A 56,172-nucleotide genomic window follows, 5' to 3' on the forward strand; every position below is an offset into this window, starting at 1 on the left:
CATTAATGGAAGCAATCACGGAGCATTACCAGCAATGCCATGCCGCAGCCGTCATCGCTCGCGGCGAACAGCAGCTGCCAATTATCGCCACCGGGCACCTGACCACCGTCGGCGTCACCAAAACCGACGCGGTGCGCGACATCTACATTGGTACGCTGGACGCCTTCCCGGCGCAGAACTTCCCGCCCGCCGACTATATTGCCCTTGGCCACATACATCGCGCGCAGCTGATTGGCGGCACGGAGCACATTCGCTACAGCGGCTCGCCCATCTCGCTGAGCTTTGATGAAACCGGCAAAGCGAAAAGCGTTTATCTGGTGGAGTTTGCGGACGGTGCTCTGCATGATGTCACCGCCCTGCCTGTTCCGGTCAGCCAGCCTCTGGCGGTAATCAAAGGCTCTATTACCGAAATTGAACGGCAGCTGGAGCAGTGGCGGGATGCGCCTGCCGAGCCGAAGGTCTGGCTGGATATCGAAATTGCCACCGACGAATACCTGCACGATTCCCAGCGCCATATCCAGCAGCTAACCGACAGCCTGCCGGTAGAAGTTGTGCTACTGCGCCGCAGCCGGGAACAGCGTGAACGCGTGATTGCTAATCAGCATAAAGAAACCCTGAGCGAGCTGACCGTGGAAGAAGTTTTCGAACGCCGCCTCGCGCAGGAAGAGATGACCGAAGAGCGTGGACAGCGACTGCGAACGCTTTTTGCCCAGACCGTTTCCAGCCTGCATGACGCGGAGGAAACGGCATGAAAATCCTCAGCCTGCGTTTAAAAAACCTCAACTCCCTGAAAGGCGAGTGGAAAATCGATTTTACCCAGGAGCCGTTCGCCAGCAACGGGCTGTTTGCGATAACCGGCCCGACCGGCGCGGGAAAAACCACGCTGCTGGATGCGATCTGCCTCGCGCTTTACCACAAAACTCCGCGCCTCAGCACGGTTTCCCAGTCGCAGAACGACCTGATGACACGCGACACCGCCGAGTGCCTGGCAGAAGTTGAATTCGAAGTGAAAGGCGTGGGCTACCGTGCGTTCTGGAGCCAGAACCGGGCGCGCAACTCGGCGGACGGCAATCTTCAGGTTCCGCGCGTGGAGCTGGCGGAAATCGAAACGGGCAAAATCGTTGCCGATAAAATCAAAGATAAGCTCGATGCGATAGCCAGGCTCACCGGGCTGGATTACGACCGTTTTACCCGTTCGATGATGCTTTCGCAGGGGCAGTTTGCGGCGTTCCTGAACGCCGATGCGAACGACCGCGCCTCGCTGCTCGAAGAGCTGACCGGCACGGAGATTTACGGCACGGTCTCTGCCGTCGTGTTTGAAAACCATAAGCAAATCAAAAGCCGTCTGGAAAATCTCCACGCCCAGGCCGCGGGCGTGGCGCTGCTCAGCGAAGAACAGCAGCAGCAGCTCACAGAGAGTTTGCAGGCGCTCACTCTTGCCGAAAAAAACCTGCTGGATGAACAGCGCCAGCTCACGCAGAGCCAGCAGTGGCTGAACCAGCTTGCGCAGCTGACCGGCGACCAGCAGCGAACAAAACAGGCGCTGGAAACGGCGGATAAAGCCCTGCTGGAGGCAGCGCCGCGCCTTGAAAAACTGACGCGCTCGCTGCCCGCTGAAAAGCTGCGCCCGCACTGGCAGCGCCTGCAGGAGCGCCAGCAGGCGCAGCAGGCCGTCATCGCACAGGCCGCGAATGTGAATGCTCGCTTACAGCACAGCACCACGCGCCGCCAGCAAACCCGGCTGCTCGCCGCGCAAAAGGCGCAAACGCTGCAAGCGGAGAGCCAGCAGGTGCAGGAGTGGCTGGCCGCGCACGACCGCTATCGCCTGTGGGGTTCTGAGATTGCAGGCTGGCGCATGGCTTTTGCGCAGCAGGCCAGAGATGAAAAGCAGATCGCACAGCTGCAGCAGGCCATGCAGGCCGGCCAGCAAAAACTCGCTGCCTTCCCCGAAGCTGGCTTAACCCTCAGCCGGGAAGAAGTGAGCGCTCATTTACAGAAGCTCACCAGCCAGCGTGCGGACCGCCAGCAGCTTGCCGCGCTTCAGCCTCAGTTTGCCGCGCTGGAAAAGCGCCGCGCGGAGCAGCAGCGGGAGCTGGACGAGCTGGATAAGCAGATTGCCGAAAAAGACCCGGAGCTGACCAAAAAGCGTCAGGAGTACAAAGACAAACGCCAGCACGAAAGCGATCTGGAAAAGCTGGTCGAGCAGGAAAGAATTATCCAGAGCCTGGAAGCAGAGCGCTCACGTTTGCAGCCGGACTCGCCGTGCCCTTTATGCGGTTCCACTCAGCATCCCGCTGTTACCGCGTATCAGGCTATTCAGCCGGGTGAAAACCAGCAGCGCCTCGCTGCGTTAAAACTCGAGGTTGAAAAACTCAGGGAACAAGGGTTTGCCCTGAAGGGCCAGTTGGATACCCAGCGGCAGCAGCGAGAAAAGCTGGTTGCAGCCCAGGCCACGCTCGCGGAAGAAAATACGGTGATTGCCGCCCGCTGGCAGCAGCGCTGCGCCGGGCTGCAAATCGCCCTCACGCCGCAGGATGACATCGGCGGCTGGCTGGAAGAGCAGGAGCAGCGCGAGCAGCAGCTTCGCCAGCTGCATGAACGCCAGGCGCTGGAAGAGCAGCTGCAAAAAGACAGGCAGCACTACGATCGTGCGGCAGAGGAATTAGCCAGCCAGCGCGAGGCTTTGCGTGCGGCGCTGGAGCAGGTTGGTCTCACCCAGCCCGCAGCTGGCGAAGAGCAGGCCTGGCTGGCGGCGCGTCAGCAGGAGTCGCAGCTCTGGCAGCAGCACAGTGAAAAGCTCCCGCAGCTTCGGCTGCAGCTCACCACGCTGGAAAATCTGCTGGCGACGGTAGCCGATGATGGATCTGCGCCGCCCGAGCTGGCGGAAGGCGAACGGGCCGAAGCGCTGAATAGCTGGCAGGCGCTGCACAATGAATGCAGTACCCTGGACGGGCAGCTCAGGCTGCTGGGGGAACAAAGCAGGCGGGGCGAAGCCGATCTGCTAGGCGCAAGGGAGCAGTTTAACGCCGGGCTGGCCGCCAGCCCGTTCAGCGACGAGGCAGATTTCCAGAGCGCCCTGCTGGACGAAGCGCAGCGCACCGAACTGGAACAGCTGAAACTGCAGCTTGAACGCCAGCAGCAGCAGCAGAGCGTGCTGTGCCAGCAGGCGGAAACCGCGCTGGCCCAGCATCAGCAGGCCCGGCCGCAACAGCTGGCAGCGGATGCGGAACTGCCGCTGCTCCAGCAGCAGCTTACGGAGCTGACTCAACGTCTGCGTGATAACACGACTCAGCAGGGGCAGATCCAGCAGCAGCTGCGTCATGATGCGGAAAACCGTGTTCGCCAGCAGGCGCTGATGGCCGAGATAAAGGCGTGTGAAGAGCAGGCCGAGGACTGGGGCTACCTCAACGCGATGATCGGCTCTAAAGAAGGGGATAAATTCCGCAAGTTTGCCCAGGGGCTGACGCTGGATAACCTGGTGTGGCTGGCGAATACCCAGCTCAACCGCCTGCACGGGCGCTATCTTTTACAGCGCAAAGACAGCGAGGCGCTGGAGCTGCAGGTTGTCGATACCTGGCAGGCGGACGCGGTGCGCGACACCCGCACCCTCTCCGGCGGCGAAAGCTTCCTGGTCAGCCTGGCCCTTGCGCTGGCGCTCTCGGATCTGGTCAGCCACAAAACCCGCATCGACTCGCTGTTCCTCGACGAAGGCTTCGGCACGCTGGATGCAGAGACGCTGGACACGGCGCTGGACGCGCTGGATACGCTGAACGCCAGCGGCAAAACGATCGGCGTTATCAGCCACGTGGAGGCGATGAAAGAGCGCATCCCGGTGCAGATTCGAGTGAAGAAGATCAACGGCTTAGGGGTAAGCCGGTTAGCGAAGGCGTTTTCCGTAGGATGATCTGAGAGTGTCGGATGACGCTGCGCTTATCCGACCTACTAACGCCTCGCATAGGGGCAGTAAACCGTAGGGTGGATAAGCGCCAGCGTCATCCACCGCTCATCGCATGTTACTTCTCTGCGGGCCACAGCCAGGCCGCGCCGCGTACGCCGCTGGAATCGCCGTGAACCGCTTTGCGGATCGGCGTTTCGAACTCGCCGCCGAACACCCACGGCTTCACCAGCTGCGGCACCGTTTTGTACAAGCGCTCCACGTTGCTCATCCCGCCGCCCAGCACGATAACGTCCGGGTCGAGGACATTCACAATATGCGCCAGCGATTTTGCCAGGCGCATTTCATAGCGGCTGATGGCCAGCTCCGCCACCGGATCCTGCTGTTCGGCAAGGTGCATAATCTCGTTGCCCTTAAGCTTTGTGCCGCTCAGGCGCTGGTAATCGGTGGCGAAGCCGGTGCCGGAAATAAAGGTTTCGATGCAGCCCTGCTTGCCGCAGTAGCACGGCACCTCTTCGCGGTGGCGCAACTCATCTTCATCCATCCACGGCAGCGGGTTATGGCCCCACTCTCCCGCCGTGCCGTTGCCGCCAATCAGGCTGCGCCCGTTGATGGCAATGCCCGAGCCGCAGCCGGTGCCGATAATCACCGCAAACACAATCCCGGCCCCTGCCGCCGCGCCGTCTGTCGCTTCGGAAACCGCGAGGCAGTTCGCGTCGTTCGCCAGGCGGACTTCCCGCTTCAGCGCTTCCGACAGGTCTTTATCGAACGGCTGGCCGTTAAGCCAGGTTGAGTTAGCATTCTTCACCACCCGGGTATAAGGCGAGAGCGATCCAGGAATACCCAGGCCAACCGTGCCGGGCTGCCCCGTAGCCTCCTCTGCCAGGCGCACCAACTCAACAATCGTAGCGATGGTTTGCTGATAATCATCTTTCGGCGTCGGCAGGCGGTGGCGAAAAAGCTGCTCGCCCGCCTCCCCCAGCGCAATCACTTCCGTTTTGGTGCCGCCTAAATCGATACCTATACGCACTGAAATTTCCTCATTTGATGAGCGTTATCAACAGAGTAGAAGTCGGAGGCCGTAAAGGCAATGAAACGTGGCGGCTGATTCGCTATCATGCCCGCTGCGTTTCACTGACCTGACCGGGAAAAAATCATGCTGTGGTTCAAAAATTTAATGGTTTACCGTTTAAGCCGCGACATCACGCTTAGCGCGGATGAGATGGAAAAACAGTTGGCCGCCTTCACGTTCAGCCCCTGCGGTAGCCAGGATATGGCAAAAACCGGCTGGGTGCCACCGATGGGCTCGCACAGTGATGCATTAACCCACGCCAATAACGGGCAGATTGTGATTTGCGCCCGTAAAGAAGAAAAAATTCTGCCGTCGCCGGTCATCAAGCAGGCGCTGGAAGCGAAAATCAGCAAGCTGGAAGCGGACCAGGGCCGCAAGCTGAAGAAAACAGAGAAAGATTCCCTGAAGGATGAAGTGCTGCACTCCCTGCTGCCGCGCGCCTTCAGCCGCTTCAGCCAGACCATGATGTGGATCGATACCGTCAACGGGCTGATTATGGTGGACTGCGCCAGCGCCAAGAAGGCGGAAGATACGCTGGCCCTGCTGCGTAAAAGCCTGGGTTCACTGCCGGTCGTGCCGCTGGCGCTGGAAACCCCTATCGAACTGACGCTCACCGAATGGGTGCGTTCGGGCGATCTGCCAGCCGGTTTTGCGCTGATGGACGAAGCCGAGCTGAAAGCGATCCTTGAGGGCGGGGGCGTGATCCGCTGTAAGCAGCAGGATCTGGTGTGCGACGAAATCGCCACCCACATCGAAGCCGGGAAAGTGGTCACCAAACTGGCGCTGGACTGGCAGGAGCGTATCCAGCTGGTTGTCGCAGACGATGGTTCTATCAAGCGTCTTAAGTTCGCCGATACGCTGCGTGACCAGAATGAAGATATCGACCGCGAAGATTTTGGCGCACGCTTTGACGCCGATTTTATTCTGATGACCGGCGAACTGGCCGCGCTGATTAAAAATCTGGTGGAAGCGCTGGGCGGAGAAGCTCAGAAGTAAAGCGAAGGTGGCGGGTAGCGCAATGCTGACCCGCCAGCATTAATTATTTATCAGCCAGATAGCGGCACAGATAGGAAGTTGGCTCGGCAACCTGCAAATGGAATTCGCTGTGGCCCGGCACGTTAAACACCTCACCCGCCGCAAAAGTTTTCCACTCAATCTCACCAGGCAGTAAAACGTGCAGCGCGCCGCTGACGACCGTCATCTCTTCTGGCTCCGCAGTGCCGAAGGTGTATTCCCCTTCCGCCATTACGCCCACGCTGGCGCGGCCCGTGCTGCTGCTGGTAAAACCAATGGATTTCACTTTGCCGGAGAAGTACTCATTACTTTGTAGCATGGACAGGCCCTTTTAAAATGGTTCAAAAATCCAATATAGAGGGCAACCCAGGAGGCTGTCACGTAAATTGTTTTTCGCCGTCAGGCAAGCAGCTCTGAGGCAAGGCGCGCTAACAGCACGTTCGATAATATTACCGGAACATCGAGCGCTTTTTGCAGCAGATCGCGATGCTTTTGATGGTAGCCCAGGCAGTCGAGCACCAGCACATCGGCGCCTCCGGCCAGCAGCTTATTACCGGCTAAGATCAAATCATCCTCCGTTCCGTGCACCGGATTGGCCAGCGAAAACAGCGGGGACTTCGCCAGCAGCCGCCATTTTTTATGCTGGGAGGCCAGCAGCTCGGGAATAGGCAGAATAATTCCCACCTGATGCCCATCGACGATGGAATTGATCAGCGGTGGAATAATGCGTTCAGGCTCCAGCAGCATGCTGTTATTCACGCTCAGCCCGCTAAAGCGCTCGGAGCTCATCAGCAAAATTACGTCGTAATCCTGCTTATCCAGAATCGTGAGAATACCCTGCAGCGCCAGCTCGATCTTCGGCTTGCTGATGTTAATAATTGTCTGGTCAGCAAGCAGCGCGTGGAGTTCATCCTCCCCCGCTTCGGCGCCATAATCGGCCATCACCTCTTCGCGGGTCATGTTACCCAGCAGGGTGACGTGTTTGATCTGTTCGGCAGAGATATGCTCGGTTAATAGCGGCAGAATTTCACTGACGGGAACTACGCCGATGGTAAGAATGGCCAATGCTGGTTTCATGTTTCGTTCCGCCTTTCTCCTGTACCAGCCCCTTGTGCTGCGCTGGTACCCTTCCCCTTTCAGATGCTGGCCGCAGGGTCGCTTAAGAAGTAATCACAAAGCGTAGCAGCATATCGCATGAGCATCGCCGGAATCCTTAACGAAACGTCAATGCTATTTCATATAACATTATCGTAATGTTTATTTAACTTATCGGCGGTTTAAAAAGTGTGATTAACCAGACGGGAGCGGATTTTTGGGAAATTTCTTGCGGGTAATCGGCATCCTTGCCTGGATTCACTAGATTTTCTGTGGATCCTCATAGCGCCGTTTGGCATCCAGGGCTTCCTGCTCGGTTTCGTGCTCGCTGATTAGCGTGTCGGGATGGGGATGATCCGCCCGCAGCTGGTACCAGGTCACGGTTTCGGTCTGTGACCCTTTCTCAATTTCGACAATTCGCGCTTCGCGCGGATAGGGAGGTTGGCTCGCCATTGCTCTTCCTTAGGTCATAGATGAGCAGTAAGTATAGACGACTGGCTGGCCCTGGAGAGTTGCAGCGCTGCCAGCACCGCGTCCACCACCGCTTCCGGGGAGCGGGAAGCATCAATAACGTGGTGCGCCGCCTGACGGTAAAGCGCTTCACGGGCGGCCAGCACTTCGACGATTTCATCGGTAATTGGCTTGCCGGTAAGGGTTGGACGCTGGCCCTCCTCCGGGAAAGCCTCCAGCCGGTCGGCCAGGATTTGCGCCGGAGCGCGCAGATAAATCACAACCCCATGCTCGCGCATAAACTGGCGGTTAGCCTCCGCCAGCACCATGCCGCCGCCGGTGGCAACGACGGTGTCCGGCGCGGTAACGCTTTTTAACGCCTGGCTTTCGCGCGCGCGGAAACCGTCCCAACCTTCCTGAGCTACGATGTCCGCCACGCTCATCTGCGTGCTGGTGAGCAAATAGTTATCGGTATCGACAAAATTACGGCCCAACGCCTGCGCGAGTGCCGTGCCAACGGTAGTTTTACCGCAGCCGCGTGCGCCGACCAGAAAAATGGGTTGAGTCATCAAAGGAAAATCCTCAGCGGTTCGCCAGAGAGAGAAAAGAAAGTCGTCACGAATAGATCCAGCATACCAGCAAACTAGTACAAACGTTAAGTGTAAAATAATCGTTACAATAAAACAGTAATGTAACAGAAGGAACAGTGTGACGCCGCAGCCGGTTGCGCGCAAACCGTAAAGGAAAGCTACCAGCTTTTATGTGCGCCACCTTACTTGAAAGGCGGCGTTAAAAACAACCCCAAAGAAGCAGGGATTCGGTTACACATTCGTGCACAGCTTTACCCGCCGTTTATTTTACAAGAGCAGATTCTGATCCAGACTGAATAGTGATAACTGATGATGACAGAGGGATGAACCATGCAATCTGCAGAGCAGCGTCTGATCGACGGGCTTTTTGAAAGGCTGAAAAAAGCAGACGACAACAGCGCGCCACGCGAACCGGCGGCGGAGCAATTAATTCAGCAGCACCTGGCCCGCCAGCCCGGTGCCGCCTACTACATGGCGCAGACCATCCTCATTCAGGAAGCGGCCATGAAGCAGCTCAACGCGCGCATTCAGGGGCTTGAAGGGCAAATCGCCCAGCTTCAACAGACGCCACGTCAGCAGCAGAGCAGCGGCGGTTTCCTGGCGGGGCTGTTCGGCGGTGGCGCAAACCGCGGTGCCGACCCTGCCCCCGATTCACAGCGCTATCAGCAGAACGCCGTCCCCGGCACCTACAATGCCCCGCAGATGGCGGCTCCGGGCTATGCCGCACCGCGCGGCGGCACGGGCTTTATGGCCGGCGCGTTACAGACCGCAGCGGGTGTGGCAGGCGGGGTGATCATGGCGGATATGCTCACCAGCATGTTCCACCATACGCAGCCGGAGGAGCTGGTGAATATCATCAATGAGTCCGCCCAGCCGGTGGACAACACGGCGGTTAATGCGGTCGAGGATTATAACCGGGCCGATGACAGCCAGTTTCTGAATCAGGACGCGGGCCTGCCGCAGGACGACAGCAGCGACTTTGCCGACCCCGGCTTCGACGGCTTTGGTAACGACGATTTCGGCAACGACGACGATAACCTGATTTAACCTTTGCCCGCGCGGCTTGCCGCCAGCAGCCACTTCTCCAGCTCGTTGGCGAACTGCTGGCGGTCGCGCTGGTTTAAGGTATCCGGCCCGCCGGTCTGTACGCCGCTTGCGCGCAGGGTATCCATAAAATCGCGCATGGTCAGCCGCTCGCGAATAGTGGCCGGGGTGTAGCGCTCACCTCGCGGGTTCAGCGCCACGGCGCCTTTTTCAATCACGTCTGCTGCCAGCGGAATATCGGCGGTGATCACCAGATCGCCGCTTTCGCAGCGGCGTACAATTTCGTTGTCCGCCACGTCAAAACCTGACGCCACCTGCAGGCTGCGAATAAAGCGGGACGGTGGCGTCTTCATCCCCTGGTTGGCAACCAGCGTCACCATGATCTGCGCGCGATCCGCTGCGCGAAACAGCACTTCTTTTATGACTTTTGGACACGCGTCGGCGTCCACCCAAATCTGCATTACGAACTCTTCTCTTCGGCGGGAATGATGGCGATCTTGCCGTTCTTTTCCAGAATGGCAAACTTTATCTGTTCCATGCGCTCAAGCCCCTGGGTGATGCGGGCCGACGAGAGCACGTCGTCGAGGGTAATGCCAGCCTTGCGCATTCGCTTACCCAGCGGGCGGCCATGCTCCACCAGAATGATCGGCGATCCGTCGATAAACAGCTCCACTTTGGGAAACCACTCTTTGATTTTGCCGAACAGGATATCCATCGCGATCAGGGTGATGATGGTGATGGCCGCGCCGGTGAAAGAAAAATCGTTGCCCAGCAGCGCCTGCTGGGTCGCCTCGCTGATGATCAGCAGCAGGATAAAATCGAACGAGGTCATCTCAAGCAGCGTGCGCCGCCCGGCAATTTTCAGCACGATCATCAGCAGTATGTACATCCCGACCGCGCGCAATACGTTGTCCATTCCTGGCTCCTATGGCAGTACCCACTGGCTGATGGTCACCGGCTCGGCCCCTTTCAGCCTGAACGTTGACGTAAAATGTCCGGCAGACTGAGGCTGAGCCGTCAGCCACAGCGCCTGTTCTTTTCCTTCGTTAGCGGGCCACGTCAGCACCATTTCATGCTGGCTGGCATGGGTGATCATCGGCTGCGGCTGGAGAGTCTGAATCTGGAAGTTATCCATAAAGTCCTGGCCAAGGGTCAGGACCGTCGGCTGCCCGGTTGCGGATTTGACGCGAAGGGTGAAACTCTCGTCGCTCTGCGCCCGCATCACCCGCTGATGTTCTACCAGCAGGGTGCCTGCCGGGTTGCTACTGGTGGTCTGGCTTAGCCAGCCGTCTGAAAAAACGCCCAGTAATGAAAGCACTACCAGCAGCATCAGGCAGATGCCGCCCCATTTTTCAAGTTTCCACTCTTTAACCTGCCAGCGCATATCCTCTTCCACGGGATGCGTGCGGCTGGCGTACTCATCGATTACGCGTTTTCCCATAGCCACCTCTCAACGTTTTCTTAAGCGTAGCCGAATCGCCTGAAAGCGCGTTAAGCTATAGACATCAGTTATCTATTCCCCACCTTGACCCCAGGAGCGACGCTTTGGATAAGAAAATTGGATTTATTGGCTGCGGCAACATGGGTAAAGCAATTCTCGGCGGCCTGATCGCCAGCGGCCAGGTTCAGCCGGGCAGCATCTGGGTTTACACCCCGTCACCCGACAAGGTTGAGGCGCTGCGCCAGGAGTTCGGCGTCAACGCCGCGCAGAGTGCTCAGGAAGTTGCGCAGATTGCGGATATCGTCTTCGGTGCGGTGAAGCCAAACATGATGTTAAAGGTGCTGGGCGAAGTGAACTCCAGCCTGAATAAAGAGACGGTCGTTATCTCGATCGCCGCAGGCATCACCCTGGACTCGCTGGCAACCGCGCTGGGGCACGACCGCAAAATCATTCGCGCTATGCCCAATACACCGGCGCTGGTGAATGCAGGCATGACCTCGATTACGCCAAACGCGCTGGTCAGCCCGGAAGATATCGCCGACGCGGTAAATATTTTCCGCAGCTTCGGCCAGGCGGAGGTCGTCAGCGAAGCGATGATCCATCCGGTTGTCGGCGTGAGCGGCTCCTCACCGGCCTACGTGTTTATGTTTATCGAAGCGATGGCGGATGCTGCCGTGCTGGGCGGGATGCCGCGCAAGCAGGCGTATCAGTTTGCCGCCCAGGCCGTGATGGGCTCCGCGAAGATGGTGCTGGAAACCGGCATGCATCCGGGCGAGCTGAAAGATATGGTTTGCTCGCCTGGCGGGACAACCATCGAGGCCGTGAAGGTGCTGGAAGAGAAAGGCTTCCGTTCCGCCGTGATGGAAGCAATGGCGAAATGTATGGCGAAGTCCGAGCAGCTCGGTAAGTCGTAATTTTGGATTTGCGGTGGATGGCGCTTGCGCTTATCCACCCTACTACTACCCGATAAATTATCACGCTCATGCGGCAGCTTCGATACGGCCCCGCCCGGCATTTTTTGCTTTATAAAGTGCCACGTCTGCGGCCTTTAGCCAGCCACGGTAGTTGACCATTCGTTTGTCGAACTCCGCCACCCCCACGCTAATCTGCAGCACTACCTGAGGCGCACACGGCAGCCGGAATCCATCCAGATGCTCGCATACTCTCGTCATCGCCTGAACCGCGTTATCCAGCGGCGTGCCTGACATGATCACCCCAAATTCGTCGCCGCCGAAGCGCCCAATCACATCGGTCGCGCGCAGAATAAGCTGCAAATGCTCGGTAATCGCCATAATGGCCTCATCGCCCACGTCATGGCCGAAGGTATCGTTGATGCTCTTAAAGTGGTCGATGTCGATGAGTAACAGCGTGGCCTGCCGCTGGTAGCGCTGGCAGTTGTCGTACTCGCCGTGCAGAAGATGCTCCCAGTGGCGACGGTTATAAACGCCGGTCATCCCATCGCGCGTGCTGAGGTGCATCAGGCGGCGCTTGTGCTCCGCAAGTTTAATGGCCGTTTTGTAACTTACCAGGCCATAGTAAACGGGATAAATAATCAGCATTGGCAGGCAGATCCACACCTGAGAGGGCATGGTTTCCAGGTTTAGCGGCATCTGGGTTATCCCAAGCGTCAGCAGGCACGACAGCACAATCATCGCCAGCCCGCCGGCAAACAGCTTTACGCCGCCGCAGCCGATATTATTCATGCACATCATGGCGACGATCAGCGCGGAGGGCAGCGCATTCAGCCCCATCACCGCAATCCACATTCCCCCCATGCAGGAGTCCAGCATCAGGTTGCGCCTTTCTGCCCAGGCGGGGTCGCGCGCCCGGTCGGCTATCTGCCAGGCAAGGTGCGGCCAGATAAAGCCGTTTGCCACCAGCAGCAGCCACCACCAGCCGGAAACCGGCTGTACCACCAGTACCGAAGCCACGCAGAAAAAACCGGTCGCCAGGCCTATCACTCTGGGGATATAAACTCGCCGGGCAAATCGCCGTGCGGAGCGATGCCTGTCATCATCAAGCCAGGTCGGGCCGTCCATAATTCCCCCGGAAAACCATCTGCTGAAGCCGCGTTCATCATTCATGATATTTAGGAATATTCTGAAACATTTGGCGTAATTATAGAGGGGGTATTCGGGAGGAAAGTATGATTTTTCGGGTGAGCCAGCGGAGTGGCTCACCCGTTGGAACTAAGCCACCTATTTTTTCAGGCAGTTACTCATGAAGGTTTTTCTTGCGTCACCGGTCAGGGACTGCTTGCCCGCATCGGCGTTACAGGACTTCATTTTTTGCTGCTGCGGCGTGAGGCTTTTCTGCGCGGGAGCGGAGTCAGCGTTCTTCAGGCAGCCGCTCATGTAGCTCTTGCGCTCATCCCCCTTCAGGGTTTTCGCCGTCGCCTGCTGGTTACAGGTGGTCATTCGCTGCTGCTGGGGCGTCATGGCTTTATCTGCCGCCGTAGCCGACCCCACCACACCTGCCAGTAACACCATCACTAATGCAAATTTCATATGACATTCCTTTTTGTTTTATCGCGCTTTAATTCTGGCCCGCGCGGACGAAAAAGGCGAATGACTGACCAGAATTTAAGAAAACGCCATGCGTTTTGTTACGGCAGTTCCAGCGCCGCCTTCATGGTATAGAACAGATCGGTCTGGTCGGTTAACCCCACAACGTTCGCCGCCCCCGGACCATAGGCCGCAATGCGCAGCTGCGTGCCGGTGTGCTCCTGGGACTCCCCTTCTGAGTTGCCGTAGCTGATGACCATCACCGAGCCATCTTTGGTATTTAACGCCTGCGTCAGGCCCGGCGCTTTGGTATCCGGGGCAACAATCTGGCTTGAGTGCGCGTGGTCAGCGGTCACGACGACCAGCGTATTGCCATCCCTGCGGGCAAACTCCAGCGCTTTTTGCACCGCCTCGTCCAGATCTACCGTCTCGCCAATCTGTCCGCAGGGGTTTGCGGCATGATCCTGCTTATCGATAGAGGCCCCTTCTACCTGCAGGAAGAAGCCTTTTTCATTGCCTTTGAGCAGCTCAATGGCTTTATCCGTCATCTGGGCAAGCGTCGGCACGCTGGCATCGCGCTGTGGATTGGGTGTGCAGGTGACGGCTGGTTTATCAATGTTGCCGTGATAGCTGGCCTTCGGCCCTTCCCAGCGTACCGGCATATTGCCCGGCGCAAACATGCCAATCAGCGGCTTTTGCTGGCTGGCTTCGCTGATGGCCGCAAGCCCGCTGGCATTATCAACCCACTGGTAGCCCCGCACCTGCGCCTGTTCACGAAGGGTTTTACCGCTCCACTCCCCTGCCTTCGCCGTCTCAGCGAATGTCGTCGCTCCGCCGCCTAATGTCACGTCCGGGCGGGCATTAAGAAGCTGTTCGGTAATTGAGCCTTTGCCGCCATTTTCCAGCGCGTTAGCCGCGCATTTTTCGCTGGTTACCGTCGGGCCATAGCACTTACGGGAAGTGACATGAGATACGAGCGCGGCTGGCGTGGCGTCCTGAATTTCCGCCGTGGAAACGTTGCCGGTCGCCTTACCGGCGGCTTTCGCGAGTTCGAGAATGGTGGGATGGTCTTTGCCGTTAACGTCGACGCCCAGCGCCCCGTTATAGGTTTTTACGCCGGTGCTCCATGCGGTGGCCGAGGCGGCAGAATCCGTGACGTAGTCAGGCTTGTGGGTCTGCTTATCCAGCGAATAATGGGTGTACTGGCCGGTCAGCGGCAGCGCGTCAATGCCCTTAAAGAAGCCGCCCGCCCCTTCAGCATAATTACGCGCGGCGGTGATTTCAGAATCCCCCATGCCGTCGCCGATAAGCAATATGACATTTTTAGCAGGCTTATTAATTATTGACGCGCGCAGGGCTTCGGCCTGGTCGTTATTAATACGTCTGGCGCCGCCAGGCTGGGTGATATCCCCGGCTGCCGCGCGAATTTCTAGGGCAGATGAAGCCTCTTGTGCAAAAGTAAGCGGAGCGGTTAGCAGTAAAGGGAATAACGTTAGAATTTTTGTGCTCTGTTTCACTTTATTTTCTCCATGTAAAAACTACAGGCATAAATAAAAACAGAGCAACAATATAAATATCTGATGACAGTTAAATGACAGCGGCGGGTTTCAGCTTCGTGGATGGGTCAGCAGCTTCTCTAAATATTGTTGCAGGAGCTCAGTATCACGGGTAGTAACAACCCCCTTTGGGCGAGCGTCATGCATAGCAGCCTCAATACTGGTTATTAAGGCGTTTTGTTCACTTTGTTCCATTCTGCGCAGCAGGGCCGTCACAACGATTTCCAGCGCTTCGATTTGTGCGACGAACTCTTTCGACTCTTCTTCTTTTTCAGCGAGTTTAACCAGTAGCTCAGCTATGAGATTTTTCATTGCCATTATCCCTAAAAGGTTGAAAGCAGACGGTAGCATTCCCTCCGGAAGTTGCCTAGTGGGCAGAACTATTATTTTTATATGACAGGTTAAGAGTGTGCGAAAGCGCAAAAAAAACTGCATACAGCCGATATATAAAATATCGATGCGATCTCATTATCTCTGATTTCCTTTTCAGAAATAATGAAATGGTGCAGAAGTTAATTAAATCTATTCTTAACGCCCAGCCGCCGATCCTTCTGGCGTTTACGGTGCAACGCGAAGCCAAGCTGCACGATGTTGATCAGCACCACCACGGCGGTGGCGGCAAATACCCAGCGGAACCCGGCCATGGCGGACACGCCCGCCCCCAGCAGCGGCCCTACCACGTTGCCCAGATACATAAACGACTGGTTATAACCAAATATGCGCCCTGTCACCTGGTCGCTGGAATACTTGACCAGCAGCGTCTGCACGGCGGGCAGCATCGCCCCGTCGGCAAAGCCCAGCAGGAAGCGCAGGACCGCAAGCTGCATTGGCGAGGTCACAAAGGACATGGCGAAGAACAGCACCACGGCAATGATAAGCGTCGCCATCAGCACGCGAGCCGTACCGATCCGGTCGCCGAGCTTGCCTAATTTGGGTGCCGAAAAGAGCGCGGAGATCCCCGGCACCGCCGCAATAAAGCCGCTGATAAAGGCGATATTGGTGCTGTCGGGCGAGAGATGTTTAATAAACAGCGCCAGGATCGGGCCGATGGAGCCGTTACACAGCTGGATGACCAGCGTGGTAATAAACAGGCTCAGCATCAGCCAGGGATAGGGCAGCGTGGCAAAGACCGCTTTCCCGGAGAGCCGCTCGGCCCTGCTGATTTTCGGGCGCACGCCTTCTTTAATCAGCAGCAGCGTCACGGTAAAACTGACCATCAGCAGCGCCGCCGTAACAAAAAACACCATCCGCAGGCCCAGCGTATCCGCCATATACCCGCCCAGCAGCGGCCCCACTATTACGCCGCTGATTTGCGCGGTAGAGAGCGTACTGATTGCCCAGCCGCTGCGCTCACGGGGGACCTGCGAAGCGACCAGCGCCATAGCATTGGGAATATAGCCGGAGGTCAGCCCCATAATCGCGCGCAGAATAAAGAGCTGCCAGACGTTGGTGGCAAAGGCCTGCAAAAAAATCGCCACGGCCATGCCGAGGGAGGCGCGCAGCAGCATCAGCTTGCGGCCTTTGCGGTCCGCGAGGCTGCCCCACATCGGCGAAACGATGGCGGACACCAGGAAGGTCACGCTGAACGTCAGCCCCGACCACATCGACAGCGCCTGGTGCGACGTGACCCCCAGCTGCTCGACGTAGAGCGGCAAAAACGGAAGAATTTGGCTGATGGCCAGGCCGGTAAAGAAGCAGCCGAACCAGACCGAGATAATGTTGACCTTCCAGGATTCCATACGATGCGCTTAATCAGTGGGGTGAATAAAGGGGCGAGATTCTGTGAAGTTTATCATACAAATTAATTTCATCGACACAGACCGTAGCCGCGCATGCCCAGATGGAAATGGTTGGCGTGCGCCGCGTTGTACTCCGGCCCCAGCGAGTTGCCGAAGAACGGGCAGCCTGCGTCAAATGCCGCATGCAGGTACTCGCTCCCCCTGCCGCTGGCCTGCCAGCCTTTCACCACGCTCACCTGCTGCTTATTGGCAAACCCGAAGCCGCTGATATCCAACGCATCCGCCGTGGCGTGCTCGCTTAGCCGTGCATCCTTACGATTGTAGATGTTGCGACAGGCGTAGCTGCCGAGATGGTTCACGCGGACTAGCGGGCTGCCAAAAGTTGTTTTTGCGAGCGGGGCCGCACGCTGATGGATAAACATGGTGGCGCTGAGCGCCAGCGGGCAGCTCGCGAGAAAGCTGCTGCTCAGTGAAATCTCCCCGAAGCTCTGCACCCTGACCACATCGGTAAGCGGGCAGGTGCCCCCGGTGTTCGGCACCGGCCGAAAGCGCAGCTGCTGGCGCTCCGCCGCCTGTTCCAGCAGCGCCAGGCAGGTCTGGGGATGATTCGCCATCTGGCGCAGCTTGTAGCGGGTGACCAGCGTCGGCGGATCGTCGATAGAAAGCGGAGCAAAGGGGTTGTACTGGGCGGGCAGTCGCTCATAAAGCCATAGCCCCGCCAGCGCCGTCACGGTGAAACCAATCAGCATGTTTACTCCTTTTGCCATTCCCCGGCCCTTTATTGATTACGGAATAATCAGTATAGAAGTCAGGACGTTTTAAGCCGCCACGAAGCACATGAATCCGCGTTATGAGCGTGGTATGTTGTCCCCCTTCGTAATGATTAAGGATGGGTTTGGGCATGGCAAAACTGCGGGTTGGTATCGTGTTTGGTGGCAGGTCGGCGGAACACGAGGTGTCGCTGCAGTCGGCAAAAAATATCGTCGACGCCATTGATAAGGCGAAGTTTGAGGTCGTGCTGCTCGGCATCGACAAACAGGGCCAGTGGCACGTTAACGACGCCTCCAGCTATCTGCTCAACGCGCAGAACCCGGCGCTAATTGCCCTCAACCGCTCCGAGAAAAATGTCGCCCTGGTGCCTGGCCAGACGCGGGACCAGCTGATTGACTCCAGCTCCGCGCAGCAGCTTCCGCAGTTGGATGTGATTTTCCCTATCGTGCACGGCACGCTGGGCGAAGATGGCTCCCTGCAGGGCATGCTGCGCATGGCAAACCTGCCGTTTGTGGGCTCCGGCGTGCTGGGCTCTGCGGTAAGCATGGATAAAGACGTCACCAAACGCCTGCTGCGCGATGCCGGGCTGAACGTCGCGCCGTTTGTCACCCTCACCCGCGCCAGCCGCAGCAAAATCACCTTTGCCGAGATAGAGCAGAAGCTGGGCCTGCCGCTGTTTATCAAACCGGCAAACCAGGGCTCTTCCGTGGGCGTGAGCAAAATCAGCAACGCGCAGCAGTATGAAACCGCCGTGGCGCTGGCGTTTGAATTCGATCACAAGGTGGTGGTGGAAACCGGCATCAAAGGCCGCGAAATTGAGTGTGCCGTGCTGGGCAACGATGACCCGCAGGCCAGCACCTGTGGCGAAGTGGTGGTCAGCAGCGACTTCTATTCTTACGACACCAAATACATTGACGATAAGGGCGCGCAGGTTGTTGTACCGGCGTCACTGCCCGAGGAGATTAACGATAAAATTCGTGGGATTGCCGTGCAGGCCTATCAGGCGCTGGAGTGCAGCGGCATGGCGCGCGTGGATGTCTTCCTGACCGAAGACGGCGAGGTGATTATCAACGAGATCAACACGCTGCCCGGCTTCACCAATATCAGCATGTACCCAAAACTCTGGCAGGCCAGCGGCCTGGATTACCAGACGCTGATCTCACGGCTTATTGAGCTGGCGCTTGAGCGTCACCAGCTGGACGCCCGGCTGAAAAGCTCGATTACCCACTAAAGGCTACTCTTCTGCCGTCCCCGGCTCCTCCGGCTCCGGGCGACGGCGAATGATAAAGCTCGCCAGCCAGAAGCAGATTATCCAGGTGACCAGCCCCACCGCGTAGTTCTGCCAGCCTTCGGTTTGAAAACCGAGCAGGCCAATCACCCCGTTTAAGATGAAAATCAGCCCGATCGCCACGGCATAATAGTGCCAGTCGCGCCGCATTTTCTGACTCAGTGTTTTTGCCATCATGATGTTATCCGCCCGCCGTCATTCAGTGGCGGCATTGTCGCATAGCCGCCGCCGGGAAACCGCTCGTTTATAGACGTCAATCGAGATTATGTTACGAAAATTGCATTTAAGTTACGAAATTGTGATAACACGCAAAAATTGCGCATCCAGGAAGATTCCGGCGCTGAAATTACCAACAATCTGATATTGACAAACCTTATGACCTGCCACACTTGCTGCAATTATCGGGCGGAAACCTGATTGGCGGTACGGTTACACGGGAGGTCTCTATGACTGAAATTACCTTGTCGAAACACGTTGTCCCCACAACGATTACCGTTTCTTCATCCAAAACTGGTGGCGCTACCCTGAGCAATATCGCCTATGCGGTATTCATTCTGTTCTGCTTCTGGGTCGGCAGCCAGATCCTTAACTTACTGGTGCATGCGCCAGGCGTGCTTGAGCACCTGGCTCAGGGCAACGACGCAACCCGCCCGCGCATTGAGATGGGGCTGGCCGTAAGCACCGTGTTTGGCCTGGTGCCGTTCCTGCTGGGCTGCGCTTTCCTCGGCCTGATTGCCCTGATGGTGAAATACCACCACCGGCACGAATATTAAGCATCGGATGACGCTGCGCTTATCCAACCTACGCCAGCGTCATCCACCATTTTTTACCTCTTCATACAAGCCGCACGTCTGTCATCTACCCGTTTTGCAAACCATGCCGTCGTTAAATTACGGGTGATTTTCGGGCTTTCCAGCGTGATGCCCGGCAGCATCTCACGCGGTAATTTCTTGCCCGCTTTTTTCTCCGCGAGCGCGTAAACCTGCTCGTAGAGATCGGTCTTCTCGAAGTCGATGCTGTCGCCTTTCTGTAGCGCCCGATGGATCTGGCTGTCGCTCATATCCAGCCTGCCCGCCAGCTTTCTGACCGCAAGCTCCGTACTGCCCGCTTTGTCTGTGTTATAGAGAATAAGATCTCCGTCCAGCGCCAGCTTCGTTCCCGTAGCCTTGCTTACCGCATTCTGGAAGGCGGCGTTGCGGCTGGCGTACCATCCGGCGTTGAAGTCCGCGAAGCGGTATAAAGGCCGGGTGTAATTCGCCGGGTAGTTCAGCAGATGATAAGTGCCGAACCACATGCCGCCCCGCCGGGTAAAGACTTCCTGACGCACCGTGCCCTCCATCTTCCACGGATAGCCGCTGGTGTGCTGCTCTGCAAAAGCAATGCTTACCTGCATCGGCCCGCCGGTGTGCACCGGGTTGAGGTTGCCGAACAGCTTCTGTCCCATCGGCACCATGCCGATAAAATCGTCGAAAATGGCGCTCAGCTGGCCTTCGGTTTTGACCTTGTCCAGCCTGTCGCTGTAGCTCTTGCCGTTCGGTGATTCAATCTTCAGCGCGGTATGCACCAGGAACGCCGGAATGTGCATCTTTTCGGCGCGGCGGTCGATCTCTTTCCAGGCGATAGCGCTCAGGTTCGGCACCGCCGGGTCCGCCACCAGGTTGGACTCCTGCTGCGCCACCGCCAGCACGGAGCAGATATTCTCCTCGCTTGGCGCGATATCCTGGCTCTTGAAGGTGGTCGCTAACTCCTTCGCCCAGGCGCTGCGATCCTTCTGGCCCGGCGGCAGCTTTTGCTTCACCACCGTTTCCACATCCACCGGCTTTGCGGTTTCGGAAACGGAGGGGGCGGTTTTGGTAGTACACCCGGTAAGGAGCAGCGCGGCCCCCAGGCTCAGGGCAAAAAGTCCATGCTGTCTGTTTTCAGTTGCAGTCGTCATAACGTTCCGTTGTGCTTGTTTTGTCTGGCCCGCTTGAATAATCGCCACGTCAGGGCCGCCGGGCTAAGGTTTAACTGTGCCCGCTATTGCCGCCCCTGACAATCATAAATACTGATGAATCAATCATATCAAGATATTTGAGCTATCAGCTCCAGGCGCCCAGAATGCCCGGCGGCCTGGCTGGCAGCCTGACAAAACGTGCGCTTTTCTTGACGGTACGTTGACAAATAAATGCCTGGTCAGTAGTTTCATTTGTAATTACTGACCAGGCAAATATCATGAACGACCATCCGGGTATTATCAGCACTAAGTTTCACCTCGGTTTACTTATCCACCTCGCAAACCAGTTCAAAGACCAGCTCATCAGCCACTATTTTGCCGGTGCGGATATCACTGCCCCGCAGTTCAAGGTGCTTATCAGTATCCATAAAGGTTTCACCAGCCCCGTGGAAATCAGCAAAAATCTGGTGATGGACGCCGGTGCCATGAGCCGCATGGTGGACCGTATGGTGAAGCGGGAGCTGATTGCCCGCACCCCGAACCCGCAGGATAAACGTCAGGTGATTCTGGCCCTGACTGACAAAGGCCACGCCCTTTGCGACCGTTTTGAAAAAGAGGCGCTGACCTCAATCATCGGCGATCTCACCGCCCGACTCACCCACGATGAGTCCCGTTTACTGGTAGAGCTGATCACAAAAATGCTGCCGGACGAGATCGTCGCACCTCATCGCTAAGTCTTCAATAAAGGTCATCACAAGATGGAAACCACACCTGCCCAACACGTTGAGCGCGGCAGCAAGCGCAAACGTAACTTTATTATTCTGTTTCTGATCCTGGTGCTGGCCGCCGGGGGAATACTTGCGTGGTATCTGCTTTACGCCCGCTTCTATGAATCCACCGACGATGCCTACGTTAACGGCAACCAGGTCACGCTGACGCCGCAGATTGGCGGCACGGTGACCCAGGTCACCGTTGATGAAGGCGACTTCGTGCAGAAGGGCCAGCCGCTGGTGCTGCTGGATCCGAGCGACACTGAAATCGCTCTGCAACAGGCGGAAGCGAACCTGGCAAACACTGTGCGTCAGGTTCGCGGGCTGTACAGCACGGCGGATAACTACCGTGCCCAGGTCGCGGCCAAAAAAGTCGCCCTGCAAACGGCGCAGAATGACTATGCCCGCCGCCAGAAAATCTTCTCTACCGGTGCAATCGCGGCGGAAGATCTTTCCCACTACCGCGATGCGGTAACCAGCGCGCAGAGCGACTTAGCCGCCGCGCAGGAAGCATTACGCACCAATACCGCGATGGTTGATGACACCGTTATCGACAGCCATCCGGAGATTAAAAGCGCCGTTGCCACCCTGCGCCAGCGCTTCCTGGACAACGCCCGCAGCACCATCGTTGCGCCGGTGAGCGGCTACGTGGCCAAACGCGCCGTGCAGCTGGGTATGCGCGTGGATTCCGGCACCACGCTGCTGGCCATCGTGCCGCTCAGCGAAGTGTGGGTGGATGCCAACTTCAAAGAGAGCCAGATGAGCACCATGCGCCTGGGCCAGAAAGTCACCCTCAGCGCGGATCTTTACGGTGACGACGTGGAATATCACGGCACCATCGAAAGCCTGGGCATCGGCACCGGCAGCGCCTTCTCCCTGCTGCCTGCCCAGAACGCCAGCGGCAACTGGATCAAAATCGTGCAGCGTCTGCCGGTGCGCATCACGCTGGATCCGCACGACATGCAGAAACACCCGCTGCGCGTTGGCCTGTCGATGAACGTTCGCGTGGATATCCGCGACGACGGCGGTCACCTGCTGCCGCAGCAAACCGTTAGCGCCCCGCGTTTCACCACGGACGTGTATCAAAACCCGCTGGCCGAGGCGGACAAACTGGTGGCTAAAATCCTTCATGACAACAGCAAAACGGTAGCCGCGGGCAGCCGTTAAGAGAGACGTTATGCAAGATAAGGCCTCGTTTACGCCGCCCAATATGTGGCTGGCGGTGCTCGCGCTGTCGCTGGCGACATTCATGCAGGTGCTGGACTCCACCATCGCAAACGTTGCGCTGCCGACCATCGCCGGGAACCTCGGCGTCAGTGCGGACCAGGGCACGTGGGTTATTACCTCTTTTGCGGTGTGTAACGCCATTGCCCTGCCGCTGACCGGCTGGTTTACCCGCCGGTTCGGGCAGCTGAAGCTGTTTATCGGTTCGGTGGTGATGTTCACCCTCACCTCGTTCCTGTGCGGCTTCGCCCACAGCATGACGGAGCTGATTATCTTCCGCGCCCTGCAGGGCTTCTTTGCCGGGCCGATGTTCCCGATGTGCCAGACGCTGCTGCTGGTGATCTTCCCCTCCAGCAGGCGCAGCATGGCGCTGGCCCTGCTGTCGATGGTGACCGTGGTCGCCCCTATCGTCGGGCCGATTACCGGCGGCTGGATCACCGACAACTACTCCTGGCCGTGGATCTTCTATATCAACGTGCCGATCGGCATTTTTGCTTCGATTGTGGTCTGGACGCAGCTTCGCGCCCGGGAAGAGACAACCACCCACTCGCCCATCGACTACATTGGTATCGCCCTGCTGGTGCTGGGGGTAGGGCTGCTGCAAATCGTGCTGGATAAAGGGAACGATCTGGACTGGTTTGCCTCAACGCACATCATCATCATGACGGTGATTTCGGCGATTTCGCTGGTGTCGTTCGTCATCTGGGAGCTGGGGGAGCGCCACCCTATTGTGAACCTGCGCCTGTTTAAGGATCGCAACTTTGCCATCGGCACTCTCTCGCTGACGCTGGGCTACGCGGCGTTCTTCGCCATCAACATTATTCTGCCGCAGTGGCTGCAAACGCAGATGGGCTATACGGCAATCTGGGCCGGGCTTGCCGCAGCGCCTATGGGCGTGCTGCCGCTGATTATGACGCCGATAATCGGCCGCTATGCGACGAAATTTGACCTGCGTATTCTGGCTTCGCTGTCGTTCCTGACGATGGGCGCGTCCTGCCTGATCCGCGCGCAGTTCAATACCGACGTGGATTTCCGCACCATCGCCGAAGTTCAGCTGTTTATGGGGATTGGCGTAGCGTTCTTCTTTATGCCGATCACCACCATCGTGCTGTCGAACCTGAACGGGGCGGAAGTGGCGGAAGGCTCTGGTCTGGCAACGTTCTTCCGCGTGCTGGGCGGCTCGTTCGCCTCGTCGCTGACGACGTGGATCTGGTCACGCCGGGAGATCTTTCATCATGCGAACCTGACGGAGAGCGTCTCGCAGTACAACCCGGCAGCGGTGGATTACGTCGAGAAGATGGGGGGCGCCACCCAGCAGCATATGGCGTTTATCGATAAGACCATCGAGCAGCAGGCCTACATGATGTCGACCATCGATTATTTCTGGATTCTGGGCTGGGGATTTATGGCGCTGATTCTGGTTATCTGGTTTGCGCGTCCGCCGTTTGTCCGCTCCGGCGCGCCGGGCGCGCCTTCGGCAGGACATTAAAAATGCGGCCCCATGATGGGGCCGCATTTTTTATACCGACTCGCCTGCGGCTTCTACCGGAATGTCCTGCAGCGTGCGTTCAAAGCTGCGCAGACGTTTGTAGATAGACATCAGCTCCACCAGCGTCGTCCACGAACTAATCAGGTACTGGAACGAACCGCGCACCTGGCCGAAGACGTTGGTAATCTGCGTCATCAGGCCCAGGGTTATCGTCCCGGCCACAATCGACGGGAAGAGCAGGAACAGGCCAAAGACGTTATCCACCTGCAGATAGAGAATGCGGGCAATATTAAAATACATGTAGTGGAAATACAGGCGGAAGTAGTTCTGACGCACGCCGTTAAACAGCTCTTTAACCGTCGGCGGCGAGGCGCGGGTCGGGTCATCTTCGCCATACACCAGCTCTTTACGATAGGCCGCCTCAACGCGCTGGTTTTTAAACTCAAGCCCCGGCAGCTTAATGCCCACCACCGCCAGCAGGCCGGTACCCAGCAGGGACCAGACAATCGCCGCAATCACCAGGCCGTAAGGAATGTGGCCGATAATCGGCAGCTCCGGCACGTGGGCTGACAGGGTAACAAGCACCGGCAGGAAGGCAATCAGCGTCATGATAGCGTTGATAAAGCTCACGCCCATATCTTCCAGCGTCGAGGCGAAACGCATGGTGTCTTCCTGCACACGCTGGGCGGCACCTTCGATGTTGCGCAGCAGCTGCCAGTTTTCCATATAGTATTCGTTCATCGCCGTCCGCCAGCGGAACACGTAGTGGCTGACGAAGAAGTTGTTCATCACGCCCACCATCACCGCGATCAGCGCAATCCCCAGGAAGACGCCAACCTCATGATAAAACTGCCCGATGGTGACTTTGTGCGGCGAGCTAAGCGCCGTCTGGATCAGATCATAGAACGGCGCGTACCAGGCGTTGACCGCCACGCCCACTTCCACCAGAAACCAGGTGACGAAGATGATCAGGGAAGAGCCGAGAATGGACCAGTACTGCCAGCGGTGCGGGCTGTAGATAAACCAGAAAGCGGCAAATGCCCCGACGCAAACCGCGTAGTAGGCATAGAAAACCAGGTAGCTGCGCGACCAGAAGCGGGCGGCGCTAATCGGCACATCGCCCTTAGCACCGGCGAGCTGCTGCAGCCAGTGGCCCCCACCGGCCTGCCAGAAGATAACGGCTAATATCGCCCAAAGAAAAGCCGACAGGAAAAACGCTGTCGGGCGTGGGAAAAACGACTTAAACATTACAACACTCCTGAACTTAAGGTTCTTTTAGTTATTTTTACGACAACGCTTATTTATAGCGGATCCGGGCACAGTAAAGCCTGGGGAATGTTGTATCAAGTAATGTGTAAACTTTTCAGATAGTCGTCCACGCCGTCAGAATCTCCGCCGTGTCCTTCACGTCCAGCCGGTTACCGGGGATAGTCAGAGTACGCCAGACGTCGTTATAGTGGGCAATCAGTACTTCCGCAGCCGCAGCCGGGCGGTTCGCCGTAGTGTGGGCATCCCCTGCTACCGTCATGGCATAGCCCTTGCTGACGCCGTTTTTTATCGTCGTATCCACGCAGTAATCCGTCGCGCAGCCGCAAACCACAAAGTCAGATATGCCATGGCTTTGCAGAACGTCCTCAAGCGTTGTGCGATAGAAAGCATCACAGGCCGTTTTGGTGACATAGAGGGCATTTGCTGGCCGGGTAAGTTCAGGAAGAAGATCGAATGCGTGGCTTTCCGGCTCCAGCCCCTCTTCGGTGTGCTGGATGAAAATCACCTGGTCTGCGGCGTCGATGAGCCGGTTGATGCGGGAGGTACAATCTTCGCGGGAGGCACGAGGTGTATCAAACACCCCGTTTTGCATATCAATGACCATCAAAATGCGCGATGCGGGCATGGCTCTTCTCCTGTTGAAATTCCCCAGAAGCGTAGCATACCCGCCGCAGGATCAGGCGCTGTAGAGCTTGTCCTGGCCGAAAGGACGCGTTTTAAATCTGCGATGTAGCCAGAGATACTGCTCCGGCGCGCGCATGATTTCGTGTTCGATCTTACGGTTCATGTAGGCGGCAGCGGCCTGTTCGTCATCCACCGGGTAGTCGACCAGCTCAGGTTCAATCACCAGCTGGTAGCCGGAGCCGTCCGGCTTGCGGATAAGCACCGTGGTCAGAATGGCCGGTTTTGCCAGCCGCGCGATGGTGTAGGTGCCGTTGGTGGTGGCGGCTTCCTGAACGGCGAAAAACGGCACGAAAGAACTGCCCTTCGGGCCGTAGTCCTGGTCCGGGGCAAACCACACGGCTTCGCCGGACTTCAGCGCTTTGACCATGCCTTTAAGATTGCGGCGGTCAATCATCGCTTTATTGGAGCGTGAACGACCGATGGTCTGCACGAACTCCATCGCTTTATTGTTGTGCGGGCGGTACATCGCCATCATCGGCTGGCACAGGCCCATAACGCGGCCCCCCAGCTCAAGCGACATAAAGTGAACGCCGATGACCATCACGCCACGGCCCTTTGCGCAGGCGGCATGCAGGTTTTCCAGCCCGCGCACGTCAAACCATTTACGCACTCGCTCGTCAGGCCAGAACCAGGCCATGCCCGTTTCAATCAGGCCCATACCGAGGGAGGCAAAGTTTTGCTCGACGATGGAATCAACGTGCTGGTCGGAATACTGCGGGAAGCAGAGTTTAAGATTCTGGCGCGCAATGGAGACGCGGCGCTTTAAGAAGCGCATGGAAAATTTGCCGATAAAACGGCCCATTTTCAGGAGAACGGGATAAGGCAGCTGTACCCAGAGCCATAAAATGGCCAGGCCAAACCAGGTCAACCAGTAACGTGGATGAAGCAAGGCTTTGGAAAACAGCGGTTTTGTTGACATAGTTGAGCTTCTTTATGCGTGAATGGGGTGTATCGCATAAAGAATTAAATCATTAGCGGTACAGCGCAGGCTACTACTTAGACGCCACGGGGCGAGGATAGTTGCAGCAAAGTAATAAACTTACAAGATGATGATACGCATTTTACGTTCAGTCTATGTATAGGAGATGTCAGTTTTTTTACTGCTCTTCGCTGGCCACGCGGCGCAGGTGTCCGTTATACATGGTTGAGAGTACGAAAAACAGACAGGCATCGTCTGATTCTGCTTTTTACAGCATAGGTCTTTTGCACTATTACTTACAGGGTTACCCCTCCACCCTGAAGGACTTAACGCCATGAAAAAAATCACCTCGCTATTGTTTACCTGCGCGATCCTGCTGACCGGCACGTCCGCCTTTGCGCAAAACCCTGCGCAGAGCACCTCAAGCAAGGCCGAACAAAAAGAACAGCTCAGCAATCCGGGTCATATCAGCGATGACTGCCGGGCAAAAGAGAACAAAACGGACAAAGAGTGCCAGAGCGGCCAGCAGATGCGTGAAGAGCATAAAGATAACGAAAAAATGATCGAAAAGGGCGGCACCACAGACGAGGTGATGCAGAAAGACGCCACTAAATCGAATTAACGATAAAGGCACCGTAGCTACCGGCTGCGGTGCAAAAAACAGCCAAAATCCCCGCTGAAACGCCGCGTTACGCTTTTTCTCATCACAAACCTCATTTTCCGCGTTTGCGCAGAGCGCTTGAGTAGTATAAATACGATCAATACCGCCTCACTTTGCCATATGGATTACTTGCGTTGAAAATTCGTCTCCCGCGCATCGCCGCGCTCGTTCTTGCTGCGCTGCCCGTCCTGGGGTTTGCGCAAACCTCGCCCGACCCTGTTTTTGCTTCTGAAATCGCGGAGCGCTACGCCAACCATATCTTCTACGGCAGCGGCGCTACCGGCATGGCGATGGTGGTGATCGACGGCAACCAGCGTGTGTTCCACAGCTTTGGCGAAACCCGCCCCGGCAACAACGTGCGGCCCCAGCTCGATTCGGTGATCCGTATCGCCTCGCTGACCAAGCTGATGACCAGCGAGATGCTGGTGAAAATGCTCGATCAGGGCAAAGTGAAGCTGAACGATCCGCTAAGCAAATACGCGCCGCCCGGCGCACGGGTGCCGACCTTTAAAGGTGAACCCATCAGGCTGGTGAACCTGGCCACGCATACCAGCGCCCTGCCCCGCGAACAGCCCGGCGGCGCGGCGCACCGCACCGTATTCACATGGCCCACGCAAAACCAGCGCTGGAACTGGCTCTCAACCGCCACGCTGAAATATGCCCCGGGCAGTACGGCGGCGTATTCAAACCTGGCCTTTGATCTGCTGGCGGATGCCCTTAGCCGGGCCGCCGGAAAACCCTACGCCACGCTGTTTGACGAGCAGATTGCCCGTCCGCTGGGCATGAAAGACACCACGTTTACCCCTTCGCCGGACCAGTGCAAGCGCCTGATGGTGGCTGAAAAAGGTGCCAGCCCCTGCGATAACACGCTGGCGGCAGTGGGCAGCGGCGGGGTTTATTCGACGCCGGACGACATGATGCGCTGGATGCAGCAGTTCTTAAGCTCTGACTTCCACCAGCGCAACGGCCAGGCGGACCGCATGCAAACGCTGATCTACCAGCGCAAGCAGCTGCACAAGGTGATTGGCATGGACGTGCCGGGCAAGGCCGACGCGCTGGGCCTGGGCTGGGTCTATATGTCGCCGAAGAATGGCCGTCCGGGGATCGTGCAGAAAACCGGCGGCGGAGGCGGCTTCATCACCTATATGGCGATGGTGCCGCAAAGTAACGTCGGGGTATTTGTGGTGATCACCCGTTCGCCGCTGACCCGCTTTGTGAACATGAGCGACGGCGTGAACGATCTGGTGTCTGAACTCAGCGGCTATGCGCCCCTGGTGACGCCAGCATCCTGATAGCTTGAGCAGGCCCTTTGCGGCCTGCTTCTCTCTTTACGGGATAATCAAATCCCCGCGCAGCACCGAACTCCCCGCCACGCTTTCGGTTTTTTCATTCAGCCTGCTGACGATGCGTGCCGCCATGGCGTCCATTGAATACTCGATAGCGGGAATTGTCGGAATGCCCGGCAGATGCAGCGTGCCCGCCAGGCTAAACACCATAATGTCCCCCGGCACGGATTTATTAAACGCCTGCAGCTGCGTGATAACCCGCTGTGCCTCCTGCTCGTCCGCCACCAGCAGAGCATTAAAGTTCACCGTCGTGCTGTTGTTAAGCAGCACCTGCAAGGCCACGGACGACGAGGTGGCGTCCATAAAGATCAGATTGCGGTTAAACGGCAGGAAGTTATTCTCCAGCGCCCGCTTGTAGCCCAGCAGCACCTGCTCCACCGGACAGCTTGTTTCAGGGGCAATAAGCGCAATCTGCCTGCGCCCCTGCTTGATCAGGTAGTTACAGGCCGTCTCCGCCGCAAAGGCGTGGTCAAACTGGATGCTGTTAGCGGCATCAAACTCCAGACAGTCCACCAGGATGACGTTTTCATAGGGGATATCCAGCGGAAAACGCGCGCCGATAATCAGCACGTCATCGCACAGGCCGCAGGTCAGCTCTTCCAGCGCGTGCATGACTTCGGCTTTGCCGCTGGCAAAGCGCAGCAGCAGATGCTTCTGGTGCTGGCTAAGATGCTTTTCCAGCGCGTAGAGATACCCTGTCGTCTGGTTGATGTTCTCCTGGGCGCAGATCACCCCGATACAGCCGGTTGACTGGCTCAGCAAAGACTGTGCAATGACGTTTGGCCGGTAGTTCAGCGTTTCCACCGCCTGCAATACGGCAGCACGGCTGGCTTCTTTTACCCCGCGTGAGCCGCTCAACACGCGTGACACCGTGGCTTTAGACACCCCGGCCAGACGCGATACATCGTTGATTGTCGACATTTTCTCTCCCCTGAAGGCAGCACATCACCGCCTGCTATTCCTTACTGGCACTCGCCGCCCGTCCTGTTTCCGTCAAAAGTATAGTCGTTTCCGTTTTTCATGGAAACTTGTTTCCATTCCCGTCCAGAAACCTTCTCTCACCCATAATAATTTGTGATGAACATCCAGGAAGATTAGCTTGATGCAGCTACTTTTCAGAGGGCTGTCACATTTCTGCAACAGGCAAATGGAAAACGGTTTCCGTAAAGTATCAAATCGCATCCGCAATAACTTTTTACATTTTGAGGATGAGTGATGATGATCAGGATTATGTTGTGTTGTTCCGCCGGGATGTCCACCAGCCTGCTGGTGCGCAAAATGGTCGCCGCCGCCGACGAGCGCGGCCTGCCCGTAGAAATCGAAGCTTACGGCGTAGCCGATTTCGATAACCAGTTCCCGCGCTACCAGGTCGTACTGCTCGGGCCGCAGGTGAAGTACATGCTCAACGGGCTGGCGGAAAAGGCGGCAGCGAAAGGGATCCCGGTGCGGGCGATAGAGACGATGGACTACGGCATGCAGCGCGGCGACAAGGTGCTCGACTTCGCGCTTTCCCTTATCGAGGCCGCAAATCAGAAGGTCAACATATGAGCTCGCTATATCAGTCAATGGTTGCCGTTATCGAGCAGTCCATTACCCCACTCGCCGGCCGCCTGGGCCAGCAGAAGTACGTGATTGCCATCCGCGACGGCTTTACCGCCGCCCTGCCGTTTATGATCATCGGCTCGTTCATGCTGGTCTTTATCTTCCCGCCCTTCTCGGCGGACACCACGCTCGGCTTCGCCCGCGCCTGGCTGGATTTCTCCCAGACCTGGCGCGAAGAGCTCATGCTGCCGTTTAACCTCAGCATGGGCGTAATGACCTTCTTTATTTCGGTAGGCATCGGCGCAAGCCTCGGGCGGCAGTTTAACCTCGATCCGGTAATGTCCGGCCTGCTGGCGTTTATGGCGTTCCTGCTGGTCGCCGCGCCGTATGCGGACGGCAAGATCTCTACCCAGTACCTTTCCGGCCAGGGGATCTTTACCGCCCTGATCACCGCTATTTACTCCACGCGGATGTACGCCTGGCTTAAACAGAACAACATTACTATCCGCCTGCCGAAAGAGGTGCCGACCGGCGTTGCGCGCTCGTTTGAGATTCTGATCCCGGTGCTGGTGGTTATCGGAACGCTGCATCCGCTGAACCTGTTCATCGAAGCGCAAACCGGCATGATCCTGCCGCAGGCGATTATGCACCTGCTGGAGCCGCTGGTTTCCGCATCGGACTCCCTGCCTGCGATTTTGCTTTCCGTTCTGCTGTGCCAGATCTTCTGGTTCGCCGGGATCCACGGCTCGCTGATCGTCACCGGCATCATGAACCCGTTCTGGATGGCTAACCTTTCCGCCAACCAGGCCGCGCTGGCGGCGGGTAGCGTGTTGCCCCATATTTATTTGCAGGGTTTCTGGGATCACTATCTGCTGATCGGCGGCGTGGGTTCGACGCTCCCGCTGGCGTTTCTGCTGCTGCGCAGCCGCGCCACCCATCTGCGGACCATCGGCAAAATGGGCGTGGTGCCGAGCCTCTTTAATATCAACGAACCTATTTTGTTCGGCGCGCCAATCATCATGAACCCGATGCTGTTTATTCCGTTCATCTTTGTGCCGATGATTAACGCCTGCCTCGCCTACGGCGCGACAAAATTAGGCTGGATTGCCCAGGTTGTTTCGCTGACCCCGTGGACTACCCCTGCGCCAATTGGTGCCTCGTGGGCGGCAAACTGGGCGCTAAGCCCGGTTATTATGTGCGGCATCTGTATGGTGATGTCGGCAGTCATGTATTTACCTTTCCTGCGCGCCTATGAACGCTCGCTATTAAAAGCCGAAGAAGAAAAATCTCAGGTATTAACCCCGGCTGGCGAACTCAATTAATTATCGGTGGAAGAAAATATGATCGACTTAGAAGAAGCCGTCATGGAAATAATCATGAACGCCGGTCAGGCCCGCAGCCTCTGTTTTGAAGCGCTGCACGCCGCCCGTAACGACCGCATTGACGAGGCGAAAAGCCTGCTGCGCGAAGCCGATGGCTACTCGCGCCAGGCGCACCTGATGCAAACGAAATTAATCGAACAAGATGCAGGCGAGGCGAAACAGCCGATGACATTAATTATGGTGCACGCTCAGGACCATTTAATGACGTCGATGCTGGCCCGCGAACTGTCCCAGGAAATTATTCACCTTTATCAGCGCTAAGCACACAGCTTATTTAATACGGAGAGATGCTTATTTAAATAAACTAATCAATACCTCTGGATTACAGCATAAAAAATAAACTCGTCCGGCTGCCGCGTAATAAATGCGCCAGCCCGAGCGGGATAGTCATTGTCTGAAAATAGAAATAACTACAGTTGAGATGATTATGAAATTAATAACTAAGCTGCCGGTCACCCTGGCGGTTCTCGCCGCCCTTTGCCCAATTTCTTCCTTTGCGCAGGAGTTTACGCAGGAGCAAATCGATCAAATCGTGGCAAAGGCGGTAGATAAAGCGCTGGCCGACCGTGAAGCGAAAATCGAAGCGGCGCGGGTAAAAAGAACCGATCCCCTTGTCACCCCGCAGGTGCCCGAACCTGCCACGGCAGAGCTGGCCATTCCCTACGGCGTGAAGTTCACCGGCTACGCCCGCTACGGCGCGCACTTCCAGGCGGGCGATCAAAAATACGTGGGCGTCGACGGTTCCTATAACGGCACCTCCGCCATTGGCCGACTGGGCAACGAAGGCAACGGCGGTGAATTCCAGCTGACCAAAGCGTTCAAAAGCGAAGCGGGCGCCATCTGGGACGTGGGGGTGATGTTCGACCACTGGGGCGATGAGGTGAACCTCAAAAAAGCCTACGCCGGAGTGACTAACCTCTTTGCCTCCCAGCCGAACGCCTACTTCTGGGCCGGACGCGACTTCCACCAGCGTCCGCAGCAGGGCATCAACGACTACTTCTGGATGAACCACGACGGCCAGGGTGCCGGGGTGAAAAACTTCGATCTGGGCTTTGCGCAGCTCGACGTGGCGGGCGTCTCTTCGGTTGATCAGTGTAACCCGGAAATGATCGAGGACGGCGATAACCCGTCGCGCATCTCCTGTACCGGCAGCTCCGGCACCGGCGACAGCGGCAACTATGCGGCGACCTCTAAGCTCCACGGCATCAAGTTTGGGCCGATCGATTTCGAGCTGTACGCCAACTACGGCTTCGATTCAAAAGCCATCGACAGCGACGAACGCTCCAAAGCCTGGCAGGCGGCCGTGGTGCTCAGCCACACCGGCGACAACAGCCTGAACAAAATCATCGCCCGCTATTCCGACCACTCGGACAACAGCGTGTATAACAAAACCAACGGCCTGCACACCGTCTACACCAGCTTCGAGGGCAGCTATAAGTTCACCCGGCAGGCCCAGATTGAATACCTGCTGGCGTTCCACGATTACGACAACGACGACCTGCCGTCCGACAACCGCCGCAACTACGGCGCGATCGTCCGTCCGATGTATTTCTGGAACGACATTCATTCGACCTGGCTGGAAGCGGGCTATCAGCGCGTGGATTATGAAAACGACGGCGATAACAAGGGCTGGAAGCTGACGCTGTCCCAGAATATCTCCATCGCGATGGGGCCGGAGTTCCGCCCGATGCTGCGCTTCTACGTCACCGGCGGCCAGGTTGAAAACAACCACACCACCCGCGTGGCGGGCGAAGAGAGCACCCAGCTTGATTCGTTTAACGTAGGCGGCATGTGGGAAGCCTGGTTCTGATGCGGTAACGCCCGGCGGCAGGCGGGGGCCCCTCATCCCCTCCTGCCGCTTCATCTATCTGAAAAAGCTGATTGTTTTAAATAATCTCTACCGGTTCGGCCCGCCCGGTTCTATGCTTATGCGATGGATAAAATGGCTGAACTCAAGAAAACCAAGCGCATCGCGCTTTCTTTACTGCTGGCTGCTGCGGCAGTCTTTGTCACAACTCTTTTTCTCCCCCCGAGCTTCTGGGTCAGCGGCCTGAAGGCGATTTCCGAAGCCGCGATGGTCGGCGCGCTGGCCGACTGGTTCGCCGTGGTGGCGCTGTTCCGCCGCGTGCCGATCCCGTTTATCGCCCGGCATACCGCGATTATTCCCCGCAACAAAGACCGCATCGGCGAAAACCTCGGCGTCTTCGTGCAGGAGAAATTCCTTGATACCCAGTCGCTGATAGCCCTGATCCGCCGCCACGAACCGGCGCAGATGATTGGCGTCTGGTTCAGCAGGCCGGACAACGCGCAGCGCGTCGGCCAGCATCTGATGCAGATCGTGAGCGGCTTTCTGGAGATGACCGACGACTCGCGCATTCAGAGCCTGCTGCGCCGGGCGGTGCACAAGGCGATTGATAAGGTCGACCTGAGCTACTCCAGCGCCCTGCTGCTGGAGAGCATGACGAAAAACAACCGCCATCAGGCGCTGCTGGACGCGATGATCGCCCAGCTGGTGACGTGGCTTGACCGCGAAAGCTCCCGCGATTTTATCGCCCACCAGATTGTGCACTGGCTGGAAACGGAGCATCCCCGTAAAGCAAAAATCCTGCCGACGGAGTGGCTGGGCGAACACAGCGCCGAGCTGGTGACCAGCGCGGTCAATAATCTGCTCGATGACATCACGCACGACCAGGGGCACCAGCTGCGCCTGGCCTTCGACCGCGCCACCTTTAAGCTCATCGACAGGCTGAAAAGCGACCCGGAAATGGCCGCCAAAGCGGAGGATATCAAAACGTATCTGAAGGAGGACGAGGCGTTTAACCGCTACCTGAGCGAGATGTGGGGCGACCTGCGGAAATGGCTGAAGGAGGATATGCGCTCGGAGGACTCCCGCATCAAACAGCGCATTGCCGAGGCGGGCCAGTGGTTTGGGGAGACGCTGGTGAACGACAGCGCCCTGCGCGCGTCGCTTAACGAGCATCTGGAGCAGGCCGTCGGCAAAGTCGCGCCGGAGTTCGCCACCTTCCTGACCAGGCACATCAGCGATACGGTAAAAGGCTGGGACGCGAAAGATATGTCCGCGCAGATCGAGCTGAACATCGGTAAAGACCTGCAGTTTATCCGCATCAACGGCACGCTGGTCGGCGGCACCGTCGGCCTGCTGCTGTTCCTGCTTTCGCAGCTGCCTTCGGTGATTCATTTTTGATAACGAACGGCGGATGACGTTACCATCATCTCGCCGGTTTCGTAGGTCGGATAAGCGCAGCGTCATCCGACAAAAAACAACGCTACTGCGCTAAAGGAATGCGAACAATACTGTCCGGCCCTTTAGTAGTGTGATCTTTATTAAAGCCCTGCTTCACCGTCACATACAGCGTTTGCCCGTCGGCGGAGAGCAGCAGGCTATTTGGATGCGGCGGCAGGTCGATGGATTTTTTCTGCGCATACGTCGTGGCGTCCAGAATCAGCAGCCTGCCGGATTCGCGCTGGGTCAGGTACAGCTCGTTGCGCTTCGCGTTGAACTTCACCGCCAGGGTATCCCCCGTCGCCAGGTTCTTCAGCACTTCCCCGGTTTTGCTATCCAGCACCAGCGTGGTTTTCGCCTTCGAGTTGTCGGTCACGAACAGGCGGCCCGTCGCCGGTTCTTCCGCCAGGTTAAGCAGCAGCGCTGGTTTATCCCCGAGCGGCTTCCAGCGTTTTTCGATGCGGTTTGTGCGCGGGTTAATCACCAGAATTTCACCGCCGCCGTTCGCCGCGTAAATACGCTGCGTCTGCTCTGAGTAAAGCAGGCCGGTAACCCACTTCCCGGCGTTATTAATGCGCTTTTTCAGCTTCAGCGTCTTCGCATCCACCACCCAGATCACCGCCGGATCCGCTACGCCGCCTACGTACAGCAGCCCGTCATGAAGAATGATTTCACGCGCGCCGTACGGCAGGCCCTTCTCGTTACGTTCGGTGAACAGCAGGCGTTTGAGCACCTTGCCATCTTCAACGTTGACCGCGCTGATGCCGCCGTCCAGCGAGTTGGTCACAAACAGCGTTTTGCCGTCCGCATCCATTACCGCACCGAAGTTTTTCAGGTCGGTGTGGGATTCCCCCAGCGTTTTCAGCGTCACCGGATCCAGCTTGTAGATCACTCCGCCCTGCACGGTTTTAAACCCCTGCGCGGTAGCGACATACAGCGCGCCCGTCTGCTGGCTGAGCGCCATTTCATACACGCCTTCAGAAAGCTCACGCTGCGTTAAAGCGCTTTTTTGCTCCGTCTGAGCAGCGGCTGCGGGCTGCCCGGTTTTGGCTTGCTGAGCGGTACATCCCGTTAATGCCAGCGCAATGAGCGCCGCCAGCGCCGTTGTTTTTTTAATCACGATTAGGTTCCTGTTTCCGTCAGAAAGGCGGGTGGCGGCCTGTGAGAGCCTCCCCGGTGCCGGACAGGACACCAGCGAGCAAAACGCCACCCTTAAATACAAATGAGAAACATAATCATTTCACTGATGAATGTAAACGCTAATGATTAATGAATCCTCCTCATGACGGCATTCAGTAACCAGGAGTAATCCTTCCGCTACGCCGTCTATGCTTAATAGTTCGCTATAAAAACTACGCGGTGCATTTTTCCTGGTTCAACTTTTAGATTACTGGAGGCCTGGTATGAGCAACCAAGGCGATGAGGCAAATAAGAGCGTGCGGCCTGAAGCTGGCGGCGCGATGAGCAAAATTTTCTGCATAAGGGATTTTGACCTGCCTGAATACAATCTGACGAGGCGCGACCTGCTGAAAGCGGGCGCGGTCTCTGCGGCGGCAGCGGCGGCCATGACGCACTCCGGCCCGCTGGGAGCCAGCGAGCTGAAAACGACCCCGCCACCGGCAATGACCCCCGTGACGCTGAAGGTTAACGGCAAAGAGCACCGGCTGGAAGTCGACACCCGGACAACGCTGCTGGACGCGCTGCGGGAAAACCTGCATCTCACCGGCACCAAAAAAGGCTGTGACCACGGCCAGTGCGGGGCCTGTACCGTTATCGTCAACGGACGCCGTCTTAACTCCTGCCTGACCCTGGCGGTGATGCAGGACGGCGCCGAAGTGACCACTATCGAAGGCCTCGGCACGCCGGATAACCTGCATCCCATGCAGGCCGCGTTCATCAAACACGATGGCTACCAGTGCGGCTACTGCACGCCGGGGCAGATCTGTTCGTCCGTGGCGGTGCTAAAAGAAATCGAAGACGGGATCCCAAGCCACGTCACCCTCGATCTTGTTTCACCGGCCCAGCCAACCCAGGAGGAAATTCGCGAACGCATGAGCGGCAACATCTGCCGCTGCGGGGCGTACTCCAACATTCTTGCGGCGATTGAAGACGTGTCCGGGGGGCAGAAATCATGAAGGCATTCACCTACGAACGCGTAAAAACCCCGGCGGAGGCGGCTGCCAGCGCCCAGGGCAAGCCCGGTGCCAAATTTATTGCGGGCGGCACCAACCTGCTCGATCTGATGAAGCTGGAAATAGAAACCCCGCCCCACCTGATAGACGTTAACGGCCTTGCGCTGGATAAAATTGAGCCAACGGAGAACGGCGGCCTGCGGATCGGCGCGCTGGTGCGCAACACCGATCTGGCAGCCGACGAGCGTGTACGACGCGACTACGCCGTGCTTTCACGCGCGCTGCTTGCGGGCGCTTCGGGCCAGCTGCGCAACCAGGCCACCACCGCCGGAAACCTGCTCCAGCGTACCCGCTGCCCCTATTTCTACGACACCAATCAGCCCTGCAACAAACGCCTTCCCGGCAGCGGCTGCGCGGCCCTGGAGGGGTTCAGCCGTCAGCATGCCGTAGTGGGAACCAGTAAAGCCTGCATCGCCACCCACCCCAGCGATATGGCGGTCGCCATGCGGCTGCTGGACGCCGTAATTGAGACAGTCAGCCCGGACGGCAGCGAGCGAAAGATCCCTGTCGCAGAGTTCTACCGCGCGCCGGGCAATACGCCCCATCTGGAGACCGTCCTCAAGGCGGGCGAGCTGATCGTTGCCGTTACGCTCCCCGCCCCGCTCGGCGGCACGCACATTTACCGTAAGGTCCGCGACCGCTCCTCCTACGCCTTTGCGCTGGTATCCGTCGCCGCAGTGGTGCAAAGCGATGGCACAGGCCGGGTGGCGCTGGGTGGCGTTGCGCACAAGCCCTGGCGCATGGAAGAGGCGGATGCCCAGCTTCCCAAGGGGGCGAAAGGGGTTTACGACAGGCTGTTTGCCGGCGCCACGCCAACGCCTGAAAACGAATTCAAGCTGATCCTGGCGAAGCGCACGCTCGCCTCGGTGCTGACGGAAGCGAGGGGATAAATCATGAAATTTGATAAGCCAGCGGGCGCGAACCCGATTGATAGGCTTAAGGTAGTCGGCCTGCCGCACGACCGCATTGACGGCCCGTTGAAAACCACCGGCACCGCCCGCTACGCCTACGAATGGCACGATGAAACGCCCGATGCGGCCTATGGCTATATCGTCGGTTCCGCCGTGGCCAAAGGCAAAATCAGCTCGATGGAGCTGGAGGCTGCCCGCAACGCGCCGGGGGTTATCACCATCGTCACCGCCGACAACGCCGGGAAGCTCGGCAAGGGGGATAAGAACCCCGCCCCGCTGCTGGGCGGCCCGGATATCACCCACTACCATCAGGCGGTTGCCGTGGTGGTCGCGGAAACGTTCGAACAGGCCCGCGCCGCGGCGGAGCTGATCAAGGTCGAGTATCGCCGTGAAAAGGGCAGCTACGATCTGGCCGAGGAAAAACCTTCGGTCAATAAGGCACCCGAAAGCGAACCGGATAAATCAACCGGCGACTTCGAAGGTGCTTTTGCCGCCTCCGCAGTGCAGCTGGACGCCACCTACACCACGCCCGACCAGAGCCATATGGCGATGGAGCCGCACGCCTCTATGGCGCAGTGGCAGGGCAACAAGCTCACCGTCCACACCTCAAACCAGATGGTGGACTGGTGCCGCAGCGACCTGGCCACCACGCTGAACCTGCCGCCGGAAAACGTCCGCGTGCTGTCGCCCTATATCGGCGGCGGATTTGGCGGCAAACTCTTCCTGCGCAGCGATATTCTGATGGCCGCGCTGGGTGCCCGCGCCGCAAAACGTCCGGTCAAAATCGCGCTACAGCGTCCGCTGATCCCGAACAATACGACCCACCGTCCGGCGACTATTCAGCACATCCGCATCGGCACCGATAAAGACGGGCGCATCTCCGCCATCGCCCACGAAAGCTGGTCCGGTAACGTTGCGGGCGGCCCACCGGAGACGGCGGTGCAGCAAAGCCAGCTGCTGTATGCCGGGGCAAACCGTTTCACCGGGCTGCGGCTGGCAAAGCTCGACCTGCCGGAAGGCAACGCCATGCGCGCGCCGGGCGAAGCGCCGGGCCTGATGGCGCTGGAGATCGCCATCGATGAAATCGCTGAGAAGGCGGGCGTCGATCCGGTGGAGTTCCGCATTATCAACGACACCCAGGTTGACCCGGCCAACCCGGACAGGCCCTTCTCCCGCCGCCAGCTGGTTGAATGCCTGCGCACGGGGGCTGACCGTTTCGGCTGGAAAAATCGCAAGGCGCAGCCCGCCCAGGTCCGCGACGGGCGCTGGCTGGTCGGCATGGGCGTTGCCGCAGGGTTCCGTAACAACCTGGTGATGAAATCCGGCGCGCGGGTGCACCTGGACGCCAACGGCCGCGTCACCGTGGAAACCGACATGACGGATATCGGCACCGGCAGCTACACCATCATCGCCCAGACCGCCGCCGAAATGCTGGGCGTGCGGCTGGAAGATGTGGTGGTTAAGCTGGGGGACTCCGACTTCCCGGTTTCGGCAGGCTCCGGCGGCCAGTGGGGGGCGAACAGCTCCACCGCCGGGGTTTACGCTGCATGCGTCAAACTGCGTGAAACGGTCGCCGCGAAGCTGGGGCTTGATCCGCAGAAGGCGGAGTTTACCGACGGGCAGGTGCGCGACGGGGAGAAAAGCGCGCCGCTGAAAGACGCAGCCGCAGGCGGGACGCTGACCGTTGAGGACAGCATCGAGTTCGCGGAGCTGGAAGAGAAATTCCAGCAGTCCACCTTCGCCGCGCATTTCGTCGAGGTTGGTGTGGATATGGCGACCGGGGAAACCCGCGTGCGCCGCATGCTGGCGGTTTGTGCCGCTGGCCGCATCCTCAACCCGAAAACCGCCCGCAGCCAGGTGATCGGCGCGATGACCATGGGCGTTGGCGCGGCGCTGATGGAGGAGTTAGCCATCGACGAGCGGCTGGGGTATTTCGTGAATCACGATCTGGCCGCCTACGAGGTGCCGGTCCATGCGGATATCCCGGAACAGGAGGTCATCTTCCTCGACGATACCGACCCGGTGTCATCGCCGATGAAGGCCAAAGGCGTGGGCGAGCTGGGGCTGTGCGGCGTGAGCGCGGCTATCGCCAACGCGGTATACAACGCGACGGGCGTGCGGGTGCGGGATTATCCCGTCACGCTCGATAAGCTGCTGAAGGGGCTGCCGGAGCTGGTTTAACAGTTTGCCGGTGGATGACGCTGCGCTTATCCCCCTACGTTATCGCCGTCGTAGGTCGGATAAGCGCAGCGTCATCCGACATTTTTAAACAACCGTTGCTCATAAGAACAAAGCAGAACGGCAAAAATGTCCGCCGGGCGAAGGCAAAGCGGATCGTTCTTAACTACGCTTTGAAACTGTGTTTAGCACTCGCTTTACCGCTCTGAGCCATCCTTCCACAGCCGTGGAATATCCAGCGTTACTCCATCCTTCCCACCCAGGGGGTTAGATCATGTCATTTGTCACCACGAAAGATAATGTCAGCATCTTCTTTAAAGATTGGGGCCCTAAGGACGCACAGCCGATTTTCTTTCACCACGGATGGCCGTTAAGCGCCGACGACTGGGACACGCAGATGCTGTTCTTCCTGTCGAAAGGCTTTCGGGTGATCGCATCCGATCGACGTGGGCATGGCCGCTCAGGGCAGGTCAGTGAAGGGCACGACATGGATCATTATGCTGCGGACGCCTCCGTCGTGGCGGAACATCTGGATCTGAAAAATGCGGTGCACATCGGACACTCCACCGGCGGCGGACAGGTTGCGCGCTATGTGGCGAAGTACGGGCAGCCGCAGGGGCGAGTGGCGAAAGCAGTGCTGATAAGCGCGGTGCCGCCGCTGATGGTGAAAGCGGAAAGCAATCCTGACGGCACGCCAATTGAGGTGTTTGATGGCTTCCGCCAGGCGCTGGCCGCCAACCGGGCGCAGTTTTTCCTGGATGTCGCATCCGGGCCTTTTTACGGCTACAACCGTCCGGGGGCCGAGGCCTCACAGGGCATCATTGAAAACTGGTGGCGGCAGGGTATGACGGGCAGCGCCAAAGCGCACTACGAGGGCATCAGGGCTTTCTCGGAAACCGATCAAACGGAAGACCTGAAGGCCATTACCGTGCCGACGCTCATCCTGCACGGTGACGACGACCAGGTTGTGCCTTATAAAACGGCGGCGCTGCTGCAGGAAAAACTCATCCCCAACAACAAAATGAAAATTTACCCCGGCTACCCGCACGGGATGCCGACCACCCACGCCGACGTCATCAATAACGATATTCTTGAATTTATTCGTAGTTAGGCCGGAACGGGGCTTAACGCCCCGTTTTTTCACTGCTAAATCAGCTTAAACAGCACGCGGATTGGTTTGAGGTTGACGATGGCGTGCCAGATTTTATGCAGATCGACCACGCCCGCAAGGGACAGCAGCGCAAGCGTAATCATCAGCGTCGAGGCGGTAATAATCAGCATCAGCCGGACGAGGTTTTTCTGCATCCTCACCTGCTGCTCGCTGCGGCGCTCGTCTTTTTCATAATCGACAATGGTTGCTATCGACTTCGGCTGCACAAAGTAGCGATCTTCCTTTTGCAGCAGATCCTCGGTGATAACCAGCGACTTCAGCAGCAGCGTCACCTTGCGGCGAAACTCTTCATTGCGGATGTGCTTGTACCACAGCTTGCCGTACAGCAGCTCGATGACCTCTTCCACCGTCACGCCGGTATTAAGCTTCGACGGGCGCTGCTGGATATATTCGTTAACCAGCAGGTTTAACAGGGCGATGCGGTCCCGGCTCTTCAGCTCTTTGCTGGCAAAAAACGCCGACACAAACTTGCCTTTGCCGCGGCTAATCAGCGTTTTGATATAGACGAAGCGGGTGTAATAGCTGAGGTTAAAGCCCAGAATGCCGCCGAAGCTCACCGGCCCGTAGCGGCGATGGTGGATAATTTCCGCTTCCATCTCGTCGAGTTCGGCAAGGGTGATGCGCCGCTCATCGGTGTATTCATGAGCATCGTAATCCCAGCGGGCAATCAGCGCGGTATCATCCTGCCAGTCCACCAGCTGATAGCGCTGGTGCGCCACGTCCACCAGATGCACGGAATAATAGTTATAAGGATTTTCTGTGCGCGCATCCTTAGCGACAAGCATGGGAAGACGTTTTCTCCATAACGTCTGGCGCAGGGACGCCATTTTACCGTCGAGCATTCTTCTTCCACCCGTGAGTCTGAGAATTAAGTTAAGCGGGGGATCTTAGTCGATGTAGCGGTGAAATATCGACCAGCGCGCTGTTTAATAATAAACACGGCGGCACAAAGGTGGGAAAACTATTTCGCCGGGCATCCCTGCCTGGCCGAAAGTCCGTTTACTCGAAGCAGACGTGCGGGTTATCCGCCAGAGAAACATAGGTTTTGCTGTTTTTATCCAGCGTGCGGATTTCGCCGCTTTCGATGTCATACACCCAGCCGTGCAGGCGCAGCGCGTTGTTGCGCAGGCCAACCGCCACGGAAGGATGGGTTTTGATGTTATTCAGCTGGGCGATGACGTTCTCTTCCACCATCGCATTGACTTTCGCGGTTTCGTTATCCCAGCTCTTTTTCTCCACCACCGCTTTCGCCGCGTCGGAGTAGCGCAGCCAGTGGTCCACGGCCGGCATCGAGTCCATGCACTGACAGGTAGCAATGGCCTTCATGGCGCCGCAGTTGGAGTGGCCGCAAATCACGATATCCGTTACGCCCAGCGCCACTACCGCATACTCGATAGTTGCCGAGACGCCGCCCGGCTCCGGGCCGAACGAAGGCACGATGTTACCGGCGTTACGAATGACAAACAGCTGCCCCGGCTCCTGCTGGGTGACCAGCTCCGGCACCAGCCGGCTGTCGGAACAGGAGATAAAAAGCGCCTTCGGATTCTGGCTGGAGGCTAAACTACGAAAGAGCTCTTTACGCTGCGGGAATATTTCTTTCTGGAAGTTGAGGAAACCCTCAATGATATGTTGCATAGCACGGTCTCTTTTATTGTCTTCACCAGATTATGATAAAGATCACACTCAGTTAGTCTAGCTCCGGCAAAAGAAAATGATGAATTTCTGATGGATTATGGGCGTCACGAGGAGAGGTATCGATGAAAAAGATTGCGATTATCGGCGCAGGACCGACAGGGATCTACACGCTTTACTCGCTGTTCAGGCACGGTGAACCGCTTGCCGTCTCGGTCTTTGAGCAGTCTGACGAGGCAGGCGTAGGGATGCCGTACAGTGATGAGGACAACTCCAGATTGATGCTGGCCAACATCGCCAGCATAGAGATCCCCCCCATTTTCAGGACTTATCTGGACTGGCTTAAAGAGCAAAGCGCCGAGCATCTTGCCCGTTACGGCGTTGAACACGCATCCCTGCACGACCGCAAATTCCTGCCGCGTATTCTGCTGGGCGAGTATTTCCGCGACCAGTTTCTTGAGCTGGTAAAACAGGCGAAGCAGCAGGGGTTTGAGATAACCGTCCGGGAGAGATGCCGGGTAACCGATCTGGAGGCGACGAAGGAAGGCGTGCGCGTCTGGGCGGAAGAGAAGCAGGTGCAGGAGGTCTACGATCTCGCCGTTATCGCTACCGGGCACGTCTGGCCCGACGAAAGCGAATCGACGCGCACCTTCTTCCCGAGCCCGTGGTCGGGGCTGATGGAAGCAAAAATCGGTGCCTGTAGAGTCGGCATTATGGGCACGTCGCTCAGCGGAATAGACGCCGCGATGGCCGTTGCCGTTCAGCACGGCAGCTTCATCGAGGCGGACGAGCAGCAGGTGCGCTTCGAGCCTGATAAGCAAAGTGAGCCGCTGAAAATCGTGCTGATGTCCCGTTCCGGTATCCTGCCGGAAGCCGACTTCTACTGCCCTCTTCCGTACGAGCCGCTAAGCATCGTCACCGAAAGCGCCATTGAGAAAGAGATAGCCAAAGGATCGGAGGGCCTGCTGGACCGCGTGTTCCGCCTGATGACAGAAGAGCTGGAGCTGGCGGATCCCGCCTGGAGCGAACAAATCGCCCTGAGAACGCTGAACCCGCAAAGTTTTCACGACGCCCTGTTTGCCCCGCGCCATCAAAACGATCCGTTTGGGTGGGCGGAAGCCAACCTTGCGGAAGTTGAACGCAACAAGCGCGACAAGCGCACCGTGGCCTGGCGCTACACCATCCTGCGGCTGCATGAAGCCGTGCAGGAGATTGTTCCCCATCTGAACGAAGAGGACGGCAGGCGCTTCCACGACAGCCTGGCGCGGGTATTTATCGATAACTATGCGGCGATCCCCTCAGAATCCGTCCGCCGCCTGCTGGCGCTGCACAAGGCCGGGATCATCAGCATTCAGGCGCTGGGGCCGGACTACGAGCTGGAAGTTAAAGAAGCGCAGACGGTGATCTACGCGCAGGGAAAAAGGCATGAGTTCAAAGTTTATATCGATGCCCGGGGCCAGAAAGCGCTGAAAACCAAAGACCTGCCGTTCCCGACGCTACGCAAGCAGCTGCTTAGTACCGGCGACGACATCCCGGACGTCAGCAAGGATTACACCCTGCTTGCGCCGGAAGCCGTGCGCGGCCGCATCGCCTTCGGCGCGCTGCCGTGGCTGATGCACGACCAGCCTTTCGTTCAGGGGCTGGTAGTCTGCGCAGAGATGGGTGAAGCAATGGCGAAGGCCATTTTTGAGATGAATTTACGGCCACGCAGGCGGCTGACGTTTATTGAGGATTAAGTGAACAAATCTGCGAACTGCTTCGCAGGATTACTTCGAAAAACTTTTTACATCACAAAAGTGATTGTCAGCTGAAAACCAACGCGGCTATTGTGTGCAGGCACCAGCAAAATCTGGTGCCGGGCGTAGGAACCCGATGGAACCAACATTGATTAGCCAAAGGCAAACTGCGGAGGTGAACGAGGTGCTGAATGGATTGCTTTTCGAGCTGGTGAATCTGCTGATTGAGGATTTGTTGGTGCCGAGATTTGAACAGGAGTTGAATAGCATAAAAAATTGATCAAAATTGCGGGTAACTGAGATTGCTCGCAACAATATTTATTCTGAGTAAAATTGCAATTTACTTAGACCGTTTAAATAAAGTATGTAAGTTATTAATTATGCAGAATTTTCAACCGCATATTCAAGCTCTAATAACATATTTCGCAGAATAACATTCCAAATGGAAACATAACTACTCTAAATAATTCTAAAAAAACAATTAAGCCTTCATAAGTTACTAAAGGAAAAATCATGTCTGATGATCGAAATTACAAATCTTTAAATCTTGATCGGGATTGTATAAAGCCCGTTGTGGAGAGTTTTTGTGCGCAACAAGCCCTTAAGGTGAGAAGCATTGATGAAAGGCCTGGTGGTCCGGGCTTGCGCGTTACAATAGGAAAAGCCGGCATTGAAAATTCAACTCTGGACATCTACTTCATACAAGATGGCACCTCCACTCTGATGTGGAATTTAGGCCAAAATAAAGAACTCAGTCAGGCACTTGCTGATAAATTATATGAAACCATTAATCCTGATGAATTTCAATCCGTTAACATGTCGTTAAAAGGAATTGAGCGTGAACAAATCCAGACCATTATTGAACTCTTACCCGAAAATGATACCAAAAAATTTATAATAAACTCGCACACACATCATAGTAGCGTTCACTGGAGAATAAACTGCGAAGAGCATGGAGACTCTTTAATGGTTATTCATCATCCAAGTCTAATTCTTCAAATACAAGGTCGCCCGCTATCCTGCTATAGAAAATTAGTTTATCTGCTGACAGAAATACTCGATACTGCAAGCTTAGAAATGGTTCTAAGCCGAAGAGAGGAAAGTGCTACTGAAATTATCAGGAAAGAAGTTGCAGCAGAATTCCTGAAAAAATTATTACCCAACGCTTATGAGAATCTGCCTTCAATCACCCATGACTTGCTAGTCTCTGGTCAATGTGTCAAGATCGCAGGCCCTTCTTTACCAGAGTACTCAATGCTTCTATTTCCTGAACTCAGGTCTCTGGAGGGGGCGCTCAAATCCAGGCTAGCGCACTTTGGATTTGACTCTGATAACAATGACTTTGGTTACTTTTTTGACTCCGCAGGGGCAGGTAACTACAAACTCAGAGCATCTTTCAACAATCATATTACTGATGTTGAGCTAAGATCAAAGCTTGCAAACGCCTATGCATTTTTTAATAAACATAGACATAGCCTGTTTCATATGGAGAGCTTTGAAGAAGGGAGCCGTAAGATTACAGGCCTCACGCAACTCCTGAGCCTTTCACAAGAGGCTTATACGCATCTTGATAACCTATACAAGTGAATATATGTTTAAAATCAGACACTTTTATGACAATGAGTATCCCGTGATTGTAGTAGCTACCAGCTACAGCAATCCTTTGTCATGTCTGAAATCTATTGAAGAGTGCCTCATGCATGAGGCATTCACTGGCAACGTTTTATTCGACCTGCTATGTTCAAACGGCATGGAACCAAATCGATTTGCAAAACTATTCTTTGATGGAAGATCTTTCTTAAGGAATACATTTTCCATTATCGCTGAATGCGATCTTCCTTATAGAATACTTGATCGACAGAATGAATACTTCTCGGAAAACTTATCGATCCTGGGAGAATCAGTATTAAGCGAAACAGAAATATCTAAAATTATTTTTTAAATTTCAAGACCATAATTAACATTCCAATTAAACACATTTCTTTGATGTTTATTGTAAAAAATCAACAAGTCAATTATCTCTCATCATCATTGCACCAGATAACTCATCTAAAAAAACCCTAATTGTATGGCTATGTCATCGGTAGCTAACACATCGATAATGATACCGAAAATTAAGTTTTTGATAAGCACTGGGGCAATTCTAAGTGAATGGTAAATAAGGGTAAAGCACCAGCCTTGCCAGTGCATCACCCCACTTTCAATCACGCCCGGACAGTATCGTCCCCAAACCCAATCCACTTATAGGTGGTCAGCGCTTCAAGGCCCATCGGGCCGCGCGCGTGTAGCTTCTGGGTGCTGACCGCGACTTCTGCGCCCAGGCCGAACTGCGCGCCGTCGGTGAAGCGGGTTGAGGCGTTCACATATACCGCAGAGGAATCCACTTCATTAACGAAGCGGTTCGCGTTGCGCAGCGTGCGGGTCAGGATAGCGTCCGAATGCTGGGTACCGTGGTCGCGGATGTGTTCGATGGCTTCGTCCAGGTCCGCCACCACCTTCACGTTCAGGTGCAGCGACAGCCACTCGTCGTCGTACTCTTCCGCTTTTACCGACAGCACTTCCGCCGGGCCGTTTTGCAGCACCGGCAGGGATTTTTCGTCCGCGTGCAGCGTGACGCCGGACTCCGCCATCTGCTTGCTGAGCGCGGGCAGGAAGGTGTCAGCAATGCCCTGATGCACAAGCAGCGTTTCCACCGTGTTGCAGGTGCTTGGGCGCTGGGTCTTGGCGTTAACGATGATTTTCAGGGCCGGTTCGATTTCCGCCGTGTCGTCCACCACGATATGACATACGCCAATCCCGCCGGTGATCACCGGAATGGTGGACTGCTCGCGGCAGAGTTTATGCAGACCCGCGCCGCCGCGAGGGATGAGCATATCGACGTAGCGATCCATCTTCAGCAGCTCGTTGACCAGCGCGCGGTCCGGGCTTTCAATTGCCTGTACCGCCGCCGCTGGCAGGCCGCACTCAACCAGAGCCTGCTGGATAACCTTCACCGTGGCGGCGTTGGTGCGCCACGTCTCTTTCCCGCCGCGCAGGATCGCCGCGTTGCCGGTTTTCAGGCAGAGGGAGGCGACGTCTACGGTGACGTTAGGCCGCGCTTCATAAATCACGCCAATCACGCCCAGCGGTACGCGGCGACGTTCCAGACGCAGGCCGCTGTCCAGCAGGCCGCCGTCAATCACCTGCCCTACCGGATCCGCGAGGTTGCAGACCTGGCGCACGTCGTCGGCGATGCCCTTCAGGCGTGCCGGTGTGAGCAGCAGGCGGTCGAGCATGGCTTCGCTCAGACCGTTGGTGCGGGCTTCCGCCACGTCCTGCTCGTTGGCGGTAAGTATCTGTTCAGCCTGCGCTTCCAGGTAATCCGCGATGCGTTGCAGCACGCGGTTTTTCTCAAGGCTTGAGAGCAGCGCCATTTTGTAAGAGGCCGCCCTGGCGGCTTTGCCCATCTGTTCCAGCATTGCCCGCTCCTTAGTTAACGATCATGTCGTCACGATGCACCGCTACCGGGCCGTATTCATAGCCGAGGATCGCACCGATCTGTTGTGAATGATGGCCCGCAACGCGACGCAGCGCATCGCTGTTGTAGCGGCAGACGCCATGGGCGATGTCGCGGCCTTCCAGGCTGCGAATGCGGATGACTTCACCGCGGGAGAAGTTGCCCGTCACGCTCTTGATCCCCTTTGGCAGCAGCGAGCTGCCGCGCTCGAGGATGGCGGAGAGTGCGCCGTCATCCACGGTGATTTCACCCGCAGGCGGCGCGCCGAAGATCCAGCGTTTGCGGTTCTCTAATGGGGTTTGCTGCGCATGGAAGCGCGTGCCGACCGGCGTGCCCGCCATCACATCGCCAATCACGCCCGGCTTGCTGCCCGCAGCGATGATCACGTCTATGCCCGCACGACAGGCTACGTCTGCGGCCTGCAGTTTGGTGCCCATGCCGCCGGTGCCCAGGCCGGAGACGCTGTCGCCCGCGATAGAGCGCAGCGCGTCGTCGATGCCGTGAACTTCTTTGATCAGTTCAGCTTCCGGGTTATTGCGCGGGTCTGCGGTATACAGGCCCTGCTGGTCGGTCAGCAGCAGCAGTTTGTCCGCCCCGGCCAGAATGGCGGCCAGCGCTGAAAGGTTATCGTTATCGCCGACTTTGATCTCTGCGGTAGCCACCGCGTCGTTTTCGTTGATGATCGGCACGATGTTGTTATCAAGTAGCGCACGCAGCGTGTCACGGGCGTTGAGGAAGCGCTCGCGGTCTTCCATATCGGCACGCGTCAGCAGCATCTGCCCAACGTGGATGCCGTAAATAGAAAAGAGCTGTTCCCACAGCTGGATCAGACGGCTCTGCCCTACGGCCGCCAGCAGCTGTTTGGAGGCGATGGTGGCGGGCAGCTCGGGGTAGCCCAGGTGCTCGCGCCCGGCGGCAATCGCCCCGGAGGTAACAATAACAATGCGGTGCCCGCTCGCGTGAAGCTGCGCACACTGGCGCACCAGCTCAACGATGTGAGCGCGGTTCAGGCGGCGTGAGCCACCGGTTAATACGCTGGTGCCAAGTTTGACCACCAGCGTCTGGCTATCACTCATGATTCTCTGCCGTTTTAGCGAAAGGTGAAAATTAAAGACCAGCTGACGTTGTATCAGGACTGACGCGCCTTGCCAACAGCCTGAGAGGGAAATCACACAACTTCCAGAAAGGGATCGGCAAGCGTAGCGGTAGCCTTTGACAATTTTATGACAAAGACAATTTATTACGTTTATTTAAACTTTCTCTTAACCTGTCATAAATCTTTAATCTCAGGAGGATAAAACTCTCTGCGTTTTTTAACGGGAATTACTCCCGATTAAATTTTAGCGCGTTCAACACACCTGGAACTGAAAATGAAAAAGACCACACTGGCATTAATGGTTATGGGCATTATTACAGCAACTTCTTCTCAGGCCGCCGAAGTTTTTAACAAGGATGGAAATAAGCTTAACGTCTATGGCAAAGTTAAGGCGATGCATTATATCAGCGATGATGCATCGAAAGACGGTGACCAGACCTATGTGCGTTTCGGTTTTAAAGGTGAAACGCAGATTAACGATAAATTTACCGGCTACGGTCAGTGGGAAGCGGAATTCTCAGGCAATAAAGACGAAAGCAGCTCCACGACAAAAACACGCTATGCTTTTGCAGGTATTAAATACGCAAACTTTGGCTCATTCGATTATGGCCGTAGCCTGGGCGCGCTGTACGACGTGGAAGCCTGGACCGATATGTTCCCGGAATTTGGCGGCGACTCATCCGCACGCACCGATAACTTTATGACCAAACGTGCCTCCGGCCTGGCCACCTTCCGCAGCACCGACTTCTTCGGCGCGGTAGACGGCCTGAACATGACCCTTCAGTACCAGGGTAAGAACGAAAATCGCGACGTGGCCAAACAGAACGGCGACGGCTTCGGTACGGCGCTGACCTATGACTTCGGCGGCAGCGATTTCGAGATCGGCGGCGCTTACACCACCTCCGATCGTACGGACGCCCAGCAGGCGCAGCTGCGCGGCAACGGCGATAAGGCCGACTCGTGGGCAACGGGCGTGAAATATGACGCCAATAATCTTTATGTCGCATCCATGTATTCCGAAACGCGGAATATGACGCCTGTTTCCGGCGGCTTCGCAAATAAAACCCAAAGCTTCGAAGCCGTGGTGCAATATCAGTTTAACTTCGGTCTGCGCCCTTCCCTTGGCTATGTGCAGCAAAAAGGCAAAGAAATTGAGGGCATCGGCGATGCGGATCTGGTGAAATATATTGATGTGGGTGCAACCTATTATTTCAACAAAAATATGTCAGCCTTCGTGGATTATAAAATTAACCAGCTGGATGACGATAATCCGCTGGGCATCAATAACGATGATATCGTAGCTTTGGGTATGGTTTACCAGTTCTGATTTAAAAATAATCTGGCGGAAGACGCTGCTCTTATCCAGCCTGGATAATAAAAAAGCCCTTTATTAAAAAGGGCTTTTTATTCTTAAGAACCTCACGCTGAAAGCTTAACGGGCTTTTCAGCAAAATCTTTGGCAGGCACCAGATCCAGGTTTAACGTTTTTAACAGATCCCGCAGGCGGACGTGGAAACCACGCAGCGTCACTTCGAGCCGGTCCTCTACTTCTTTGTCCTTCGAAGGCGTTGACGTCCATTTGCCCTCCTGATCGAACAGGCCAAAGTGGTAGGTATAGGTAAACTGCTTTTCCTGCGCTTCCAGCTCCATCCACCATCCCCAGAACTCACGTTTTTCCGGTGCGGGCTTAACGTTGACGCAAACTGCCAGGCAGTCGAAGAAGAAACGGTTGTCCTCACACTGCTCTTCCCGGATATACGGGCCCAGGGCGGCAAACTTTTTGATCAATCTTCCTTTCGGGTGTCCACTCGGTAACGTCATTGCGATCTCCTGTTGTGAAGCCACTGTTTTACCAAACCGTTAAGATTTAGCAAATTTTTAACGCAATCTCTGTTTGATCCATCCCGTTATTTCTCTTAATCCATTGTCAAAATTCTTATACACGGGGTTAAAGGGGATCGACAACAGTTTGCCATCCGCAGATGACGAGGTAATTAAACGCGACTCCTCTTCCGGGCTGAACGGATCGTTGGCCCAGAAGCCCGACAGCATTGGCGTCGGGCAGCGTCGGCCCAGCAGACCCTGAGTCTTAAGCGAGTAGCGATTTAGCTCAACGCTTAGCGCAGCGTCCGTCGCATCAAACATGCCCAGGCGGCTGGCAAGAACGTCAATATACATTTCCGGCACCTGCGCCTGGCGTTCCGGGTCGCTCAGCAGGCTGTGCACCACCGGGCCGAGGCAGGCGACGGCTTTCAGGCGCGGCGCCTCGAGATAAGCAAGACGAACGGCGACGTTTGCGCCAAAGCGGAAACCAAACGCGGCCACGCGGTTATGGTCAACCCATGGAATGTTCGGCAGGGCCTTCAATACATGCTGGTGCAGGTGGCTGGAGTCCTGGGTGAGCTTCCATTTTGAGGAGTAGCCCACCGACGGCATATCAATCGTCAGCATGGCTATGCCCTGCGGGGCGAGATAATTTTCAAACAGCGAGTAGTAATCACTTTGCAGCGCGTCCAGCCCGCCGCACATCAGCACGGTTGGCAGCGGCCCTTCTGCCCCCTTCGGCATATGCAGGAAGCCGGTGATTGAACCGCCGCCGCTGATGGAGAACTCCAGCTCTCGCAGGTCGCCCGACAGGCGCGGAGCGGCCTCTTCAAACGCGCGGTTAGCAAGTACCTGCGCCTGTTCTGCCAGGGCGTCGCCTTTCAGGTGCGGGTAGGCCGCAATGCTGTAGAGGTTTGCCGCCTGAAGCCAGTGCTTACCTACTTTTGTCGGATCGCTTTCCTGGTTGGCCTTCTGCTGCCACATCATCGCCTGCTTCGACCATTCGTAAATCCAGTTGCCGCCACGGTAGCCCACAACGGTATCGAAAAGCTCGTCGTTAGTGCGTTCCTCTTTGCAGCAGGCGATGCGGGCCTGAACGTCAAGAATTTCACGCGGGTCTACGCCGCGCCAGATCCACATCAGGCGGTTAACCATGCGGTACCAGTGCGGAACGGTTTTGCCGTCCAGCGCGGACTGAATATTGGGGGCAGAATGATGTCGGGCGCGACGGATTAACGTCGAGGTTTCGGGGTGTTTAAAACGGGGTTTGAACAGCTCTTCACTCAGATTGACCTGTGACATCGCTTTTGCCTCCATGAAAACGTCAGGAATGCAGCATTGTACTCTGTCGGGGGGTAAAAAACAGAAACGCCCGGCTAACCGGGCGTAAATCTATGCAAAGGATGAATGTATTATCTGCCCGCTAACGGTGGCACAAATACAACGCCCATATCCCACGGCTGTTCGATCCAGGTGTCCTGCGGGATATCAATCACATAGTCGTCAACCAGCGGCTGGCCTGCTGGTTTAGCGAAGATAGTGACGAAATGCGCTTTCGGGTACATTTCGCGGATCGCAACGGCGGTGCCGCCGGTATCAACCAAATCGTCAATGACGATGAAGCCTTCACCGTCGCCTTCAGCACGCTTCAGCACGGTCAGCTCGCGCTGGTTGTCGTGGTCGTAGCTGGAGATACAGACGGTATCAACATGACGAATACCCAGTTCACGCGCCAGCAGTGCGCCCGGTACCAGGCCGCCACGGCTAACGGCAATGATGCCTTTCCACTGTTCTGCAGGCAGCAGGCGGCTGGCCAGCTTGCGCGCGTGAATCTGCAACATGTCCCAGGTGACGACGTATTTTTCGCTCATGTGATGTATCCCGGCCTATTATTAACGGCTTAAAAATGTTCAAAGGGGTTTTGGTTGCGCGAGATTATAGAGATCTGACGCACTAAAAACCAGCGTTGCGGGCCGGGAGCAGCTGTTTTTAAGTGGATTGGGTCGTCACGGCCTGAGAGTTAGTGGTATTCTCAGACCATCGCGCAAGCCCCGCTTGCGGTGAAAATGAGCCTGGTCCGGACCGTGACCAGCAAGCTAAAAATTCGAAACCTGGGAGACTTAACGTGTCTGAATTGTCTCAATTATCCCCGCAGCCGCTGTGGGATATTTTTGCCAAAATCTGTTCCATTCCGCACCCGTCTTATCATGAAGAGCAACTGGCGGAACACATTCTGTCCTGGGCAAAAGAAAAGGGCCTGCACGTTGAACGCGACCAGGTGGGCAACATCCTGATCCGCAAACCTGCCACCGCCGGTATGGAAAACCGTAAACCGGTTGTTCTGCAGGCGCACCTCGATATGGTGCCGCAGAAAAACAACGATACCGTGCACGACTTCACTAAAGATCCTATCCAGCCGTACGTCGATGGCGAGTGGGTAAAAGCTCGCGGTACCACGCTGGGCGCGGATAACGGTATCGGCATGGCGTCCGCGCTGGCCGTACTGGCCGACGATACCGTCGCTCACGGCCCGCTGGAAGTGCTGCTGACCATGACCGAAGAAGCCGGTATGGACGGGGCTTTTGGCCTTAAGGCCGGCTGGCTACAGGCCGATATCCTGATTAACACCGACTCCGAAGAAGAAGGTGAAATCTACATGGGCTGCGCGGGCGGGATTGATTTCATCTCCACCCTGCCGGTGCAGCGTGAAGCGGTTCCGGCTGGCTTCGACACCTTCAAGCTGACCATCAAAGGTCTGAAGGGCGGTCACTCCGGCGCTGAAATCCATCTGGGTTTAGGCAACGCCAACAAGCTTCTGGCCCGCTTCCTGTTCGCCCACGCGGCGGAGCTTGATGCGCGTCTGATCGACTTCAGCGGCGGCACCCTGCGTAACGCCATCCCACGCGAAGGCTCAGCCGTACTGGCCGTTCCTGCGGCTAAAGCAGCACAGCTGAAAGATCTGGCAGGTCAGTATCTGGCAGTTCTGCAAAACGAGCTGGGCGCGGTGGAGAAAAACACCACCGTTCTGGTCGAAGCAGCCAGCACGGATAAAACTGCCCTGACGGCAAACAGCCGCGACACCTTTATCAAGCTGCTGAACGCCACGCCAAACGGCGTGATCCGCAACTCTGATGCGGTGAAAGGCGTGGTTGAAACCTCCCTGAACGTAGGCGTGGTTACTCTGAGCGAAGAGAGCGCGGAAATCATCTGTCTGATCCGCTCCCTTATCGATACCGGTAAAGACTACGTGGTGAGCATGCTGGAATCCGTAGGCCAGCTGGCTGGCGCGCAGACCGTTGCCAAAGGCAGCTACCCGGGCTGGCAGCCGGATGCGGCTTCCCCGGTGATGGCGCTGGTACGTGAAACCTACCAGAAGCTGTTCAACAAGACGCCGAACATCATGGTTATCCATGCGGGTCTGGAATGTGGTCTGTTCAAGAAGCCTTATCCGGAGATGGATATGGTGTCGATTGGGCCAACTATTACCGGGCCGCACTCTCCGGATGAGCAGGTGCATATCGCAAGCGTGGGCCAGTACTGGATCCTGCTGACCGAACTGCTGAAAGCAATTCCTGTTAAGTAAGCTTATCCCCTCACCCCGGCCCTCTCCCCTAAGGGGTGAGGGAGCAAACCGGACGGCTTCTCACCCTTTCTCTCTTTCAGCAGGGCGAGGGAGCAATGAAAGCCCCCTCTCCCTTTTAGGGAGAGGGTTAGGGTGAGGGTCATTTCATAATCCCAGTAATAGCTGCCGCTCCAGCTGCGGATCCAGCAGCGTCACGTGTAACCCCACCAGCCTTACGCCTCGCCCTCCCCGGCGCTCATCCCAGGTTTTTCTGGCGGTGGCGATCAGGTCGTCTTTGTTCAGCTGCGGCCAGACGTGTTCCTGAGTGGTTTGCTGGAAATCGTTAAATTTGAGTTTGATGCCCTGCCGCGCAATCAGCAGGTCCGGCCTCTCCTTCTTAAGCCTTCTTTCCAGCTCCGGGTAGAGCTGTTCGATAATGGCCTCGCAGTCTGCCCATTCATGAATATCTTCCGCCAGGGTTCGCTCCACGCCTACGGATTTGCGCTGCCTGTCGCTGCTGATTTGCCGCTCGTCGATGCCCTGGCTGCGCTCCCAGATCACCCGGCCAAATTTACCGAACCGTTTTAGCAAGGAAGCGAGATCGGTTTTCTGCACGTCTGCACAGGTGCGCAGCCCCAGGCTTTCAAGCTTGCCAGCGGTGACTTTGCCGACGCCGGGGATCTTCGCGAGCGATAAGGTTTCCAGAAAAGCAGGCACCTCTTCGGGCGTAATCACATACTGTCCGTTGGGCTTGTTGAGATCCGAGGCAATTTTGGCGAGAAACTTAACCGGTGCGATGCCAGCGGAGGCGGTGAGGTCCAGCTCGTCAGAGATAGCCTGGCGGATTTCACGGGCCATTAACGTAGCCGAACCGTGGCAGTGCGGGCTGTCGGACACGTCGAGATAAGCCTCGTCCAGCGAGAGCGGTTCAATCAAAGTGGTGTAGCGCGAGAAAATTTCCCGGATGTGTGTCGAGGCTTCTTTATAGGCATCAAAACGACCGGGTAACAATGTGAGATGCGGGCAGAGTTTAAGGGCCGTGGCGGTAGCCATTGCGCTATGGACGCCGTATTTACGCGCCGGATAGTTGGCGGTGCTGATCACGCCGCGGCGCTGGGTGCTGCCGCCTATCGCCAGCGGTACATCGCGCAGGGCTGGATTATCACGCATCTCAACGGCGGCAAAGAAGCAGTCCATATCGACATGAATGATTTTGCGCATACTCATCTGGCTCGGTTATTTAACTGGATAAGTATACAGTTAAAAACGTGAGCATGGCAATTCGTTGGGGGATTGTCGGATGGCGCTGCGCTTATCCTGCCTACGGAAAACAAGCGTAGGTTAGATAAGCGCAGCGCCATCTAACAAAACTACAGAATTTGCCGGTCTTTGTATCTGGCCTGCCGTTCCGCCTGCGCCATGCGTTTTTTACGCGCGTCGCAGGGTTCC

56 protein-coding genes (2 of these 56 running past the window's edge) are annotated in these 56,172 nt (G+C 56.7%); 26 read left to right on the forward strand and 30 right to left on the reverse strand.

Features of this window, described 5'->3' with window-relative positions:
* Both sbcD and sbcC read left to right on the forward strand, forming a co-directional pair.
* Positions 1–752: the 3' portion of an exonuclease subunit SbcD gene (gene sbcD / locus AAE045_RS16015; RefSeq protein WP_455548578.1), read on the forward strand. Its footprint begins 466 nt before the window's first position; only the last 752 of its 1,218 coding nucleotides appear in the window; its start codon lies off the left edge, out of view; its stop codon occupies positions 750–752.
* A complete protein-coding gene (gene sbcC / locus AAE045_RS16020) occupies positions 749–3,904 on the forward strand; it encodes an exonuclease subunit SbcC (protein ID WP_455548579.1) in 3,156 nt (1,051 codons plus the stop codon). The genes sbcD and sbcC overlap by 4 nt, the downstream gene beginning before the upstream one ends.
* Before the next feature lie 109 nt (positions 3,905–4,013).
* Here the strand turns inward: sbcC and mak are convergent, their stop codons facing one another.
* Positions 4,014–4,925, reverse strand: a complete 912-nt coding sequence (gene mak / locus AAE045_RS16025; protein ID WP_455548580.1) for a fructokinase — start codon at positions 4,923–4,925, stop codon at positions 4,014–4,016.
* Between the two features lie 126 nt (positions 4,926–5,051).
* On the opposite strand from mak, the gene rdgC reads away from it, so the two are divergent.
* Positions 5,052–5,963 (forward strand): recombination-associated protein RdgC, encoded by a 912-nt coding sequence (gene rdgC / locus AAE045_RS16030; protein ID WP_455427159.1) that lies wholly within the window; start codon positions 5,052–5,054, stop codon positions 5,961–5,963.
* Positions 5,964–6,006: 43 nt separating this feature from the next.
* On the opposite strand, the gene ppnP is transcribed toward rdgC, so the two are convergent.
* The 4 genes from ppnP to aroL all read right to left on the reverse strand — a co-directional run bounded on the left by ppnP (position 6,007) and on the right by aroL (position 8,095).
* Positions 6,007–6,300, reverse strand: a complete 294-nt coding sequence (gene ppnP, locus AAE045_RS16035; RefSeq protein ID WP_455427158.1) for a pyrimidine/purine nucleoside phosphorylase — start codon at positions 6,298–6,300, stop codon at positions 6,007–6,009.
* Positions 6,301–6,380: 80 nt separating this feature from the next.
* Entirely contained in the window at positions 6,381–7,058 is a 678-nt protein-coding gene (locus tag AAE045_RS16040) for an AroM family protein (RefSeq protein WP_455548581.1), read from the reverse strand.
* 279 nt (positions 7,059–7,337) lie between these two features.
* On the reverse strand, positions 7,338–7,529 hold the full coding sequence (locus AAE045_RS16045; RefSeq protein ID WP_455427156.1) for a YaiA family protein: 192 nt from the start codon (positions 7,527–7,529) through the stop codon (positions 7,338–7,340).
* Positions 7,530–7,543: 14 nt separating this feature from the next.
* Positions 7,544–8,095: a shikimate kinase AroL gene (aroL, locus tag AAE045_RS16050; RefSeq protein ID WP_455548582.1), complete on the reverse strand. Its 552-nt coding sequence runs from the start codon at positions 8,093–8,095 to the stop codon at positions 7,544–7,546.
* Between the two features lie 351 nt (positions 8,096–8,446).
* Between aroL and AAE045_RS16055 the strand changes: the two genes are divergently transcribed.
* Positions 8,447–9,163, forward strand: coding sequence for a DUF2076 domain-containing protein (locus tag AAE045_RS16055; RefSeq protein ID WP_455548583.1), 717 nt, complete (start codon positions 8,447–8,449; stop codon positions 9,161–9,163).
* On the opposite strand, the gene AAE045_RS16060 is transcribed toward AAE045_RS16055, so the two are convergent.
* From AAE045_RS16060 to AAE045_RS16070, 3 genes are read right to left on the reverse strand one after another with little or no spacing between them, the layout of a single operon-like run.
* On the reverse strand, positions 9,160–9,621 hold the full coding sequence (locus AAE045_RS16060; protein WP_455427153.1) for a YaiI/YqxD family protein: 462 nt from the start codon (positions 9,619–9,621) through the stop codon (positions 9,160–9,162). The genes AAE045_RS16055 and AAE045_RS16060 overlap by 4 nt on opposite strands.
* Complete coding sequence (locus AAE045_RS16065; RefSeq protein ID WP_455548584.1) at positions 9,621–10,076, reverse strand: DUF421 domain-containing protein; 456 nt, start codon at positions 10,074–10,076, stop codon at positions 9,621–9,623. The genes AAE045_RS16060 and AAE045_RS16065 overlap by 1 nt, the downstream gene beginning before the upstream one ends.
* A 9-nt stretch (positions 10,077–10,085) precedes the next feature.
* Positions 10,086–10,601 (reverse strand): hypothetical protein, encoded by a 516-nt coding sequence (locus AAE045_RS16070; protein WP_455548585.1) that lies wholly within the window; start codon positions 10,599–10,601, stop codon positions 10,086–10,088.
* A gap of 104 nt (positions 10,602–10,705) precedes the next feature.
* Between AAE045_RS16070 and proC the strand changes: the two genes are divergently transcribed.
* Positions 10,706–11,515 (forward strand): pyrroline-5-carboxylate reductase, encoded by an 810-nt coding sequence (gene proC / locus AAE045_RS16075; protein WP_455548586.1) that lies wholly within the window; start codon positions 10,706–10,708, stop codon positions 11,513–11,515.
* A 66-nt stretch (positions 11,516–11,581) separates the two neighbouring features.
* On the opposite strand, the gene adrA is transcribed toward proC, so the two are convergent.
* The 6 genes from adrA to AAE045_RS16105 form a co-directional block, all read right to left on the reverse strand.
* Positions 11,582–12,700: a diguanylate cyclase AdrA gene (gene adrA, locus AAE045_RS16080; protein ID WP_455548648.1), complete on the reverse strand. Its 1,119-nt coding sequence runs from the start codon at positions 12,698–12,700 to the stop codon at positions 11,582–11,584.
* Between the two features lie 99 nt (positions 12,701–12,799).
* Positions 12,800–13,108 (reverse strand): PsiF family protein, encoded by a 309-nt coding sequence (locus AAE045_RS16085; RefSeq protein ID WP_455548587.1) that lies wholly within the window; start codon positions 13,106–13,108, stop codon positions 12,800–12,802.
* Between the two features lie 98 nt (positions 13,109–13,206).
* Positions 13,207–14,622 (reverse strand): alkaline phosphatase, encoded by a 1,416-nt coding sequence (gene phoA, locus AAE045_RS16090; protein ID WP_455548588.1) that lies wholly within the window; start codon positions 14,620–14,622, stop codon positions 13,207–13,209.
* A gap of 90 nt (positions 14,623–14,712) precedes the next feature.
* Positions 14,713–14,973 (reverse strand): anti-adapter protein IraP, encoded by a 261-nt coding sequence (gene iraP, locus AAE045_RS16095; protein WP_455548589.1) that lies wholly within the window; start codon positions 14,971–14,973, stop codon positions 14,713–14,715.
* A 200-nt stretch (positions 14,974–15,173) separates the two neighbouring features.
* Positions 15,174–16,400, reverse strand: coding sequence for a multidrug efflux MFS transporter (locus AAE045_RS16100; RefSeq protein ID WP_455548590.1), 1,227 nt, complete (start codon positions 16,398–16,400; stop codon positions 15,174–15,176).
* 68 nt (positions 16,401–16,468) lie between these two features.
* Positions 16,469–17,167, reverse strand: a complete 699-nt coding sequence (locus AAE045_RS16105; RefSeq protein WP_455548591.1) for an extensin-like domain-containing protein — start codon at positions 17,165–17,167, stop codon at positions 16,469–16,471.
* A gap of 134 nt (positions 17,168–17,301) precedes the next feature.
* Between AAE045_RS16105 and ddlA the strand changes: the two genes are divergently transcribed.
* Entirely contained in the window at positions 17,302–18,402 is a 1,101-nt protein-coding gene (gene ddlA, locus AAE045_RS16110) for a D-alanine--D-alanine ligase (RefSeq protein ID WP_455548592.1), read from the forward strand.
* A 3-nt stretch (positions 18,403–18,405) separates the two neighbouring features.
* Here ddlA and AAE045_RS16115 read toward each other — a convergent pair whose 3' ends face one another.
* The gene (locus tag AAE045_RS16115; protein ID WP_455548649.1) at positions 18,406–18,633 is read right to left on the reverse strand and encodes a DUF2754 family protein; all 228 of its coding nucleotides are present in this window, start codon (positions 18,631–18,633) and stop codon (positions 18,406–18,408) included.
* Between the two features lie 272 nt (positions 18,634–18,905).
* On the opposite strand from AAE045_RS16115, the gene AAE045_RS16120 reads away from it, so the two are divergent.
* Positions 18,906–19,232 carry a DUF2755 family protein gene (locus AAE045_RS16120; protein WP_455548593.1) on the forward strand — a complete coding sequence of 109 codons (327 nt, stop codon included), beginning with the start codon at positions 18,906–18,908 and terminating at the stop codon, positions 19,230–19,232.
* Positions 19,233–19,285: 53 nt separating this feature from the next.
* Here the strand turns inward: AAE045_RS16120 and AAE045_RS16125 are convergent, their stop codons facing one another.
* Positions 19,286–20,395, reverse strand: coding sequence for a DUF1615 domain-containing protein (locus tag AAE045_RS16125; RefSeq protein ID WP_455548594.1), 1,110 nt, complete (start codon positions 20,393–20,395; stop codon positions 19,286–19,288).
* A gap of 278 nt (positions 20,396–20,673) precedes the next feature.
* On the opposite strand from AAE045_RS16125, the gene AAE045_RS16130 reads away from it, so the two are divergent.
* From AAE045_RS16130 to AAE045_RS16140, 3 genes are read left to right on the forward strand one after another with little or no spacing between them, the layout of a single operon-like run.
* Positions 20,674–21,129, forward strand: a complete 456-nt coding sequence (locus tag AAE045_RS16130) for a MarR family transcriptional regulator (protein ID WP_455548595.1) — start codon at positions 20,674–20,676, stop codon at positions 21,127–21,129.
* A 24-nt stretch (positions 21,130–21,153) separates the two neighbouring features.
* Positions 21,154–22,332: an efflux RND transporter periplasmic adaptor subunit gene (locus tag AAE045_RS16135; RefSeq protein ID WP_455548596.1), complete on the forward strand. Its 1,179-nt coding sequence runs from the start codon at positions 21,154–21,156 to the stop codon at positions 22,330–22,332.
* Between the two features lie 10 nt (positions 22,333–22,342).
* Positions 22,343–23,878 (forward strand): DHA2 family efflux MFS transporter permease subunit, encoded by a 1,536-nt coding sequence (locus AAE045_RS16140; protein WP_455548597.1) that lies wholly within the window; start codon positions 22,343–22,345, stop codon positions 23,876–23,878.
* A 30-nt stretch (positions 23,879–23,908) separates the two neighbouring features.
* Here AAE045_RS16140 and sbmA read toward each other — a convergent pair whose 3' ends face one another.
* The 3 genes from sbmA to lpxP form a co-directional block, all read right to left on the reverse strand.
* Entirely contained in the window at positions 23,909–25,126 is a 1,218-nt protein-coding gene (sbmA, locus tag AAE045_RS16145; RefSeq protein ID WP_455548598.1) for a peptide antibiotic transporter SbmA, read from the reverse strand.
* Between the two features lie 115 nt (positions 25,127–25,241).
* A complete protein-coding gene (locus AAE045_RS16150) occupies positions 25,242–25,772 on the reverse strand; it encodes an isochorismatase family protein (RefSeq protein WP_455548599.1) in 531 nt (176 codons plus the stop codon).
* A 51-nt stretch (positions 25,773–25,823) separates the two neighbouring features.
* A complete protein-coding gene (gene lpxP / locus AAE045_RS16155) occupies positions 25,824–26,750 on the reverse strand; it encodes a kdo(2)-lipid IV(A) palmitoleoyltransferase (RefSeq protein WP_455548600.1) in 927 nt (308 codons plus the stop codon).
* Positions 26,751–27,084: 334 nt separating this feature from the next.
* Between lpxP and AAE045_RS16160 the strand changes: the two genes are divergently transcribed.
* Entirely contained in the window at positions 27,085–27,372 is a 288-nt protein-coding gene (locus AAE045_RS16160; RefSeq protein WP_455548601.1) for a hypothetical protein, read from the forward strand.
* 173 nt (positions 27,373–27,545) lie between these two features.
* Positions 27,546–28,703: a D-alanyl-D-alanine-carboxypeptidase/endopeptidase AmpH gene (ampH, locus tag AAE045_RS16165; protein ID WP_455548602.1), complete on the forward strand. Its 1,158-nt coding sequence runs from the start codon at positions 27,546–27,548 to the stop codon at positions 28,701–28,703.
* A 36-nt stretch (positions 28,704–28,739) separates the two neighbouring features.
* Here the strand turns inward: ampH and AAE045_RS16170 are convergent, their stop codons facing one another.
* The gene (locus AAE045_RS16170; RefSeq protein ID WP_455548603.1) at positions 28,740–29,678 is read right to left on the reverse strand and encodes a LacI family DNA-binding transcriptional regulator; all 939 of its coding nucleotides are present in this window, start codon (positions 29,676–29,678) and stop codon (positions 28,740–28,742) included.
* A 297-nt stretch (positions 29,679–29,975) separates the two neighbouring features.
* Between AAE045_RS16170 and AAE045_RS16175 the strand changes: the two genes are divergently transcribed.
* From AAE045_RS16175 to AAE045_RS16195, 5 genes are all read left to right on the forward strand, one after another.
* Positions 29,976–30,305 carry a PTS sugar transporter subunit IIB gene (locus AAE045_RS16175; protein ID WP_455548650.1) on the forward strand — a complete coding sequence of 110 codons (330 nt, stop codon included), beginning with the start codon at positions 29,976–29,978 and terminating at the stop codon, positions 30,303–30,305.
* The gene (locus tag AAE045_RS16180) at positions 30,302–31,621 is read left to right on the forward strand and encodes a PTS sugar transporter subunit IIC (RefSeq protein ID WP_455548604.1); all 1,320 of its coding nucleotides are present in this window, start codon (positions 30,302–30,304) and stop codon (positions 31,619–31,621) included. Before AAE045_RS16175 ends, AAE045_RS16180 begins: the two co-directional genes overlap by 4 nt.
* 18 nt (positions 31,622–31,639) lie before the next feature.
* Positions 31,640–31,942 carry a PTS lactose/cellobiose transporter subunit IIA gene (locus AAE045_RS16185; protein WP_455427132.1) on the forward strand — a complete coding sequence of 101 codons (303 nt, stop codon included), beginning with the start codon at positions 31,640–31,642 and terminating at the stop codon, positions 31,940–31,942.
* Between the two features lie 166 nt (positions 31,943–32,108).
* The gene (locus AAE045_RS16190; RefSeq protein ID WP_455548605.1) at positions 32,109–33,491 is read left to right on the forward strand and encodes a carbohydrate porin; all 1,383 of its coding nucleotides are present in this window, start codon (positions 32,109–32,111) and stop codon (positions 33,489–33,491) included.
* 123 nt (positions 33,492–33,614) lie between these two features.
* Complete coding sequence (locus AAE045_RS16195) at positions 33,615–34,886, forward strand: DUF445 domain-containing protein (protein ID WP_455548606.1); 1,272 nt, start codon at positions 33,615–33,617, stop codon at positions 34,884–34,886.
* 82 nt (positions 34,887–34,968) lie between these two features.
* Here the strand turns inward: AAE045_RS16195 and AAE045_RS16200 are convergent, their stop codons facing one another.
* On the reverse strand, positions 34,969–36,045 hold the full coding sequence (locus AAE045_RS16200; protein WP_455548607.1) for a hypothetical protein: 1,077 nt from the start codon (positions 36,043–36,045) through the stop codon (positions 34,969–34,971).
* 340 nt (positions 36,046–36,385) lie between these two features.
* Between AAE045_RS16200 and paoA the strand changes: the two genes are divergently transcribed.
* From paoA to AAE045_RS16220, 4 genes are all read left to right on the forward strand, one after another.
* Positions 36,386–37,060, forward strand: a complete 675-nt coding sequence (paoA, locus tag AAE045_RS16205) for an aldehyde dehydrogenase iron-sulfur subunit PaoA (RefSeq protein ID WP_455548651.1) — start codon at positions 36,386–36,388, stop codon at positions 37,058–37,060.
* Entirely contained in the window at positions 37,057–38,007 is a 951-nt protein-coding gene (locus AAE045_RS16210; protein ID WP_455548608.1) for an FAD binding domain-containing protein, read from the forward strand. The genes paoA and AAE045_RS16210 overlap by 4 nt, the downstream gene beginning before the upstream one ends.
* Before the next feature lie 3 nt (positions 38,008–38,010).
* Positions 38,011–40,209: an aldehyde oxidoreductase molybdenum-binding subunit PaoC gene (paoC, locus tag AAE045_RS16215; RefSeq protein ID WP_455548609.1), complete on the forward strand. Its 2,199-nt coding sequence runs from the start codon at positions 38,011–38,013 to the stop codon at positions 40,207–40,209.
* Between the two features lie 271 nt (positions 40,210–40,480).
* Positions 40,481–41,317, forward strand: coding sequence for an alpha/beta fold hydrolase (locus AAE045_RS16220; RefSeq protein WP_455548610.1), 837 nt, complete (start codon positions 40,481–40,483; stop codon positions 41,315–41,317).
* Between the two features lie 35 nt (positions 41,318–41,352).
* Here the strand turns inward: AAE045_RS16220 and AAE045_RS16225 are convergent, their stop codons facing one another.
* Positions 41,353–42,219 (reverse strand): hypothetical protein, encoded by an 867-nt coding sequence (locus AAE045_RS16225; RefSeq protein ID WP_455548611.1) that lies wholly within the window; start codon positions 42,217–42,219, stop codon positions 41,353–41,355.
* Between the two features lie 157 nt (positions 42,220–42,376).
* Entirely contained in the window at positions 42,377–43,012 is a 636-nt protein-coding gene (locus AAE045_RS16230; RefSeq protein ID WP_455427124.1) for a carbonic anhydrase, read from the reverse strand.
* 122 nt (positions 43,013–43,134) lie between these two features.
* Between AAE045_RS16230 and AAE045_RS16235 the strand changes: the two genes are divergently transcribed.
* The 3 genes from AAE045_RS16235 to AAE045_RS16245 all read left to right on the forward strand — a co-directional run bounded on the left by AAE045_RS16235 (position 43,135) and on the right by AAE045_RS16245 (position 46,687).
* Positions 43,135–44,745, forward strand: a complete 1,611-nt coding sequence (locus AAE045_RS16235; protein ID WP_455548612.1) for an FAD-NAD(P)-binding protein — start codon at positions 43,135–43,137, stop codon at positions 44,743–44,745.
* A 513-nt stretch (positions 44,746–45,258) separates the two neighbouring features.
* Complete coding sequence (locus AAE045_RS16240; protein WP_455548613.1) at positions 45,259–46,332, forward strand: type II toxin-antitoxin system RnlA family toxin; 1,074 nt, start codon at positions 45,259–45,261, stop codon at positions 46,330–46,332.
* 4 nt (positions 46,333–46,336) lie between these two features.
* Entirely contained in the window at positions 46,337–46,687 is a 351-nt protein-coding gene (locus tag AAE045_RS16245) for a type II toxin-antitoxin system RnlB family antitoxin (RefSeq protein ID WP_455548614.1), read from the forward strand.
* A gap of 262 nt (positions 46,688–46,949) precedes the next feature.
* Here AAE045_RS16245 and proA read toward each other — a convergent pair whose 3' ends face one another.
* On the reverse strand, positions 46,950–48,203 hold the full coding sequence (gene proA / locus AAE045_RS16250) for a glutamate-5-semialdehyde dehydrogenase (protein ID WP_455548615.1): 1,254 nt from the start codon (positions 48,201–48,203) through the stop codon (positions 46,950–46,952).
* Between the two features lie 10 nt (positions 48,204–48,213).
* Positions 48,214–49,317 carry a glutamate 5-kinase gene (gene proB, locus AAE045_RS16255; protein WP_455548616.1) on the reverse strand — a complete coding sequence of 368 codons (1,104 nt, stop codon included), beginning with the start codon at positions 49,315–49,317 and terminating at the stop codon, positions 48,214–48,216.
* Between the two features lie 294 nt (positions 49,318–49,611).
* On the opposite strand from proB, the gene phoE reads away from it, so the two are divergent.
* A complete protein-coding gene (gene phoE, locus AAE045_RS16260) occupies positions 49,612–50,664 on the forward strand; it encodes a phosphoporin PhoE (RefSeq protein WP_455548617.1) in 1,053 nt (350 codons plus the stop codon).
* A 92-nt stretch (positions 50,665–50,756) separates the two neighbouring features.
* Here phoE and crl read toward each other — a convergent pair whose 3' ends face one another.
* The 3 genes from crl to gpt all read right to left on the reverse strand — a co-directional run bounded on the left by crl (position 50,757) and on the right by gpt (position 53,032).
* Complete coding sequence (crl, locus tag AAE045_RS16265) at positions 50,757–51,158, reverse strand: sigma factor-binding protein Crl (protein WP_455427117.1); 402 nt, start codon at positions 51,156–51,158, stop codon at positions 50,757–50,759.
* Positions 51,159–51,215: 57 nt separating this feature from the next.
* Positions 51,216–52,463 carry an esterase FrsA gene (frsA, locus tag AAE045_RS16270; protein ID WP_455548618.1) on the reverse strand — a complete coding sequence of 416 codons (1,248 nt, stop codon included), beginning with the start codon at positions 52,461–52,463 and terminating at the stop codon, positions 51,216–51,218.
* Positions 52,464–52,573: 110 nt separating this feature from the next.
* The gene (gpt, locus tag AAE045_RS16275; protein ID WP_202302308.1) at positions 52,574–53,032 is read right to left on the reverse strand and encodes a xanthine phosphoribosyltransferase; all 459 of its coding nucleotides are present in this window, start codon (positions 53,030–53,032) and stop codon (positions 52,574–52,576) included.
* A gap of 254 nt (positions 53,033–53,286) precedes the next feature.
* Here gpt and pepD point away from each other — a divergent pair, with 254 nt between their 5' ends.
* On the forward strand, positions 53,287–54,744 hold the full coding sequence (gene pepD / locus AAE045_RS16280) for a beta-Ala-His dipeptidase (protein WP_455548619.1): 1,458 nt from the start codon (positions 53,287–53,289) through the stop codon (positions 54,742–54,744).
* 144 nt (positions 54,745–54,888) lie between these two features.
* Here the strand turns inward: pepD and dinB are convergent, their stop codons facing one another.
* Together dinB and nqrM are read right to left on the reverse strand one after the other, a co-directional pair.
* On the reverse strand, positions 54,889–55,944 hold the full coding sequence (gene dinB, locus AAE045_RS16285) for a DNA polymerase IV (RefSeq protein ID WP_455548652.1): 1,056 nt from the start codon (positions 55,942–55,944) through the stop codon (positions 54,889–54,891).
* A gap of 149 nt (positions 55,945–56,093) precedes the next feature.
* Positions 56,094–56,172, reverse strand: partial view of a (Na+)-NQR maturation NqrM gene (gene nqrM / locus AAE045_RS16290; RefSeq protein WP_202302312.1) — the final stretch only. 146 nt of this gene lie beyond the right edge of the window; 79 of the gene's 225 nt are visible here — the last part of the coding sequence; its start codon lies off the right edge, out of view — the gene reads right to left on this strand; it ends in the stop codon at positions 56,094–56,096.

Origin of the sequence: Dryocola clanedunensis, assembly GCF_038405435.1 — a bacterium.
GTDB lineage: Bacteria > Pseudomonadota > Gammaproteobacteria > Enterobacterales > Enterobacteriaceae > Dryocola > Dryocola clanedunensis_A.

Excerpts from the sequence above, each read along its gene's own strand:
- sbcC (WP_455548579.1), top strand. The coding sequence starts at position 749 with ATGAAAATCCTCAGCCTGCGTTTAAAAAACCTCAACTCCCTGAAAGGC.
- rdgC (WP_455427159.1), top strand. The coding sequence starts at position 5,052 with ATGCTGTGGTTCAAAAATTTAATGGTTTACCGTTTAAGCCGCGACATC.
- ppnP (WP_455427158.1), bottom strand. The coding sequence starts at position 6,300 with ATGCTACAAAGTAATGAGTACTTCTCCGGCAAAGTGAAATCCATTGGT.
- AAE045_RS16040 (WP_455548581.1), bottom strand. The coding sequence starts at position 7,058 with ATGAAACCAGCATTGGCCATTCTTACCATCGGCGTAGTTCCCGTCAGT.
- AAE045_RS16045 (WP_455427156.1), bottom strand. The coding sequence starts at position 7,529 with ATGGCGAGCCAACCTCCCTATCCGCGCGAAGCGCGAATTGTCGAAATT.
- aroL (WP_455548582.1), bottom strand. The coding sequence starts at position 8,095 with ATGACTCAACCCATTTTTCTGGTCGGCGCACGCGGCTGCGGTAAAACT.
- AAE045_RS16055 (WP_455548583.1), top strand. The coding sequence starts at position 8,447 with ATGCAATCTGCAGAGCAGCGTCTGATCGACGGGCTTTTTGAAAGGCTG.
- AAE045_RS16060 (WP_455427153.1), bottom strand. The coding sequence starts at position 9,621 with ATGCAGATTTGGGTGGACGCCGACGCGTGTCCAAAAGTCATAAAAGAA.
- AAE045_RS16065 (WP_455548584.1), bottom strand. The coding sequence starts at position 10,076 with ATGGACAACGTATTGCGCGCGGTCGGGATGTACATACTGCTGATGATC.
- AAE045_RS16070 (WP_455548585.1), bottom strand. The coding sequence starts at position 10,601 with ATGGGAAAACGCGTAATCGATGAGTACGCCAGCCGCACGCATCCCGTG.
- AAE045_RS16085 (WP_455548587.1), bottom strand. The coding sequence starts at position 13,108 with ATGAAATTTGCATTAGTGATGGTGTTACTGGCAGGTGTGGTGGGGTCG.
- iraP (WP_455548589.1), bottom strand. The coding sequence starts at position 14,973 with ATGAAAAATCTCATAGCTGAGCTACTGGTTAAACTCGCTGAAAAAGAA.
- AAE045_RS16100 (WP_455548590.1), bottom strand. The coding sequence starts at position 16,400 with ATGGAATCCTGGAAGGTCAACATTATCTCGGTCTGGTTCGGCTGCTTC.
- AAE045_RS16105 (WP_455548591.1), bottom strand. The coding sequence starts at position 17,167 with ATGGCAAAAGGAGTAAACATGCTGATTGGTTTCACCGTGACGGCGCTG.
- ddlA (WP_455548592.1), top strand. The coding sequence starts at position 17,302 with ATGGCAAAACTGCGGGTTGGTATCGTGTTTGGTGGCAGGTCGGCGGAA.
- AAE045_RS16115 (WP_455548649.1), bottom strand. The coding sequence starts at position 18,633 with ATGGCAAAAACACTGAGTCAGAAAATGCGGCGCGACTGGCACTATTAT.
- AAE045_RS16120 (WP_455548593.1), top strand. The coding sequence starts at position 18,906 with ATGACTGAAATTACCTTGTCGAAACACGTTGTCCCCACAACGATTACC.
- AAE045_RS16125 (WP_455548594.1), bottom strand. The coding sequence starts at position 20,395 with ATGACGACTGCAACTGAAAACAGACAGCATGGACTTTTTGCCCTGAGC.
- AAE045_RS16130 (WP_455548595.1), top strand. The coding sequence starts at position 20,674 with ATGAACGACCATCCGGGTATTATCAGCACTAAGTTTCACCTCGGTTTA.
- AAE045_RS16135 (WP_455548596.1), top strand. The coding sequence starts at position 21,154 with ATGGAAACCACACCTGCCCAACACGTTGAGCGCGGCAGCAAGCGCAAA.
- AAE045_RS16140 (WP_455548597.1), top strand. The coding sequence starts at position 22,343 with ATGCAAGATAAGGCCTCGTTTACGCCGCCCAATATGTGGCTGGCGGTG.
- sbmA (WP_455548598.1), bottom strand. The coding sequence starts at position 25,126 with ATGTTTAAGTCGTTTTTCCCACGCCCGACAGCGTTTTTCCTGTCGGCT.
- AAE045_RS16150 (WP_455548599.1), bottom strand. The coding sequence starts at position 25,772 with ATGCCCGCATCGCGCATTTTGATGGTCATTGATATGCAAAACGGGGTG.
- lpxP (WP_455548600.1), bottom strand. The coding sequence starts at position 26,750 with ATGTCAACAAAACCGCTGTTTTCCAAAGCCTTGCTTCATCCACGTTAC.
- AAE045_RS16160 (WP_455548601.1), top strand. The coding sequence starts at position 27,085 with ATGAAAAAAATCACCTCGCTATTGTTTACCTGCGCGATCCTGCTGACC.
- AAE045_RS16170 (WP_455548603.1), bottom strand. The coding sequence starts at position 29,678 with ATGTCGACAATCAACGATGTATCGCGTCTGGCCGGGGTGTCTAAAGCC.
- AAE045_RS16175 (WP_455548650.1), top strand. The coding sequence starts at position 29,976 with ATGATCAGGATTATGTTGTGTTGTTCCGCCGGGATGTCCACCAGCCTG.
- AAE045_RS16180 (WP_455548604.1), top strand. The coding sequence starts at position 30,302 with ATGAGCTCGCTATATCAGTCAATGGTTGCCGTTATCGAGCAGTCCATT.
- AAE045_RS16185 (WP_455427132.1), top strand. The coding sequence starts at position 31,640 with ATGATCGACTTAGAAGAAGCCGTCATGGAAATAATCATGAACGCCGGT.
- AAE045_RS16190 (WP_455548605.1), top strand. The coding sequence starts at position 32,109 with ATGAAATTAATAACTAAGCTGCCGGTCACCCTGGCGGTTCTCGCCGCC.
- AAE045_RS16195 (WP_455548606.1), top strand. The coding sequence starts at position 33,615 with ATGGATAAAATGGCTGAACTCAAGAAAACCAAGCGCATCGCGCTTTCT.
- paoA (WP_455548651.1), top strand. The coding sequence starts at position 36,386 with ATGAGCAAAATTTTCTGCATAAGGGATTTTGACCTGCCTGAATACAAT.
- AAE045_RS16210 (WP_455548608.1), top strand. The coding sequence starts at position 37,057 with ATGAAGGCATTCACCTACGAACGCGTAAAAACCCCGGCGGAGGCGGCT.
- paoC (WP_455548609.1), top strand. The coding sequence starts at position 38,011 with ATGAAATTTGATAAGCCAGCGGGCGCGAACCCGATTGATAGGCTTAAG.
- AAE045_RS16220 (WP_455548610.1), top strand. The coding sequence starts at position 40,481 with ATGTCATTTGTCACCACGAAAGATAATGTCAGCATCTTCTTTAAAGAT.
- AAE045_RS16225 (WP_455548611.1), bottom strand. The coding sequence starts at position 42,219 with ATGCTCGACGGTAAAATGGCGTCCCTGCGCCAGACGTTATGGAGAAAA.
- AAE045_RS16230 (WP_455427124.1), bottom strand. The coding sequence starts at position 43,012 with ATGCAACATATCATTGAGGGTTTCCTCAACTTCCAGAAAGAAATATTC.
- AAE045_RS16235 (WP_455548612.1), top strand. The coding sequence starts at position 43,135 with ATGAAAAAGATTGCGATTATCGGCGCAGGACCGACAGGGATCTACACG.
- AAE045_RS16240 (WP_455548613.1), top strand. The coding sequence starts at position 45,259 with ATGTCTGATGATCGAAATTACAAATCTTTAAATCTTGATCGGGATTGT.
- AAE045_RS16245 (WP_455548614.1), top strand. The coding sequence starts at position 46,337 with ATGTTTAAAATCAGACACTTTTATGACAATGAGTATCCCGTGATTGTA.
- proA (WP_455548615.1), bottom strand. The coding sequence starts at position 48,203 with ATGCTGGAACAGATGGGCAAAGCCGCCAGGGCGGCCTCTTACAAAATG.
- proB (WP_455548616.1), bottom strand. The coding sequence starts at position 49,317 with ATGAGTGATAGCCAGACGCTGGTGGTCAAACTTGGCACCAGCGTATTA.
- phoE (WP_455548617.1), top strand. The coding sequence starts at position 49,612 with ATGAAAAAGACCACACTGGCATTAATGGTTATGGGCATTATTACAGCA.
- crl (WP_455427117.1), bottom strand. The coding sequence starts at position 51,158 with ATGACGTTACCGAGTGGACACCCGAAAGGAAGATTGATCAAAAAGTTT.
- frsA (WP_455548618.1), bottom strand. The coding sequence starts at position 52,463 with ATGTCACAGGTCAATCTGAGTGAAGAGCTGTTCAAACCCCGTTTTAAA.
- gpt (WP_202302308.1), bottom strand. The coding sequence starts at position 53,032 with ATGAGCGAAAAATACGTCGTCACCTGGGACATGTTGCAGATTCACGCG.
- dinB (WP_455548652.1), bottom strand. The coding sequence starts at position 55,944 with ATGCGCAAAATCATTCATGTCGATATGGACTGCTTCTTTGCCGCCGTT.